This is a genomic window from Novosphingobium sp. IK01 (assembly GCF_033242265.1).
Taxonomy (GTDB): Bacteria; Pseudomonadota; Alphaproteobacteria; order Sphingomonadales; family Sphingomonadaceae; genus Novosphingobium; species Novosphingobium pituita.
This window is the reverse complement of the sequence record NZ_BTFW01000004.1, coordinates 1-55,276: the sequence shown is the minus strand read 5'-3', so window position 1 is coordinate 55,276 and position 55,276 is coordinate 1. Positions and strand designations below refer to the sequence as shown.

General features: G+C 62.6%; 56 protein-coding genes and 9 pseudogenes (1 of these 65 cut by a window edge). 38 read left to right on the top strand and 27 right to left on the bottom strand.

Features of this window, described 5'->3' with window-relative positions:
• The 6 genes and pseudogenes from SBI20_RS17530 to SBI20_RS17505 form a co-directional block, all read right to left on the bottom strand.
• Positions 1-377, bottom strand: partial view of an IS110 family RNA-guided transposase gene (locus SBI20_RS17530; RefSeq protein WP_317976313.1) — the beginning only. 598 nt of this gene lie to the left of the window's left edge; 377 of the gene's 975 nt are visible here — the first part of the coding sequence; its start codon is at positions 375-377; its stop codon lies beyond the left edge, outside the window.
• Positions 378-578: 201 nt separating this feature from the next.
• Positions 579-767: pseudogene (locus SBI20_RS17525) on the bottom strand (DDE-type integrase/transposase/recombinase); the annotation flags it as partial.
• 360 nt (positions 768-1,127) lie between these two features.
• Positions 1,128-2,183, bottom strand: a complete 1,056-nt coding sequence (locus SBI20_RS17520) for an SDR family oxidoreductase (protein WP_317976285.1) — start codon at positions 2,181-2,183, stop codon at positions 1,128-1,130.
• Positions 2,184-2,274: 91 nt separating this feature from the next.
• Complete coding sequence (locus tag SBI20_RS17515; protein ID WP_317976312.1) at positions 2,275-2,592, bottom strand: putative quinol monooxygenase; 318 nt, start codon at positions 2,590-2,592, stop codon at positions 2,275-2,277.
• A 90-nt stretch (positions 2,593-2,682) separates the two neighbouring features.
• A pseudogene (locus SBI20_RS17510) lies at positions 2,683-2,871 on the bottom strand (integrase core domain-containing protein); the annotation flags it as partial.
• A 228-nt stretch (positions 2,872-3,099) separates the two neighbouring features.
• The gene (locus SBI20_RS17505) at positions 3,100-4,194 is read right to left on the bottom strand and encodes an IS5 family transposase (protein WP_317973627.1); all 1,095 of its coding nucleotides are present in this window, start codon (positions 4,192-4,194) and stop codon (positions 3,100-3,102) included.
• A 420-nt stretch (positions 4,195-4,614) separates the two neighbouring features.
• On the opposite strand from SBI20_RS17505, the gene SBI20_RS17500 reads away from it, so the two are divergent.
• The gene (locus SBI20_RS17500; RefSeq protein WP_317976311.1) at positions 4,615-6,789 is read left to right on the top strand and encodes a penicillin acylase family protein; all 2,175 of its coding nucleotides are present in this window, start codon (positions 4,615-4,617) and stop codon (positions 6,787-6,789) included.
• Between the two features lie 208 nt (positions 6,790-6,997).
• Here the strand turns inward: SBI20_RS17500 and SBI20_RS17495 are convergent.
• From SBI20_RS17495 to SBI20_RS17485, 3 genes and pseudogenes are all read right to left on the bottom strand, one after another.
• Positions 6,998-7,624, bottom strand: a pseudogene (locus SBI20_RS17495) (transposase); the annotation flags it as partial.
• Positions 7,625-7,636: 12 nt separating this feature from the next.
• A protein-coding gene (locus SBI20_RS17490) for an IS3 family transposase (protein WP_411911489.1) occupies positions 7,637-8,790 on the bottom strand; the annotation gives its coding sequence in 2 pieces (ribosomal slippage) (positions 7,637-8,532 and positions 8,532-8,790; 1,155 coding nt in all).
• A 64-nt stretch (positions 8,791-8,854) separates the two neighbouring features.
• Positions 8,855-9,583, bottom strand: a pseudogene (locus SBI20_RS17485) (IS256 family transposase); the annotation flags it as partial.
• 313 nt (positions 9,584-9,896) lie between these two features.
• On the opposite strand from SBI20_RS17485, the gene SBI20_RS17480 reads away from it, so the two are divergent.
• The 3 genes from SBI20_RS17480 to SBI20_RS17470 all read left to right on the top strand — a co-directional run bounded on the left by SBI20_RS17480 (position 9,897) and on the right by SBI20_RS17470 (position 13,882).
• Entirely contained in the window at positions 9,897-11,039 is a 1,143-nt protein-coding gene (locus SBI20_RS17480) for an AAA family ATPase (RefSeq protein ID WP_317976319.1), read from the top strand.
• A 118-nt stretch (positions 11,040-11,157) separates the two neighbouring features.
• Positions 11,158-12,195 carry a ParB/RepB/Spo0J family partition protein gene (locus SBI20_RS17475; protein ID WP_317976310.1) on the top strand — a complete coding sequence of 346 codons (1,038 nt, stop codon included), beginning with the start codon at positions 11,158-11,160 and terminating at the stop codon, positions 12,193-12,195.
• A 322-nt stretch (positions 12,196-12,517) separates the two neighbouring features.
• Positions 12,518-13,882, top strand: coding sequence for a replication initiator protein A (locus SBI20_RS17470; protein WP_317976309.1), 1,365 nt, complete (start codon positions 12,518-12,520; stop codon positions 13,880-13,882).
• A 44-nt stretch (positions 13,883-13,926) separates the two neighbouring features.
• Here the strand turns inward: SBI20_RS17470 and SBI20_RS17465 are convergent, their stop codons facing one another.
• The 3 genes from SBI20_RS17465 to SBI20_RS17455 all read right to left on the bottom strand — a co-directional run bounded on the left by SBI20_RS17465 (position 13,927) and on the right by SBI20_RS17455 (position 17,014).
• Positions 13,927-14,226 carry a hypothetical protein gene (locus SBI20_RS17465; RefSeq protein ID WP_317976308.1) on the bottom strand — a complete coding sequence of 100 codons (300 nt, stop codon included), beginning with the start codon at positions 14,224-14,226 and terminating at the stop codon, positions 13,927-13,929.
• Positions 14,227-14,912: 686 nt separating this feature from the next.
• A complete protein-coding gene (locus tag SBI20_RS17460) occupies positions 14,913-15,839 on the bottom strand; it encodes a nucleotidyl transferase AbiEii/AbiGii toxin family protein (protein WP_317976307.1) in 927 nt (308 codons plus the stop codon).
• The gene (locus SBI20_RS17455) at positions 15,836-17,014 is read right to left on the bottom strand and encodes a type IV toxin-antitoxin system AbiEi family antitoxin domain-containing protein (RefSeq protein ID WP_317976306.1); all 1,179 of its coding nucleotides are present in this window, start codon (positions 17,012-17,014) and stop codon (positions 15,836-15,838) included. The genes SBI20_RS17460 and SBI20_RS17455 overlap by 4 nt, the downstream gene beginning before the upstream one ends.
• Between SBI20_RS17455 and SBI20_RS17450 the strand changes: the two genes are divergently transcribed.
• From SBI20_RS17450 to SBI20_RS17440, 3 genes are all read left to right on the top strand, one after another.
• The gene (locus tag SBI20_RS17450; protein WP_317976305.1) at positions 17,013-17,453 is read left to right on the top strand and encodes an IS66 family transposase; all 441 of its coding nucleotides are present in this window, start codon (positions 17,013-17,015) and stop codon (positions 17,451-17,453) included. The genes SBI20_RS17455 and SBI20_RS17450 overlap by 2 nt on opposite strands.
• Positions 17,429-17,488, top strand: coding sequence for a hypothetical protein (locus SBI20_RS17445; RefSeq protein ID WP_317976318.1), 60 nt, complete (start codon positions 17,429-17,431; stop codon positions 17,486-17,488). Before SBI20_RS17450 ends, SBI20_RS17445 begins: the two co-directional genes overlap by 25 nt.
• Positions 17,489-17,562: 74 nt before the next feature.
• On the top strand, positions 17,563-17,709 hold the full coding sequence (locus tag SBI20_RS17440) for an IS66 family transposase (RefSeq protein WP_317976304.1): 147 nt from the start codon (positions 17,563-17,565) through the stop codon (positions 17,707-17,709).
• A 13-nt stretch (positions 17,710-17,722) separates the two neighbouring features.
• On the opposite strand, the gene SBI20_RS17435 is transcribed toward SBI20_RS17440, so the two are convergent.
• Positions 17,723-18,109 (bottom strand): transposase, encoded by a 387-nt coding sequence (locus SBI20_RS17435; RefSeq protein WP_317976303.1) that lies wholly within the window; start codon positions 18,107-18,109, stop codon positions 17,723-17,725.
• 117 nt (positions 18,110-18,226) lie between these two features.
• On the opposite strand from SBI20_RS17435, the pseudogene SBI20_RS17430 reads away from it, so the two are divergent.
• A pseudogene (locus SBI20_RS17430) lies at positions 18,227-18,589 on the top strand (IS66 family transposase); the annotation flags it as partial.
• On the opposite strand, the pseudogene SBI20_RS17425 reads toward SBI20_RS17430, so the two are convergent.
• A pseudogene (locus SBI20_RS17425) lies at positions 18,583-18,789 on the bottom strand (transposase); the annotation flags it as partial. The pseudogenes SBI20_RS17430 and SBI20_RS17425 overlap by 7 nt on opposite strands.
• A 64-nt stretch (positions 18,790-18,853) precedes the next feature.
• Between SBI20_RS17425 and SBI20_RS17420 the strand changes: the two are divergent.
• From SBI20_RS17420 to SBI20_RS17410, 3 genes are all read left to right on the top strand, one after another.
• Positions 18,854-18,973: an IS1096 element passenger TnpR family protein gene (locus tag SBI20_RS17420; RefSeq protein WP_317976317.1), complete on the top strand. Its 120-nt coding sequence runs from the start codon at positions 18,854-18,856 to the stop codon at positions 18,971-18,973.
• Between the two features lie 351 nt (positions 18,974-19,324).
• Positions 19,325-19,918, top strand: a complete 594-nt coding sequence (locus tag SBI20_RS17415) for a hypothetical protein (protein WP_317976302.1) — start codon at positions 19,325-19,327, stop codon at positions 19,916-19,918.
• The gene (locus tag SBI20_RS17410; protein ID WP_317976301.1) at positions 19,915-21,318 is read left to right on the top strand and encodes a relaxase/mobilization nuclease domain-containing protein; all 1,404 of its coding nucleotides are present in this window, start codon (positions 19,915-19,917) and stop codon (positions 21,316-21,318) included. Before SBI20_RS17415 ends, SBI20_RS17410 begins: the two co-directional genes overlap by 4 nt.
• Before the next feature lie 151 nt (positions 21,319-21,469).
• Here the strand turns inward: SBI20_RS17410 and SBI20_RS17405 are convergent, their stop codons facing one another.
• Positions 21,470-21,562 carry a recombinase family protein gene (locus SBI20_RS17405; RefSeq protein ID WP_411911571.1) on the bottom strand — a complete coding sequence of 31 codons (93 nt, stop codon included), beginning with the start codon at positions 21,560-21,562 and terminating at the stop codon, positions 21,470-21,472.
• Between the two features lie 348 nt (positions 21,563-21,910).
• A complete protein-coding gene (locus tag SBI20_RS17400) occupies positions 21,911-22,168 on the bottom strand; it encodes a FitA-like ribbon-helix-helix domain-containing protein (protein WP_317976300.1) in 258 nt (85 codons plus the stop codon).
• A 344-nt stretch (positions 22,169-22,512) separates the two neighbouring features.
• Between SBI20_RS17400 and SBI20_RS17395 the strand changes: the two genes are divergently transcribed.
• The 20 genes from SBI20_RS17395 (at position 22,513) to copM (ending at position 39,713) form a co-directional block, all read left to right on the top strand.
• On the top strand, positions 22,513-23,277 hold the full coding sequence (locus SBI20_RS17395; RefSeq protein WP_063142267.1) for an IS6 family transposase: 765 nt from the start codon (positions 22,513-22,515) through the stop codon (positions 23,275-23,277).
• A 91-nt stretch (positions 23,278-23,368) separates the two neighbouring features.
• Entirely contained in the window at positions 23,369-23,932 is a 564-nt protein-coding gene (locus SBI20_RS17390) for a cation transporter (protein WP_317976316.1), read from the top strand.
• A gap of 65 nt (positions 23,933-23,997) precedes the next feature.
• Positions 23,998-24,294 (top strand): hypothetical protein, encoded by a 297-nt coding sequence (locus SBI20_RS17385; RefSeq protein WP_019368268.1) that lies wholly within the window; start codon positions 23,998-24,000, stop codon positions 24,292-24,294.
• 60 nt (positions 24,295-24,354) lie between these two features.
• Positions 24,355-25,632 carry a TolC family protein gene (locus SBI20_RS17380; protein WP_026008904.1) on the top strand — a complete coding sequence of 426 codons (1,278 nt, stop codon included), beginning with the start codon at positions 24,355-24,357 and terminating at the stop codon, positions 25,630-25,632.
• On the top strand, positions 25,632-26,810 hold the full coding sequence (locus tag SBI20_RS17375; protein ID WP_004212877.1) for an efflux RND transporter periplasmic adaptor subunit: 1,179 nt from the start codon (positions 25,632-25,634) through the stop codon (positions 26,808-26,810). Before SBI20_RS17380 ends, SBI20_RS17375 begins: the two co-directional genes overlap by 1 nt.
• 3 nt (positions 26,811-26,813) lie before the next feature.
• On the top strand, positions 26,814-30,059 hold the full coding sequence (locus tag SBI20_RS17370; RefSeq protein ID WP_317976299.1) for an efflux RND transporter permease subunit: 3,246 nt from the start codon (positions 26,814-26,816) through the stop codon (positions 30,057-30,059).
• Between the two features lie 53 nt (positions 30,060-30,112).
• Positions 30,113-30,601: an SRPBCC family protein gene (locus SBI20_RS17365; protein ID WP_018076103.1), complete on the top strand. Its 489-nt coding sequence runs from the start codon at positions 30,113-30,115 to the stop codon at positions 30,599-30,601.
• A 75-nt stretch (positions 30,602-30,676) separates the two neighbouring features.
• Positions 30,677-30,916 carry a hypothetical protein gene (locus tag SBI20_RS17360; RefSeq protein WP_152997738.1) on the top strand — a complete coding sequence of 80 codons (240 nt, stop codon included), beginning with the start codon at positions 30,677-30,679 and terminating at the stop codon, positions 30,914-30,916.
• 45 nt (positions 30,917-30,961) lie between these two features.
• A complete protein-coding gene (gene fliE, locus SBI20_RS17355) occupies positions 30,962-31,303 on the top strand; it encodes a flagellar hook-basal body complex protein FliE (protein WP_019368193.1) in 342 nt (113 codons plus the stop codon).
• A gap of 31 nt (positions 31,304-31,334) precedes the next feature.
• On the top strand, positions 31,335-32,222 hold the full coding sequence (locus SBI20_RS17350; RefSeq protein WP_019368194.1) for a bestrophin family protein: 888 nt from the start codon (positions 31,335-31,337) through the stop codon (positions 32,220-32,222).
• Positions 32,219-32,611, top strand: a complete 393-nt coding sequence (locus tag SBI20_RS17345; RefSeq protein WP_037512946.1) for a hypothetical protein — start codon at positions 32,219-32,221, stop codon at positions 32,609-32,611. The genes SBI20_RS17350 and SBI20_RS17345 overlap by 4 nt, the downstream gene beginning before the upstream one ends.
• Before the next feature lie 3 nt (positions 32,612-32,614).
• Complete coding sequence (locus tag SBI20_RS17340; RefSeq protein ID WP_018251225.1) at positions 32,615-33,301, top strand: ZIP family metal transporter; 687 nt, start codon at positions 32,615-32,617, stop codon at positions 33,299-33,301.
• Entirely contained in the window at positions 33,298-33,906 is a 609-nt protein-coding gene (locus SBI20_RS17335; protein ID WP_019368196.1) for a cation transporter, read from the top strand. The genes SBI20_RS17340 and SBI20_RS17335 overlap by 4 nt, the downstream gene beginning before the upstream one ends.
• A complete protein-coding gene (locus SBI20_RS17330; protein WP_019368197.1) occupies positions 33,903-36,404 on the top strand; it encodes a heavy metal translocating P-type ATPase in 2,502 nt (833 codons plus the stop codon). The genes SBI20_RS17335 and SBI20_RS17330 overlap by 4 nt, the downstream gene beginning before the upstream one ends.
• Complete coding sequence (locus tag SBI20_RS17325; RefSeq protein ID WP_019368198.1) at positions 36,401-37,150, top strand: HAD-IIB family hydrolase; 750 nt, start codon at positions 36,401-36,403, stop codon at positions 37,148-37,150. Before SBI20_RS17330 ends, SBI20_RS17325 begins: the two co-directional genes overlap by 4 nt.
• A 114-nt stretch (positions 37,151-37,264) precedes the next feature.
• Complete coding sequence (locus SBI20_RS17320) at positions 37,265-37,720, top strand: MgtC/SapB family protein (RefSeq protein ID WP_019368199.1); 456 nt, start codon at positions 37,265-37,267, stop codon at positions 37,718-37,720.
• Positions 37,721-37,818: 98 nt separating this feature from the next.
• On the top strand, positions 37,819-38,196 hold the full coding sequence (locus SBI20_RS17315; protein ID WP_019368200.1) for a hypothetical protein: 378 nt from the start codon (positions 37,819-37,821) through the stop codon (positions 38,194-38,196).
• A 12-nt stretch (positions 38,197-38,208) separates the two neighbouring features.
• Entirely contained in the window at positions 38,209-38,817 is a 609-nt protein-coding gene (locus SBI20_RS17310) for a DedA family protein (RefSeq protein ID WP_019368201.1), read from the top strand.
• 220 nt (positions 38,818-39,037) lie between these two features.
• Positions 39,038-39,268 carry a hypothetical protein gene (locus tag SBI20_RS17305; RefSeq protein ID WP_231471584.1) on the top strand — a complete coding sequence of 77 codons (231 nt, stop codon included), beginning with the start codon at positions 39,038-39,040 and terminating at the stop codon, positions 39,266-39,268.
• 58 nt (positions 39,269-39,326) lie between these two features.
• Positions 39,327-39,713 carry a CopM family metallochaperone gene (gene copM / locus SBI20_RS17300; RefSeq protein ID WP_235527226.1) on the top strand — a complete coding sequence of 129 codons (387 nt, stop codon included), beginning with the start codon at positions 39,327-39,329 and terminating at the stop codon, positions 39,711-39,713.
• A 120-nt stretch (positions 39,714-39,833) separates the two neighbouring features.
• On the opposite strand, the gene SBI20_RS17295 is transcribed toward copM, so the two are convergent.
• Positions 39,834-40,757: an ArdC family protein gene (locus SBI20_RS17295; protein ID WP_019368205.1), complete on the bottom strand. Its 924-nt coding sequence runs from the start codon at positions 40,755-40,757 to the stop codon at positions 39,834-39,836.
• Between the two features lie 600 nt (positions 40,758-41,357).
• On the opposite strand from SBI20_RS17295, the gene SBI20_RS17290 reads away from it, so the two are divergent.
• From SBI20_RS17290 to SBI20_RS17270, 5 genes are all read left to right on the top strand, one after another.
• Positions 41,358-41,843 (top strand): helix-turn-helix domain-containing protein, encoded by a 486-nt coding sequence (locus SBI20_RS17290; RefSeq protein ID WP_017503469.1) that lies wholly within the window; start codon positions 41,358-41,360, stop codon positions 41,841-41,843.
• Complete coding sequence (locus tag SBI20_RS17285) at positions 41,840-42,289, top strand: type II toxin-antitoxin system PemK/MazF family toxin (protein WP_119184528.1); 450 nt, start codon at positions 41,840-41,842, stop codon at positions 42,287-42,289. Before SBI20_RS17290 ends, SBI20_RS17285 begins: the two co-directional genes overlap by 4 nt.
• Before the next feature lie 569 nt (positions 42,290-42,858).
• Positions 42,859-43,032 carry a hypothetical protein gene (locus tag SBI20_RS17280; RefSeq protein WP_236704401.1) on the top strand — a complete coding sequence of 58 codons (174 nt, stop codon included), beginning with the start codon at positions 42,859-42,861 and terminating at the stop codon, positions 43,030-43,032.
• A 35-nt stretch (positions 43,033-43,067) separates the two neighbouring features.
• Positions 43,068-43,373 carry a helix-turn-helix transcriptional regulator gene (locus tag SBI20_RS17275; protein WP_019368207.1) on the top strand — a complete coding sequence of 102 codons (306 nt, stop codon included), beginning with the start codon at positions 43,068-43,070 and terminating at the stop codon, positions 43,371-43,373.
• Positions 43,363-44,235 carry a reverse transcriptase family protein gene (locus SBI20_RS17270; protein ID WP_019368208.1) on the top strand — a complete coding sequence of 291 codons (873 nt, stop codon included), beginning with the start codon at positions 43,363-43,365 and terminating at the stop codon, positions 44,233-44,235. The genes SBI20_RS17275 and SBI20_RS17270 overlap by 11 nt, the downstream gene beginning before the upstream one ends.
• 21 nt (positions 44,236-44,256) lie before the next feature.
• Here the strand turns inward: SBI20_RS17270 and SBI20_RS17265 are convergent, their stop codons facing one another.
• The 9 genes and pseudogenes from SBI20_RS17265 to SBI20_RS17225 form a co-directional block, all read right to left on the bottom strand.
• The gene (locus tag SBI20_RS17265; protein ID WP_019368209.1) at positions 44,257-44,514 is read right to left on the bottom strand and encodes a hypothetical protein; all 258 of its coding nucleotides are present in this window, start codon (positions 44,512-44,514) and stop codon (positions 44,257-44,259) included.
• A gap of 74 nt (positions 44,515-44,588) precedes the next feature.
• Positions 44,589-44,870 (bottom strand): hypothetical protein, encoded by a 282-nt coding sequence (locus tag SBI20_RS17260; protein ID WP_017503475.1) that lies wholly within the window; start codon positions 44,868-44,870, stop codon positions 44,589-44,591.
• 56 nt (positions 44,871-44,926) lie between these two features.
• Complete coding sequence (locus SBI20_RS17255; protein WP_019368210.1) at positions 44,927-45,484, bottom strand: thermonuclease family protein; 558 nt, start codon at positions 45,482-45,484, stop codon at positions 44,927-44,929.
• A 256-nt stretch (positions 45,485-45,740) separates the two neighbouring features.
• Positions 45,741-46,442: pseudogene (gene istB / locus SBI20_RS17250) on the bottom strand (IS21-like element helper ATPase IstB); the annotation flags it as partial.
• 57 nt (positions 46,443-46,499) lie between these two features.
• Positions 46,500-48,272: pseudogene (locus SBI20_RS17245) on the bottom strand (Tn3 family transposase); the annotation flags it as partial.
• A gap of 440 nt (positions 48,273-48,712) precedes the next feature.
• Complete coding sequence (locus SBI20_RS17240; RefSeq protein WP_012435589.1) at positions 48,713-49,069, bottom strand: cupin domain-containing protein; 357 nt, start codon at positions 49,067-49,069, stop codon at positions 48,713-48,715.
• Between the two features lie 133 nt (positions 49,070-49,202).
• Positions 49,203-49,763: a chlorite dismutase family protein gene (locus SBI20_RS17235; protein WP_011514928.1), complete on the bottom strand. Its 561-nt coding sequence runs from the start codon at positions 49,761-49,763 to the stop codon at positions 49,203-49,205.
• 170 nt (positions 49,764-49,933) lie between these two features.
• Entirely contained in the window at positions 49,934-50,218 is a 285-nt protein-coding gene (locus tag SBI20_RS17230; protein WP_317976210.1) for a type II toxin-antitoxin system RelE/ParE family toxin, read from the bottom strand.
• Entirely contained in the window at positions 50,215-50,493 is a 279-nt protein-coding gene (locus SBI20_RS17225; protein ID WP_011342941.1) for a hypothetical protein, read from the bottom strand. The genes SBI20_RS17230 and SBI20_RS17225 overlap by 4 nt, the downstream gene beginning before the upstream one ends.
• Positions 50,494-50,731: 238 nt before the next feature.
• Between SBI20_RS17225 and SBI20_RS17220 the strand changes: the two genes are divergently transcribed.
• Both SBI20_RS17220 and SBI20_RS17215 read left to right on the top strand, forming a co-directional pair.
• Positions 50,732-51,325 carry a recombinase family protein gene (locus SBI20_RS17220; protein ID WP_012435588.1) on the top strand — a complete coding sequence of 198 codons (594 nt, stop codon included), beginning with the start codon at positions 50,732-50,734 and terminating at the stop codon, positions 51,323-51,325.
• Complete coding sequence (locus tag SBI20_RS17215; RefSeq protein WP_012077404.1) at positions 51,322-54,351, top strand: Tn3 family transposase; 3,030 nt, start codon at positions 51,322-51,324, stop codon at positions 54,349-54,351. Before SBI20_RS17220 ends, SBI20_RS17215 begins: the two co-directional genes overlap by 4 nt.
• A gap of 31 nt (positions 54,352-54,382) precedes the next feature.
• On the opposite strand, the pseudogene SBI20_RS17210 reads toward SBI20_RS17215, so the two are convergent.
• A pseudogene (locus tag SBI20_RS17210) lies at positions 54,383-55,276 on the bottom strand (DUF4158 domain-containing protein); the annotation flags it as partial.

Here is a 55,276-nt window from a genome sequence, read left to right as displayed (position 1 = left end):
CCATCACCGAGCTTGGGCTCACCGTCAGCATCACCTGCAAGCACGGCCCTTGCAGCGGACTCGGCATCCACGGTATCGGTCTTGCCATGTCGACGCCGGAGCTGCCTGTTGATCCGGCCAACCTCAATGACGCGCAAGCCCTTCGCAACTAACGCACGTGCGAGGCCGGCACCGTATGAGCCAGTTCCTTCGATACCGAACGCGTGCACGGTTCCGTGCTCGGTTGCCCAAGTTGCCACCTGGCGATAACCCTTGCTGGTTACCGGGAACGATGCTGTGGCGAGACGCGCGCCCAGTCCATTGATTGCAACCGCGACGTGAACGTCTTTATGGGTGTCGATGCCGATGACGACGGCGTCTGGTGTGATATCATGCATATTGGTCCTCCAGGCGGGTGGAACCCGAAGGCCCTTCGCGAGCGGACAGGACTGTGACGGGACGGCACTCCCTCAGGCTCCTATCAAGTCACGTTTCGCGACGCCCCGGGTGCAGTCTGGAGGGCCGACAGATCAACGCCATGACACGTGGTCAGTCGTAAGCACGGGTCAGACCTTCCAGACTGCATGCATCTTCTCACAGTCGTGGCAGTTACCACGTCGGCTCATCGAGTGTTCAAGATTGTGAGCCCGGATGAAGGCAGCCCAGTCCATGCTGGTGAACTGCGAGCCCTGGTCCGAATGGACCAACACCCGCTGCTTCGGCTTGCGCCGCCATACCGCCATGTGCAGTGCCTGCAGCACGACATCGGTGGTCTGTCGGCTCTGCATCACCGGTGGCATCACCATTGTCCGCGATTATGTGGCGGGGGCCAAGCTGCGCAGCCGCGAGGTGTTCATACCCCTGAGCCACAAGCCGGGGCACGCACAGGTAGATTTCGGCGAGGCGGACGGGATCATCGACGGCAAGCTGGTGCGGCCGGTTACCAAAGCTACCACCTTTCCCAAGCTTTCGTCGAAATTAACAATTTCGGAGATGTGTGCGTGATCAAGCTTGCTTGCGACCGCGCAGCGCTGCGCCACTTCGAGCTGAAACTTGGCCCACGCATTCTCGCTTGAGGCATTTGCGGACGTCGTTGCGATCGCCGCAGAGAAGCAAAACAGTATGCGCTTCATCTTCATTTCTCGTTCTCAGCGCGGGATGATGCCGGCGGCCTGCTGCCGGCGGATGGCGTCTAGCAGTGCATTGTAGCTGTCGACGGTTTCGGTGAACCCCGCCTGCCGGATCTTCAACATATCGGACACAACGTCGAACTCGGCGCCGAAAACAAAATCCCCGAACCTCCATCCTACCGCTTTCTCGTATGGAACATCAGCGATCTGCTGTTCGCTGGCGAGTTTCGCCCAAAGATCGGCCTGAAGGGGCATGTGTTCAGCGAGACTGATCGGCAGAGGCGGCCCCAGGCTCAGCTCGAGGTCGATGGCAAGACGGGTCCACACGCGCTCCCACCGGAACGGCTCATGAACATAGTTGAAGGCCTCACCGGCGGCAGCGGGCGATTTCGCGGCCCAAAGGCTCGCTCGCGCCAGCGCGCGAGAATCGGTGAGCTGAGCAAAGACATGCCGGTAGACCTTTTCGCTTCCCGGGAATCTGAAAGCTGCGCCGCTGGCGCGGCAAATGGCGGCATACGCCCCGATCACCGTCGCGATGTTCATGGCATTGCCCGCCGCGTCGCCGATAACCACGTCCGGCCGTAAGATCGACCAATCATGTCTTCCGGCCGCCCGTCGTGCGATCAACTCGGCTTCCTGCGTCTGGTAGAAATTGGGGCCCAGATGGCGCGGATTGTCGTCCTCGTAGAACGGTGACCGCACTGGACCGAGATGCACTCCGTAGATTTTTGCGCCTTGGTAGAGCACGACGCGATCGAGCCGCGCACCGATGTTCTCCAGGCCATCTAGCAGGTTACGCAACATCGCGCCGTTCGTGGCATCTTCCTCGGCGAGTCCGCCGCCGCTAGCATAGGCGGCGTAGAAGACGTGCGTGGTATCAGACGCCGCCGCCGCGTCGAGTGCGGCGCGTGTTCCCTCCCGATCGGTTAGATCGGCGAGGACAGTTTGGACGAGTTTATCGCCGCGCCTCGCAAGCGCGCGAACATGCCAGTCTGTTCGATCACGCAGCTCCTCGATCAGGGCCTTGCCAATAATGCCGCTGGCACCTGCCACAAGAGCGACGTTTTGGGTCATATTCCGATCCGTGAAGCATGGGTTTCAGTGCGTGCTTGTATCTGCTTATCCGCGGCGCGGACGATAATGGCGCCTCGCTCCGCGCGCGGCCTCAGGTGAGCAACTGCAGGCGCTCAAGCTTGAGCGGTTCGCCCAATAGCTCGTCGAAGCGCCCCGCGAGCCTTTGGAAAGGTGCGCTGGCCACATGAACGTCCAGGGCGGCATCGTCTTCCCACACTTCGTACATGACGATCGTGCCAGGACGTTCGCAGCTCTGATGCGCGATGTAAGCGGCGCAACCCGGCTCCCTGAGCACATCAGCGGAAATGTCGCGTATTGCGGCCGCCAGGTCTTCTTCCTTCCCAGGTTTCGGAACGAGATAGGCGATCAAACGGACTTCGCCCGTGGTTGCTTCGGATGTCGTATTCACTCGGAGATTCCTTATTTGAGCAGGACGGGACTGAGGTGGTCCCGCCTTCCTGGACAGGTTTGCGGCAAAATTAAGCTCAAGCCGATGTCGTCATGCCGCGAGTTTGGCCATCAGATCATGGGGGGCATGCCCCCCATGATCTGATGGGCCGATTTGCCCATATGCCTCTGTCGGGGTTCTACCGGCAAGGGCGGAATGAGGCCGGTGGTGGTTATAGTAGGTGAACCAGCGCGCCAGGCCCGCCCGCAGTTCGCTGCCGGTCTCGAAGGCGTGGAGATACCCGAGGCAAGGTCGACTACGATAAGTCCGCCGGGTCCCTTCAGCGAACTGTCGGTGATGTAGGCGGTGCCCTCCTTGCCCACTCTAACAGGCTGCGGAAAAAGGCATGTCAAAGCTCGCCATTGGTCCCGTTTTCACCGCTTCCAGACCATGCCGACAGTCATTCTGGCAGGCACCCTTCCCAAGGCGGGCCGCGTTTGGCCGTTCTGGGCGCTGTGAGGCGCAGGGCTAGGCCGCTGCCAGCAGCTTTGGCAGTCTGACGAGGTTGTAGGCGGCGGCGGTCAGCGTGAAGGACCACCCGACGCGTTGCCGTCCGCGATGGCGTGTCTTGCGCATGGTGCCGCAGGTCTTTGCCCATCCGAACACCTCCTCGATCCGCTTGCGGATTTTCTGCGAGAGGCCGTAGCCGGGATGGCGCGTCGTGCGCCGATCGATAGCCGAGCGCCGGTTGGTGTTGTTCTGCGCGACATGCGGGGTGACATCCATTTCGCGCAAGGCCGCGACGAAGGCGGCCGTGTCATAGTTCTTGTCCGCCCCCAGCGTGATCCGGTGGCGCCCCTCCATGCGCTCGAGCATGGTCAACGCGGCCTCGCGCTCTGCGGTGCCGGTGGCATGGGTGAGTTCTGTATCGACCACCAGGCCATTGCGGTTTTCCATGAGGACGTGGGCCATGTGGCACAGCTTGGCCGCTTGGCCGCGCGCCTTCTTGAACAGCCGGGCATCGGGATCGGTCGTCGAGGCATGGGTGGCATTGCTGCGCTTCTCGCCGCGAAAATCGCGTTCGGCATTGCGGCCGCTCGGCCCATCGCCACCGTCATTCCCGGGGCCGCCTTCCTCTTTGGGGCGGAAGCTTTTCACGCTGGCCCAGGCCTCGATCAACGTGCCGTCCACGGAGAAATGATCATCAGAAATAAGCGCCTGCACGCGCGGATGCCGAATGATCGCTGACAGAAATCTGGCCGCAATGTCGCCGGCCAGCAGCCTCTCGCGGTTCTTGGTGAAGACCGTGACATCCCAGATCGGCGCATCCATCGCCAGGCCGACGAACCAGCGGAACAGCAGGTTGTAATCCATCTGCTCCATCAACTGGCGCTCCGAGCGGACCGAATAAAAGGCTTGCAAAAGCAAGGCGCGCAGGAGCTTCTCAGGCGGGATCGAGGGCCTGCCGATGCGGGAATACAGGCCGTCGAAATCTGCCGACAGCACATCCAGCGCCTCATCGACAATGGCCCGGATCGCGCGCAGCGGATGATTGGGCGGTACCCGGGCTTCGCAACTCACGTAAGAAAACAGCCCCTCGCTCCGTTCGTCCCCGCCCCGCATCACCGTCCCTTCAACATCACGCTACGCGATCCTGGAATCAGCAATAGTGCCTGCGCGCAAGGGCCTTTTTCCGCAGCCTGCTAAGCGAGAACAAAACCTGTATCCCTGAAAGGTAGCTGGGTTTTGTGGACCAAATCATATTCAGAGACGCATTCTGTGGACGCATCTTGGCGAGATTTCGGTATCTTGTAGGGACTGTCCACAGAACGCTCGGTTTGTAGACGCTCCGAAACCAACGGAAACAGGGCATTATGCGTTAGCGTTGTCTGGCGTACCATCCACGCTCTCCCCTCAACCGCGGTCAGGGATCGTTCGGCATGGGCAAACGCTATGCCGCATGAGGCTCGCACCGCGTAAATGGGCGTGACAGGTTCGCGGATCGGTCGTTAACAGGACGACGATCGATCCGTGGAGCCCGTCATGCGTTTTTCCCGCCGTCTTGCCGCTGTCCTGCTCGCCGCGCCGCTGGCGGTTCCCATGGCGATGGCCCACCCGGCAAAAGCCCCTTCGACAGTCGATCGCGTGACGATCACCCGCGACGAATGGGGCATTGCCCACGTGTCGGGACAGACTGACGCCGATGCGGTCTATGGCATGATCTATGCTCAGGCCGAAGACGATTTTCCCCGGATCGAACGCAATTACCTGGTCAATCTGGGCCGCCTGTCCGAAGCGGAAGGGGAAAGCGCGATCTGGCAGGATTTGCGCCAGCGCCTGTTCATCGACCCCGACCGGCTCAAGGCGGACTATGCGCAAAGCCCGCTCTGGCTGCGCAAGCTGATGCAGGCATGGGCCGACGGGCTCAACGCATGGCTCGCCGATCATCCCAAGGCGAAACCGCTGGTCCTCACCCATTTCGAACCGTGGATGGCGCTTTCGTTCAGTGAAGGCAGCATCGGCGGCGATATCGAGCGAGTGCCGCTGTCGCAGTTGCAGGCCTTTTACGATCACAAGCAAGTGGCGATGACCGCCGCCGAACGCGGGCTGATCTGGCAGGAACCGAAAGGGTCGAACGGCATCGCCATCGCGCCCTCACGGACGAAGGACGGCCATGCGCTGCTGCTGATCAATCCGCATACCAGCTTCTTCTTCCGCTCCGAATTGCAGATGACCAGCCGCGAAGGCCTCAATGCCTATGGCGCGGTCACGTGGGGGCAATTCTTCATCTATCAGGGGTTCAACGCCCATGCCGGATGGATGCACACGTCGAGCGGGATCGACAACGTCGACGAGTTTGCCGAAACCGTCGTCGACTCCCCGACCGGGGCCAAAGGCTATCGCTATGGCGGGCAGATCCGCCCGCTTGCGAAAAACACGATCACGCTGCGCTATCGCCGCCCCGACGGAACCATGGCGAGCCGCAGTTTCACCACATGGGCCAGCCACCACGGCCCGATCGTGCGCGAGGAAGGGGGCAAGTGGATTGCCTTTGCCCTGATGAACCGCCCCGTCGCCGCACTCGAACAAAGCTATCTGCGCACCAAGACCCGCGACCTCTCCGAATTCCTCAAAGTCGCCGAGCGCAAGGCGAACAGTTCGAACAACACACTCTTTGCCGATGACAAGGGCGAGATCGCCTATCTCCATCCGCAATTCGTGCCGATCCGCGATACCCGGTTCGATTATACGAAGCCTGTCGACGGCAGCGATCCCGCGACCGACTGGCGCGGCCTTCATGCGCTCGATACTCTGCCGAGCGTGCTCAATCCGAAGAACGGCTGGGCCTTCAACACCAACAACGCGCCCTGGACTGCCGCTGGTGCGGACAGCCCCCGGAAAGCCGACTACCCCGTCTATATGGACGAACTGGGCGAAAACCCACGTGGCCCCCATGCGGAAAAGGTGCTGGGCGAGCGGCGGGACTTCACGCTGCCTGCGCTTATCTCGGCTGCCTACGATCCCTGGCTTCCGGCGTTCGAGCACCTTTTGCCCCCGCTGTTCGACGCGGCAGCCTCCGACCCCGGCAATGCCGACCGACAGGCCGCGATCGCCCTGCTCAAAGGCTGGGACCGGCGCTGGTCGGCCGGTTCGACGGCGACGACGCTCGCTGTCAACTGGGGCGAAGCGCTCTGGGCCAAGCGCGGCGACCATCCCGATCCCGAGGATGACAGCACATCGGTCTGGGACTGGATGGAACGCCATGCGAGCCCGGCACAGCGCCTTGCCGCGCTCGACGAAGCGATCGCGCGGCTCAAAGGCGATTTCGGCGACTGGCGCGTGCCGTGGGGGGACATGAACCGCTATCAACGCAACGACGGCGCCATCGACCAGGTGTTTTCGGATGCGAAACCATCGACCCCAATCCCCTTCGCCAGTGCGCGTTGGGGCTCGCTCGCCTCGTTCGGGGCGAAACGCTATCCGGGAACGAAACGCTATTACGGCACCAGCGGCAACAGTTTCGTCGCCGCCGTCGAATTCGGCCCCCGCGTCACCGCCCGCGCCGTCAGCATCGGCGGGGAAAGCAACGTCCCGGCCTCTCCCCATTTCTCCGATCAGGTCAGCAGCTACGCCACCGGAGACTTGCGCCCGGTGCATTTCTGGCCGGACGACCTCGCCGCGCATACGACTTCCACCCGCATCCTCCTGCGGCGTTAGGAGAAGCACGCCTTTGCATGGTCATCAAAGCAGATTAGCCCGTCTTATTCATGAGCCAGTCGGGCTTTGGATTTCCGGGCTTGATGTGGCGTTGGCCGCGTGACCTGGGCGAGCGCCGGCGGCGGCGTATTTCGCCGGGTCAGGATCGATGGGCTTTTCGGGGTTGAACGGACGAGGGTTGGGGTTTTCTGCGGCATGGCCGCGCTGGCTATGTTGGTGCAAGCCGGAGGTTGATGGCGATGGTCTTGAACACCTCGGCATCGGGGCAGGCTGAGGCGAAGGCGATACGGATTCGCGAGGCGCTCTCGATGACCCGGGCGGCAACCTTGAGCAGCCGCAAACGCAGCGTTGCGAACTCTGCGGTGGCAAGTGCTGCGGCCTTGGGGATTTCCTGGCTGATGCGCCACAAGAGCCAGTAGGCGGCGGTGTGCAGGATGAGGCGCATCTGGTTGGCATTGGCCGATCGGCACGAAGTGCGGTCGCTGGCCAATTGCGTCTTGTGTCGCTTGATCAGGTTCTCGGCCTGGCCGCGCGCGCAGTAGAGCGTGTCGTAGATATGCTCGGCCGAGCCTTCGGTCAGCGAGGTGACGACATAGCGGATGTCCATACCCAGCGTGCTGGCCTCGATCCGCGCGACGACGCGGCGTTGGCCCTTCCAGCTTTTGGCGCCGTAGCGGGTCTGGGCATAATGGCGCAGGACCGGGCATTGGCGCTGAGCCCGCTTGACCGCGCAGGCATCGGCGGCAGCGACGATGGCCGGATCGGCTCGCAGCGAGGCGTTGGTCGGCAGGCCGAACACGTAATCGACACGGTGCGCCTCGTGACCTGCCCCCCGTCAGTCCCTCGATCATAACGAGAGTCCAGCAGTTAAATACGATGCCCCCTGCGCCTGCACAAGCGCGTCGTGCGTGATGGCTTCGTCCTGCTCGAACGCTCGACGCGCTTGTGCAGGCGTTCGATTTCCCAAAGATGAGTGTGGCCGGACGTGGTTGTAATCGTAGCGCCAGATGGCCAGCTTCCGGCGGGCATCGGCCAGGCTGTCGAACAGTTCCTCGTTGAGGAATTCATCGCGCAGCGAGCCGTTGAAGCTCTCGATGAACCCGTTCTGCTGAGGCTTGCCCGGGTCGATGTAATGCCACTCGATCCCATTCTTGCCGGCCCATTCGAGGATGGCCCGACTGGTGAATTCGGTGCCATTGTCGCTGACAATGCAGGCCGGTTTGCCATAGAGCCGCACCAGCGTGTCGAGTTCACGCGCCACCCGGGCACCAGAGATGCTGGTATCCGCGATCAGGCACAGGTTCTCGCGGAAGCAGTCATCATTGATGGCCAAAATCCTGAACTTGCGTGATGCGCCGAAGGTGTCGGACACAAAGTCCATCGACCAGCGTGCCCCCGGTGCCAGCGGCACGGGCATCGGCGTGCGGCTGCCCCGCGCCCGTTTGCGGCCACGCCGCCGCCCCACTGACAAGCCTTCCTCCCGATAGAGCCGGTAGAGCTTCTTGTGGTTCATGATCATCCCCTTGCGTTCGAGCATGATGCCGATCCGCCGGTAGCCAAACCGGCGGCGCTTGCCCGCAACCTCCTTCATGGCGGCACGGATGGCGCTATGGTCAGGCGGGCGTTCGCGCCGAACCGTCTTGGGATCGACACCAATCAGCACGCAGGCCCGGCGTTGCGAGATATCATAGTCCCGCAACACCCGCCGCACTGCGTCCCGCCGCTGGCCCGGTGTCGTCAGACTTTTCCCAGCAAGTCCTTCAGGATCGCGTTGTCGAGCATGCTGTCGGCCAGCAGGCGCTTCAACTTGCCGTTCTCGTCCTCAAGCTGGCGCAGGCGGCGGGCGTCGGATACCTCCAATCCGCCGTATTTGGCCTTCAGCTTGTAGAACGTGGCCGTGCTCAGCCCATGTTTGCGGCAAACCTCCACAGTCGGCAGCCCGGCCTCCTGCTCCTTGATCATCCCGATAATCTGCGCCTCGGTGAAACGGCTCTTCCTCATGCGTCTGCTCCTTGCAGTTGGCAGACTCTACATCAGAATGAGGGATCTTTCGGGGGGCAGGTCACAGGGCATTGCGCATGAAGTGGACGCGGCAGCGCTGCCAACTGGCGCAGAGCAGCTTGGACACCGCCGCCTTGATGCCCTCATGGGCGTCAGAGATGACCAGCTTAACCCCGCGCAGGCCCCGGCGCGCCAGCTTGCGCAGGAAGGCGGTCCAGAAGGGGTCGGCCTCCGAGGCGCCGATGTCCATGCCCAGCACCTCGCGCCGACCATCGCTGTTGACGCCCACAGCAATGATTACCGCCACCGAGACGATCCGGCCGTTCTGTCGCACCTTCACATAGGTCGCGTCGATCCACAGGTATGGCCAGTCGCCCTCGATCGGACGATCCAGGAAGGCGTGGACGCGCTCGTCAATGTCCTCGTACAGGCGGCTGACCTGGCTCTTGGAGATGCCCTCCATCCCCAGCGCCTTGACCAGATCGTCGACCGAGCGCGTTGATATGCCATGGATATAGGCCTCCTGGATGACGGCGGTCAGCGCCTTCTCGGCCATCCGGCGCGGTTCCAGAAAACCGGGAAAGTAGCTGCCCTTGCGCAATTTCGGAATCCGCAGCTCGACAGTCCCCGCCCGGGTCTGCCAGTCACGCTCGCGATAGCCATTGCGCTGGACGAGGCGCGTGGCGGACTTCTCCATCAACCGCTCGGCGGCAAAGGAGATCATGTCGCGCAAAATATCCGCGTCGGGAGCCTTCTCCACCAGCGCGCGCAGGTGCATCATGGGGTCGGTCATCGTGGTCCTTCCGAATGGTTTGAGCTTCGCAACCCAAGCCTATCCGAAATTCACGGTGACCACCTCAGCCCCCAGTTACACCACGCTGGGGGACACGATCCTACACGCCAGCATTCCTCGGCTGAGGATAAAATCAGGATCGTACTCGAAGGCCTGCGCGGCGAGGGACATGCTGAATCTTTATGACTGATTTCGCACTGGACTGAAGCACTATTGAAGCATAAAACGTAATAAACCTTCAATGGAGCCTTGCGTGGCCGATCCAAATGCAATCCTGTCCCAGATAGGCGATCTCGCTCAGGCAGGCGAGAAGATGATCGAGCGGCTGCGCAAGCGCGCGTTCCTGCCCGAGAGCCGCAAGGGCCTCAACGTGCGCTTCGGTATCGCCGAGGCCGCACAGCTGCTGGGCTGCTCCACCAACCGCATCCGCATGGCCGAGGACGACGGGCGCCTGCCCCCTCCCCCCGCCGGGGAGAACGGGCGGCGTCTGGGCTATTCGGTGCAGGACATGCTCAACATGCGCGAGGTGCTGGGCGCCTCCCCCGCCCGCGCTCCGCTGGACGTGCCCGCCATGATCGCGGTGCAGAACTTCAAGGGCGGCGTCGGCAAGTCCACCGTCACCACCCACCTCGCGCACTATTTCGCGGTGCAGGGCTACCGCGTGCTGGTGGTCGACTGCGACAGCCAAGCAACCACCACCACCTTATTCGGCTTCAACCCGCACTTCAACATCACGCGGGAGGAGACGCTCTACCCCTACCTCTCGATCGACCCGACGCAGGCCGACCTGCTCTATGCAGTGAAGGCAACGCCCTGGCCCAACGTCGATCTGATCCCGTCGAACCTTGAGCTGTTCGATGTGGAATATGAACTCGCCGCCGCCGGGGCGGACGGGCAGTCGGTGCTCGCCGCGCGTTTCCGCAAGCTGAAGCAAGGGCTGACTGATCTTGCCCGCAATTACGACATAGTGCTGCTCGACCCGCCCCCGGCGCTGGGCACGATCAGCTTGGCCGTGATGCAGGCCGCCAACGCGCTGCTGGTGCCGCTGGCGGCGACGACGCCGGACTTCTGCTCGACCGTACAGTTCCTCTCAATGATGGATCAGGTGCTGGATCAACTGACGCAGGCCGGGATCGAGGTAGACTACTCCTTCGTGCGCCTGCTGTGCTCCAAGTTCGACGGCAACGATCCCAGCCACGAGATGGTCCGCGCCATCATGGAACAGACTTTCGGCCCGGCCCTGCTGCCCGTGCCGATCCTCGAAAGCGCCGAGATCAGCCACGCGGCGATGCGGATGATGACAATCTACGAATTGGAAAAACCCATCGGCACGCCACGCACGCACAAGCGCTGCAAAGCCAACCTCGACGAGGCGATGGGCCAGATCGAACAGCTGGTTCGCACCGGATGGGGCCGCAGCCAGAAAGTGGACGAGGAGCTGCTGGTCAATGGGTGAGCGCGTTGGACTTGTTTCCCCGGGGAAACATCATTGGGCGGTGAATGGAATTTTCCATTCCTACACCCGCGATGTCCGCAATATGTTCCGATTCAGTTTCCCGCGTTCGAGGTAATTCATGGCACGCAAGCAATCCGACTATCTCGCCGCCCTGCTCTCCGACGACGATGCACCCTCCCCTGCCCCGGCGGCGGAACCCGCAGCCGAACGCGCTCGCAGCACCACGCTGCTGGGCCGCGAAAGCGCCCTCGCCCGCGTGGCCAGCGGCGAAGTGCGGCAGGTGACGCAGCTGCTGCTCGATCCCGCGCGGGTGCGTCCGTGGTCTGGCAATGCCCGCAGCTATGCGCACCTGACGGAAGAGTCCTGCCGCGAACTGCTCGATTCGATCATCGCCGAGGGTGGCCAGAAAGTGCCCGCCGTGGTCCGCCGGATCGAGGGGGATGCGGCACACGACTACGAAGTTATCGCCGGCACCCGCCGCCACTGGGCGATCTCCTGGCTGCGTGCGCACTCCTACCCCGACATGCAGTTTGTGGCTCAGGTCGCACAGCTGGACGACGAAGCCGCCTTCCGCCTCGCCGATATCGAGAACCGCGCGCGAAAGGATGTGTCCGACCTTGAACGCGCACGCAACTATGCCGAGGCGATGAAGCTGCACTACGGCAGCCACCTCACCCGCATGGCCGAGCGACTGAAGGTGTCCAAGGGCTGGCTCTCCAAGATGCTCAAGGTCGCCGCGCTTCCCGATGGCGTGATCGCCGCCTTCCCCTCGCCCGCCGATGTCCAACTCAAGCCCGCCTACGCTCTGGCGCAGGCGCTCGACGACAAGGACAAGGCCCCCGCCATCCGCAAGGAAGCCACCCGGCTTGCAAAGGACCAGGCCGCCCGCCGAGAAGCAGATCGCCCTGCCCTGCCCGCCGCCGACGTGCTGCGCACCCTGCTTGCCGCACCCGATACGGCGCGCGAAAAGCCGGTGATGCACAGCATTCCAAACAGTCGCACAGGACGCCCGGTGGCCTCGCTCCAGTCGCATAACCGTCAAGGAGTGACGGTGCGGCTCCACGCCGGATCGGGAGCGAACTTCGAGGAAACCGTGAACGCCGTTCGCGTGCTGCTCGCGCAACTGGAAGCCGAAGGCAAAGGGTTGCAGGCGTGATGGAAGTCGAAGGGAAGATGCGAGGGCCATTGCCTTCGCGCTCCCGGAACTGGTATCATCACACGCACAGTGGCATTGTTCTTTGTCGCTGCAGTCGCAATGACGAAAGCAGGGTAATGTGCCGCAGGCTTTTCATGTCGCCCGCCTCAAGGTGGGCGCGACATGAAGCTGCGTGCGTCACCTCGACGGTATCGCGGGGCAGGGGCGCTGGCCTCTACTCTTCCTCTTCCCCTGAAAATGTCTGGCTTCGCCGAGATTCGCTTCGCTACGTTTCCCCGGGGAAACGAGCCGAAAGCGAGTTCACCGAAGGTAAACACACCACATGACCCGCGCACGCAAGACCTCCGTCAGCGAGCAGTTCGACCTGTTCCTCCCCTATATTGCCGACCTGCCCTTGCGCGATCAGCGCGAGATGATGGAGCGGCCGTTCTTCTCCCTCGCCAAGACCAAACGTACCAAGCCAATCGACTACACCAGCCCTGACGGCAAAGTGCATGTCCATGTCAGCGCCAACCCGGACTATGGCATGGCGACGATCTGGGACGCGGATATCCTGATCTACTGCGCCAGCATGCTCGCCGACATGGCACGGCGCGGTGCGAACGACGTGCCGCGCACGCTGCACCTGATGCCCTATGACCTGTTGCGCGCGATCGGGCGGCCGACGACGGGGCGGGCCTACGAACTGCTGGGGCAGGCACTGGATCGCCTCGTCTCGACTACGATTAAGACCAACCTGAGGGCGGAGAACAGGCGCGAGGCGACGTTTTCGTGGCTCGATGGCTGGACCCAGCTGGTGGATGAGAAGACCGAGCGTTCGCGCGGGATGACGATCGAGCTATCCAACTGGTTCTGGGAAGGCGTGATGATGAAGGGCGGGGTGCTTTCCATCGACCGTGCCTATTTCGACATCACCGGCGGGCGCGAACGCTGGCTTTATCGTGTGGCGCGCAAGCATGCAGGCGGCGCGGGCGAGGGTGGTTTCGCAATCTCCATGCCAGTGCTGTTCGAGAAATCAGGCGCCGAGGGCCAGTACCGCCGGTTCAAGTTCGAGATGCTCAAGTTGGCCGAAAAGAACGACCTTCCCGGCTATGCGTTGAGCATGGAGACGGCAAAGGACGGCGAGCCGATGATTCGCATGAAGCGAGTGGACGGGAAAGGAGAAGCAGAGGTTTCGTTGCCTGCGGCACCGAAGGAAGAAAGGGAAGAATGCGAGGAGCAAAGCCCCTCGCGCTCCCATGAACAGTCTCGTCGAGATAGCCAACAACCACAGGTTCATGAGGCAGCCCTGCACCGGGAGACATCATACGATGGCAATGCGCACCCCGCCGAAGCTGCGCGCACGAAGACCCCAGCAAAGAAGGCTAGGGTCATGGCTTCAGAATTTCCTACTTCCTCTTCCGCAGATGTTTCCCCGGGGAAACGCGTCGAAGTCATCGACGCCCGAAAGCTCATCCGCTCCACCCTTGCCGGCCTTTCCGACAAGGCCACGCGCGGGTTCATGACTGACGAAACGATCGACCTCTTGCGTCGTGAGTGTCCAGGGTGGGATCTTCACGCGCTTCATGTCGAGTTCGAGCGCTGGGTCAATGCCGATCAGGAGCGGACGCCTGCCGACTGGCAGCGAGCCTTCATTGGTTGGGTGAAGCGCCACCATGTAAAGCACCGCCACCAGTTGCGCGGCTGAAATGCTTCATGATGATCGGTCACCGCCTTGCACAGGCGCAGGAACTAGTGGTCCGTCAAGGGCCCCTTGGCGGCATTGACGTTTGCCCCGTATATCCAGAACTGCAGGCTGTAGATGCCATAAACATGATCGATGCTGGGGCCGCGACCTTCGGATATGTAGCCGCGCCGCCCCGTAGTCCGGCGACGGGGGGCGAGCAGGCGCCATTGTAGCGGCGTTCCGGTGCAGAAATCGCGTTCCTTCGATTCCACGACCTCCTTGTGCAACGCGGCGATGTAGGCTGCTTCGCCGGGGCCGGTGAGCCAGTCGTAGTCCGGTTCACGGAGCCGTTTTGTCTCACACATCAGTCATATCGCATGGTCTAGGGCAGGAGCAGGGGGGGCCCCGGATATTCGGTAAGGAGAGAATCTCCGTTCGGGGTGACAGCTAGGTTGTCCTTCCCGCCTGTCACGATAGGAACGGTCGCGAGGGGCGTTCCCAAAGTGTCGCGTGTGGACAGGAACGGGGGTCAGGTCTGGCGGAAAAGAATCTGAATTGAACGTCCTCTTGCTCGAGGGTGCGTAAAGTGATTCAAAAATCCAACAGCGTGCAAAACCATCGACACTCCGGGAACGTGGCGGCGGCGGGCTTCGACCTTTCGGGAACGATACGACGATCTTTTGGGAACAGCAGCGCCGACACTTCGGGAACACAATCACGACACTTCGGGAACGCACGTTTCGACCAACTCGCCTGAATTACTGGGCTCGAAGGGACCGTCAGCGCCTTTAACCTTGTAACAGTTCTCTATAAACCCTTCTAACCTATTTGAAGCCTCTGGTAATTCTGAAAGGGGTTGAGGGGCACGCAGCAAGGTCAGTCGGTTCCTTCTTGGTCCAGCCTGTACGATAGCGGAGCCGTTTCACCGGAGACAACGGCAAGGTGGGATCGTCCCACACAAAACCTTGGGCAGGCAGTAGGTGAACCATTCCGCGTCATATCCCCGAGCTGCCAACATCCATTGCGCTTTGGGCAAGTCGTCGAGCAGGGTTTACGCCAGCTCTTCACCAATGCAGTCGCCTAGCTCGCGGAGCAGGACAGCGAATTTGTCGGGGTTCTCGCGCTGCAAACGCTCGAGATTGATCGCTTTCCACCGCAGCGCGGGCAGTTCGGCGATCTCCGGATCAAGGCCTACCGCTGCCCAGTCGGGCGCGCGTTCGTGGAAGGACATAAGGAACCGCCTGTTGGCGGGCTGTCGCATCCGTTCCCCAAGTTCACTGATCAGCCGCTCGCGCGCGTCGAGCAGCGCCTCGAGCGGCAGGTCCGTGACAGTCAGGCCGAGAAACTCGGCGCCATATTGATCGCGGATGTCGAGCCGGTGCGGACACAGCAACTCATGCGCAGGGCGCGGGTGACTGACGAGGTAGATGAGGAACGCCTTGAAGAGGTCATCGCTGATCCCTTCATTGACGAAGAGAAAGTGGATGTCGAACAAATCGCGCGGATGCTGGCGGTCGAGCGCGGCTGCGATCTTGCCAGCGTAGAGATCGGCCTCGGACACCAGCTGCATCTCGGCAAATCCGAAACGGTCTTCGACTGCGGGGCTAACCGATCGGACGGCCGGCGGAAAGACCGTCCCGCGCAACACCGGCGAGACCTCGATCTTGATCGTCACGCCGTTAGCTTGCACGACAAGGCGCTTGCCATCGGGAAGCAGGCGGCGCTCGACCGCCATGCGGCCACCCCGTTCGAGACGGCCGGCGACCCGTTCGAGTCCATCTCGAACGGCCTGCAACGAGCTGTCGCGATCGGCAACCGGCAGGTACACGAGGTCGATGTCGACCGACAGGCGTGGGAGATCCCGCACGAACAGGTTGATCGCCGTTCCTCCCTTGAGCGCAAAGATCTCCTCCTGCGCGATTTCCGGGATGGCGCGGACCAGAAGGCGTACCTGGTCCGCATAGATTTGCGCCGTCATTGGTTTTCACTTTCGGTTTTGGGACCGAAGGCTTCCGGTACCGTGATCTGATAACGCGCATCAAGTCGGCCACCGGGGACGAGCTGGCGCTTGCCCCGGCCCAGATCGATGACGTCGCGATCGATCCGCTTCGCCCAGCCATGAGCGTGACGATCGGCGAAGAACAGGAACAGTCGCTTGGCTCTGATTCTCGTGCAACCCTTCAGCAGCTTCGTTAACAGACGGGGGCGAAGCGTGGTGAGGTTTTCGAAAATCTTGTCGGCATGGTCGAAGCTGAGGCTCGCAGGCACGTCATCCATCAGCTCTATCGCCGCGCGTTCGGCGTTGGCGACGCGGAGGAAATGGTCCCAGGCTTCGCTGGCCTGTGGCGAAGTAGCTATATCGCCGAGCCGCGCGGTGCCGAGATCGAAGCGGTGCCAGTCAATGCCAAGGCCGGATGCCTCGAACAGCCCACGTCGGTGCATGGCGAGCTGGGCATCCGTCGACAAGGTCGCAAGCCAGGAGGGCGCTATATGGTCCGGATCGTAGAGATGGATCGTCCGCCCGCCGCCGAGCCGCGCAAAATGCCCAAGACCGTGCAGCTCAAGGGCGGTCATGCCGCCGACATAGAGATCGCCGAGCGCGGCCCGCTGCGCGGACATCACGGCCATGTCCCATCGCAGCAATGCTGCGGTACCTTGCGTGGTCGTGCGCCGATAGACGCGGGGCGCGACGCGCTCGAGCCAACCGCGCCGAACATAATCATGGACCGACGTGCGCGCGACGCCCTGCGCCTGCAACCACGCCGAATCCACGAGCAGACCCGGCGGCAACGCCGTGAGAAGATGGTTCAGAGTTTGGCGTTTTTGTCCGTCCATAACGAACCAAATATCGTATTTCTGAACCACTGACAAGGAGTGGTTTATAATGCCGAGATTTTGTTCGTCTATAACAAACAAATTGCGATATAAATGAACCAATCGGCATCCAGCGTCAGCGCGCCCGATTACGCTCAGGTGTCGATCACGATGGAAGCCGACTTCTGCATCGAGGCGCTTGAGAAAGCGCTGGCGGAGCGGATCGACTGGCGTAACCCGCAGTATTCTTGGCGTCCGCAAAGCGCCGGATAGGCCAGCCACTTTTTTCACCTTCCGGCGCGTTTTTGGCTTTAACGCCGCTTCGATCTGTGATTCCATGCCCGTCGTGGACACGGTCGCATCGACCCTCCCGGACGACGTCGAAGCGCTCAAGGCGCTGCTGTCCGCCGCGCTCGAACGCGCCGACGAGGCCGAGGCGCGCCTCGCCAATGCCATGGTTCGTGAGAGCGCGACCGAAGCGATGATCGCCCACCTCAAGCTGCAGATCGCCAGGCTGCGCCGCGAGCAATATGGCGCTAGCGCCGAGCGCAGCCGTCGGCTTCTCGACCAGCTTGAGCTTCAGCTGGAAGACCTCGAGGCCGATGCCTGCGAGGATGACCTGGCCGCCGAAGAGCCGACGTTGCTGCCTTCGCGCGCAAGCGACCAAGCCGCAAGCCGTTCCCCGAACATCTCCCGCGTGAGCGCGTTGTCATCCCCGCGCCGTGTTCGTGCCCGTTCTGCGGGGGCGCGCGCCTGTCGAAGCTGGGCGAGGACGTGACCGAGACGCTCGAAGTGATCCCGCGCCAGTGGTAAGGTGATCCAGACGGTCCGCGAGAAGTTCTCCTGTCGAGATTGCGAGGCGATCACGCAGCCTCCGGCGCCGTTCCATGTCGTGCCGCGCGGATGGGCCGCGCCCCAGTTTCCTTGCCATGCTGCTGTTCGAGAAGTATGGCCAGCACCAGCCCCTCAACCGCCAGGCCGAGCGCTTCGCGCGCGAAGGCGTGGTGCTCAGCACGTCGACGCTGGTCGACTAAGGGCTGTGGGGATTCAGCGTGAATTGATGACGGCTGCGGCGAGGTAGATCATGGCCGAGAAACTCTGGTCGGTTTTACAGGCCCTCATTGCAATGCGCTTGAACTCTTTGAGTTTGCAGAAATAGTTCTCAATAAGGTGCTGCCATTCATACATCGTGGCGTCGATTTTGAGCTTCTGGGCGCGTGCGGGGCGCTGTGAAATGACGACCTGAGCGCCCCGCTGGTCCAGTTCTTCGACGATCCAGTTTGAATCGAACGCCTTGTAGCCGAGCAGGGCATCGAACTGGATGTCCTTGATCAACGGTGCAACGCCGATGGTGTCGAACTGATGGCCCGGCAATAGCTCAAAGCGGACGAGGTTGCCCAAGGCATCTATCAGCGCCAAGATCTTGGTCGTCATGCCGCCTTTGGAGCCGACAATGGCCTGGCTCTGAGTCCCCCTTTTGCACCTTGGCCGTGCCGGTGAACCTTGACGATGGTGGCATCGACCATGGCGTATTCCATGTCCGGCTCCTCGGATGCCGCACGCAGGAAGAGCCGTGGTAAGCGCGCTGGCATGATCTATCCGATCGCGCTGGAAGCCGTGCAGCGCCTCGATGCCCTGTTCGAGATCGAGCGTGGCATCAACGGCAAGGCGACCGAAGAGCGCCTCACCGTCCGGCAGGAACTCGGCGCACCGTTGATGACGGATCTGCACGCCTGGCTCACCGCCCAACTCGCGAAGCTCTCGCGCAGCCACGATCTGGCCAAGGCTATCAACTACATGCTCCGGCGCTGGGATGCCTTCACCCGGTTCTTGGGCGATGGCCGGATCTGCATCACGAACAATGCCGCCGAGCGAGCACTGCGCTGCGTGCCCCTCGGGCGCAAGGCATGGCTGGCATCGAGCCAGAGGTAGGGCCAGTCGCCGGCGAGCGGGCGCTTGAGGAAGGCATGGACGCGCTCGTCGATGTCCTTGCACAGCTTCGACACCGATGACTTTGAGATGCCGGTCATGCCCATCGCCTGCACCAGTTCGTCGACGCGCCGGGTGCTGACGCCGGCGATCCACGCCTCCTGGATCACCGCGACCAGCGCCTTCAGGTCCAACAATCAGGGAATTTTCAAAGCCCACTCTTGCGGAGAATTACACGCCCACTGACAGATATCCTCGCTACCATCGGGATCGGCCATCCGCCTGCGCGAAGTTCTTTCTCCCGGCACGACCACGATCGCGTATTCCTACGACTTTGGCGACGATTGGCAGCATACCCAATCCGCTTGACCGACTGAATTATCGCGTGTGAATATCGGTTCGCGATCTGCTCCCCACCCGGGCAGCATCAAATCGGAATGGGTGGGCGATATCGCCGGAATCCGCAGTCCGGGGAACTACCTTGCCGCCGTCAAACACGTCTGCATCCGCCTTTGGCCCACGGCATGATGGTCCACCTGTCAAATCGAATTGAGAGGCCCGCTCACGCGCCCTCTTCCCTTCCACGTTTTGCCAGATTTTCTTGATGGTGGAGTGGGCTTAATGTAGGTGGAGGTAGTCAGATAGGTATAGCAGGATATGCCAAGAGTCACCAATGTATACATTGGCATCTTGTCGTCCGCTGCACGGGGCTTTGAGTGAATGATCGTAACGTCGAGATTGTCTGACGAACTGGGGGCCGAGATTGATCGTCTCGCGTCTGCCAGCGGACAGTCTCGCGCGGCGTGGATTGCCAGCGCATTGCAGCGTGCGGTGCTGTCATCGGACAATGACAGCGTGCCGGTCATGGATGTGCAGAGCAGGGGCCGTCCTGACGATTATCTGCGCGTGACTGTGCGTCTCCACCGTCACGAGATCGAGGCCATCGACAAGGTTTCTTCCCGCATGGCCTTGGCCCGGTCGGCATGGATCAAGCGCACTTTGCGGTGGGCGCTTTGGGACAAAGCCGGGGAGCTTCGTCTTTCCCCGTTGATGCAGTCTGAGCTTGGAAAGCTGCGCAAGGAAATCGTGCGCATCGGTCAGAACATCAATCAGGCGGTCCATGCGATGAATGCGGCGAACCAGCCAGAAAGCTCGCTCGATATTGCCAAGATCGCGCCGCAGTTCCTCGACACTTGCACCGACTTGAAGAGCATCGTTTTCGCCGCCAGGCGCGAGGTGTCGAGCTGCATCGGGGGTGAAGTCGGCTACTGGATCGAGGCCCACAAGCTGGCGCGCGAGGGCGCGAGCCAGTGAGCTTTCGCTTTTCCTCTGGCACGCTAGATTCTCTCGCTGGCGTTTATGCACCCGCCAAAAAGCACAAGGCGGGCAGCGGTGGAGGTCATGCGCACGGGCCTCATAGCGGCGGTGAATTTCTCGCGAAGCTTTTCCATTCTTCGCCCAAGCAATCGCAGGATGGGCGCCTAAGTCCGCAAGCGAAGCGCGCTTTCGGCGGAGGCACTTCGGCGGCTGCAACAGGGCGCGCTATTCACGCGATGGAGCGCACAGCGCGGCGGTCGCCAGAGGTTGTCGTGCGCATCACCGGGCGGCAAAATGGTGGCGGTCATGTCCTTGCAAACTTCGCCTATATCAGCAGGCTTGGTCATGGCGACGACGTTCAGGTTCCGCTCTACACCAGCGACGGGGACGTTCTGCGCGATGGCAAGGACATGCAGGTTCTTGCCCAGGATTGGCAGGAGTGGGAAGTCGGTGGCGAGGACAGGCGCAAGGGGGCCACGTCGATTTCGATGGTCCTTTCGATGCCTGCCAAGACCGATCCCGAGGCGCTGAAGGCTTCGGCACTCGACTTCGCACGCGAAGAGTTTTCTAACCGCGCTTGGGTTGCCGCGCTTCATTTGGATCGCGATCACCCGCACGTTCACCTTACGATTGCGCGCCGCGACCAAGACGGTAGGCGTTTCCATCCGAACCGCGACGACCTGTTTCGTTATCGTCAGCGTTTCGCCCAGAAGCTTCGGGATAGGGGGATCGAGGCGAATGCGACCCCTGCTCGCGCGCGCGGGATTGACCCGAAGCATGAGCCGATTGCGGCGAAGAAAATGCGCGAAAAGGGGCTGGTGCCCCGGATCGACAAGAGCCGCGCAGAGCGCGCTCAAAAGTTCCGAGACAGGGGCGTTGCTGATCCTGTGAAGCGGGTTCTGGCCGATCGCCACGCCGTCGTTTTGCAGACCTATTCCGCTTCGATCATGGAGCTGTCATCGTCGCCTTCATTGGCCGACCAGGTGACGGCGCAAATGCTCTCGAAGTTCATCGAGGCGATGCCGGAACCGGAAAGCAATTCGGAGCGGGCTGCCCGTTTGGCGCATTCCTCTCGTGAGGTTCTGGACGCTGGTAAACCTCTCGATCCTGTTGAGGCGGCGCTCGCAAAAGCGGCGGCTGCGCGCAGTCGTATTGAGGCAGAGAGGAAGGAGCGCGGCGCGCGCGATCCTGCCCAAACTTCACTGTCTCCGGGCGCGCATACGGTGCCTGAAACCGATATGTCCGAGCGGTTGCGGGCGCTTCGTGAGGCGACCAATGATCTAGCGTCGGAAAACTTTCTCAAGCAATTGAACGACCGTGTTCAGCAGGCACGCGACCTCCATCGTGAACCGCTTGAACGGGATCGCACGAAGGATCGTGGGGGGCCTGGGCGATGACCATCAAACGTTTGGTCGTGTCCCACGGCATGGAATAGTGCGATTATCCGGTTAAATCTGTTACCGGATAATTTTGATAACCTGCATTGAAAAACACGGGGTGACCTGTCCCCCGCGCGCGAGTTCCTCGATCATAACGAGAGTCCAGCTGCTAAATGCGTTCCGCGCCAGCGGCGCGAAGAGCGTCGATCTGCAACGCCAGATTTTGCTCTCCGGTGGACACGCGGGCATAACCGAACTTCATGTCAGAAACTCCCAAGGATTGATAACCTCGATCCCGCCCGCGAGGAACGGGCCGCTATCGCGCGTTGCAACCGGACAGCCATGGGCAGCGGCGATAGCCGCAATGTAGCCGTCAGGGGTGGGGAAGCCTTTTCCTGCCGCTCTGGCGGCAGCGGCAAGGCGCGCATAGGTCGCCGCCGTGCACAGCGGCGTCGGCCCTGGGGAAGACAGGCCAGACCAAAGCCCATTTCGGCAATCGTGATGGTGGTGAGATACAGAGTATCGAACACCTGCGCATCGAGCCAAGCCATCACAGAGGGGGAAGGGGAGGGCTTGGACTGCTCGGACAGAACATTGGTATCGAGAACGATCATTCGTCAAAACTCACCGGATTTGCCGGTGCGCGATCCCGTGCGCCCTCGATCACCGCAAGTTCCTCGTCGGTCATCGCCAGCGGCGCCCAAATCGCGGCGAGGGCTTCGCCCATGCGCAAGCGCCCCTCGGGTTTGACGGCAGCGGCAATCAGTTCGCGAACCTCTGCCTCGGCGCTGCGCCCGTGGCGCGCGGCGAGGGCCTTCAAGCCACGGTGAACGTCATCAGGAATGTTGCGAATGGTCAGTGCTGGCATTGGAGCGGCCTTTGCGATAGCATTGTGCAAATATGCTATCACTTCATGGCCTATCGTCAACTTAATCTGAGCTTTTTTGCATCAAGTTGACAGTCGCAAAATCGGCAAAATTTGTGCGCTGCACAATGGCGGAAAACTGCGGTGATCTGGCTCGCCGCGCGCAGGTGGTTGTCTGTCACCTAAAGAACCGTTTAGTTGACAAAGAGGAGAGGGCGCACACGTAACGGTACACACGAAATGAAGGGTAAGAGCTGGGACTGAGCGGACATTCATTCGGGCGGCTCTGTTGCAAACTCTGATGCGGTTGCCAAGGTTGGGCCCTTGGATTGGTAAGGTCAGTTGTGATGGACGATTTCAAAGGGCGGCATTTTACCGGCGAGGTCATCCTATGGGCGGTCCGCTGGTACTGCCGGTACGGCATCAGCTACCGCGATCTCGAGGAAATGCTGGCGGAACGTGGCATCGATGTCGATCACACGACCATCTATCGCTGGGTGCAGCGCTATGCGCCGGAGATGGAGAAGCGGTTGCGCTGGTTCTGGCGGCGAGGCTTTGATCCGAGCTGGCGTCTGGATGAGACCTACGTCAAGGTTCGGGGCAAATGGACCTACCTGTACCGGGCGGTCGACAAAAGGGGCGACACGATCGACTTCTTCCTCTCGTCGACCCGCAGCGCCAAAGCCGCGAAGCGCTTTCTGGGAAAGGCCCTTCGCGGGCTGAAGGGCTGGGAGAAACCAACGAAACTCAACACCGACAAGGCCCCCAGCTACGGCGTCGCAATCGCCGAGTTGAAACGAGAAGGGAAGCTCGCCCTGGAAACCGAACACCGGCAGGTAAAATACCTGAACAACGTGCTCGAGGCCGACCATGGCAAGCTCAAATTGTTGATCAAGCCCGTGCGTGGTTTCAAATCGATGCCGACAGCCTACGCCACGATCAAGGGCTTCGAGGTCATGCGCGCCCTGCGCAAAGGGCAAGCCCGGGCATGGTGCCTGCAGCCAGGGATCAGGGGAGAGGTGCGTCTGATCGAAAGAGCATTTGGCATTGGCCCCTCGGTCATGACCGAGGCCATGGACGTGCTCAATCAGCATTTTGCCAATGCTGCCTGATCCCCAGACGGGGTGACGCTGCCCGGCCGTCACCAATGTTTGCAACAGAGCCGGTCGCAAGGCCGAGCAGCGCCGCGTGCTCATCATCGTGATGCTCATCAATCTCGCGATGTTCGTGGTCGAGTTTGGCGGCGGCGTCGTCGCGCGTTCCTCTGCCTTGATGGCGGATTCGGTCGACATGTTCGGCGACGCGGTGGTCTATGCGCTCAGTCTCTATGCATTGCATCGGGGTGCGCGCTGGGAGGCGGGGGCAGCACTGGCGAAGGGTGGCATCATCCTGGCTTTCGGCGTCGCGGTCATTTTCGAGATCGCTGACAAGATTGCGAACGGCGTTCCTCCGGCATCGGGCTTGATGCTCGGGGTTGGCAGCGCCGCGCTGGTTGCGAACCTAATCTGCCTCGCGCTGCTCTGGCGCTTCCGTCGTGAGAATGTGAACATGTCGAGCACGTTCGAGTGCTCGCGCAATGATGTCGCGTCAAACGTCGGGGTTCTCGCGGCTGCCGGATTGGTCGGCCTGACCGGCTCGGCTTGGCCGGACATCATCGTCGGCGGGTTGATCGCCGTGATCTTCCTGCGCTCGGCATGGCGCGTGATTGGGGAAGCCTGGCCGGCATGGCGTGCCGCGAAGGCACCGGCTCGCGAGTTATTGCAATGACATGGAAACCTCTCCGTGGTAAGGGCGGGTTCGTGCGAGCCTTTTTGCCTCTCCTGACATGCCTGATGCTGGTCCTCACCAGCTTCTCCGGCATGGCTCATGCCGCCGATCTGGCGGGGGGAAGCATCGCGGGCGTCGAGTTCACAATCCATACCGATGGCGACATCGATCAAGTGCCATCGGATTCGGACAAGAATGTCCCGCATCATCACAATTATTGTCACGGACACGACGTCGGCGCGCCTGCGCGCACGACGATGGAATATACCCCCGTCCTCACAGTGCCCAAGCCGACAATCTCCGCCTCTGCGTCGCTCGACGGCCGCACCGGCATGGTCCATTTGAGGCCCCCCCAAGCCTGACGTCCGATTTGGGCGTGCGTTGGCGCGCCCCTGTCGATCATCGTCAGGAGTCCTATTTTCATGCATCGTATCCTCTCGGCCATGCTGGCCGCAGCGTCGTGCGCCACTATGGCGCAGGCGCAGGTCGGACCGTCCGCGCCTTTTGCGCAGGACGCGCCGGTCTACACGCTTGACCAAGCGGTCAGTGCAGCGGGCGGTTCGGCCCCTGCTGCCGAAGCGGCGACAGCCGCGGTCGATGCGGCCCGTGCGGGCCGCACGGTCGCCGGACTGCGGCCCAACCCGGTTGTCCAAGGCCAGGTTGAGAATGTCATCGGCTCGGGGCCGTATCGTGGGGTCCGCAGCGCGGAATCCACGGTCGGCTTTGCGATCCCGATCGAGCTAGGCGGCAAGCGCGGCGCCCGCGTCGCGGTCGCCAATGCGCAATTGTCCCGGGCCGAGATCCAGGCCGCGATCATCGCGGCAGATGTCCGGCTTCAGGTGACGCAGCTTTATGTCGAGGCGGTCGCGGCCGATCGCCGGGTTACAACAGCCCGCGACCAGGCCCGGATCGCCAGCGACGCGCTGCGGGCCGCGAGCGTTCGCGTGCAGGCGGGGCGGGCCTCCCCGCTCGAGCAACAGCGCGCAGATGTCGCGCGCATCAATGCCGACGCCAATGTGGAGCGGCAGCTTCGCTTGGCGGAGGCGGCGCGGGCCAATCTGGCGCGCCGGATCGGTCGACCGATTGACGGTGCGCTCGATGACACGCTGCTCGATCGCCTGCCGGGGGCGAACATTTATGGGCCGGTGGCACCGGTCGAGGCGACCGGCACGCTCGCGCTGGCGGCGGCGAACGCGGATTTCTCGATCGCGGAAGCGGGCGTGCGGCTTGCGCGCGCCAATCGCGTCCCTGACCTCAATGTCGGGCCTGCGATCCGCCGACTGGAAGCGACCAATGACATGGCGGCGGTGTTCACCGTGTCGATCCCGATCCCGGTGTTCAACAATGGTCGCGCGGCGATCGCGCAGGCGACCGCGCAGCGGACGCAGGCGGATGCACAACGTCGCGTGACCGCGCTCGACATCGAACAGGCGATCACGGACGCGCAGGCGCAGGCGGCCAATGCCGCAACGACGGCTCGTGCGGCGTCGGGGCCGGCGCTGGCGGCTGCACAGGAGGCGGCCCGCATCGCGCGGATCGGTTATCGCGAGGGCAAGTTCGGCCAGCTCGAATTGCTCGATGCGGAACGCACACTCGCCGAGACGCGGGTCGCCGCGATCGATGCGCTTGCCAAGTACCAGAATGCCCGCGCGCAAGTGGAGCGACTGACCGCTCGTGCGCCCAATGGGGGGAATCAGTGATGAAGAGCTTTTATCTCGCGGGCGCGGCGTCGCTCGCCCTGCTCTTGGCTGCCTGCGGCGGCAAGGATGGCGGAAACGAGGCAACTGCCGAAGGCGCAGCTGCCAATGAGACGGCAGCGGGCACGGAAAAGGGCGGTGCTGAAGGCGGTCATGCCGGTGAAGGCGTCGTCACATTGGGTGCCGACCAGATCGCCACAGCGGGCGTCCAGGTCGGACGGCCGATCATCGGCGGGGCCGGGACGATCGAGCTGCCCGCGATCATCGAGGGCGACCCACAGGGAACGCAGGTCGTCTCGGCCGCAATTGCGGGACGCGTGGTCGCGCTCACCCGTAACCTCGGCCAATCGGTCGGACGCGGCCAGACCATTGCGGTCATCGAAAGCCGCGAGGCGGCGCAGATCAAGGGCGAGGTCGAGGCGGCGCGGGCGCGGCTTCAGCTCGCTAATTCGAACCTCGCGCGCGAACAGCGGCTGTTCGCGCAGAGAGTCTCCCCTGAACAGGATCTGATCGCCGCCCGCACAGCGGCGACGGAGGCGCGGATCGCCCTGACGCAGGCGCAGAGCATGGTTTCGGCGGCGGGTGTCGGCGGCGGCGGGCTCAACCGGCTCGGCATTGCCGCGCCGATCTCGGGCCAGATCATTGCGCGCCCCGTGACGCTGGGACAAACGGTCGCGGCGGATGCCGAACTCTATCGCATCGCCAACCTGAGCCAGGTGTCGATCGCGCTTAATCTCAAGCCCGAGGATGCGGGCCGGGTGCGTCCCGGCAATACGGTGCTGGTGAAGGCGGCAGGCCGTCAGGCGACCGCCCGCGTGACCTTCGTGTCGCCGGCGCTTGATCCGCAGACGCGGCTCGTGCCTGCGCTCGCCACCCTCGACAATCGCGGTGGCGAATGGCGGGTCGGCGAGCCTGTGACGGCAGCCGTGCAGCTCACGGGCAGCGGCGGGAGCGGGGCGGTCCGCGTGCCGACGACGGCGGTCCAGAGTTTCGAGGGCAAGTCGGTCGTGTTCGTGCGCACGCCCACCGGCTTCAAGGCGACCCCGGTCCAGCTCGGCGATGCGTCGGGCGACACGGTGATCGTCCGGTCGGGCCTGACCGGCAACGAACAGATCGCCACCACCGGAAGTTTCACGCTCAAGGCCGAGATCGGCAAGGGCGAAGCGAGCCACGAGGATTAAGCCATGATCGCCCGTATCGTAACCTGGGCGGTCGAGAAGCGCTGGCTAGTCCTGCTCCTCACCGTCATCGTCGCCGCCATCGGCGCCTTTTCCCTCTACCGGCTACCGATCGACGCGGTGCCGGACATCACCAACAATCAGGTCCAGATCAACGTCCGCGCGCCTGCCCTCTCGCCCGAGCTGGTCGAGAAGCAGGTGTCGTTTCCAATCGAAACCGCGCTCGCCGGCACCCCCGGCCTGGAATATACGCGCTCGTTGAGCCGCAACGGCTTCGCGCAGATCACGGCGGTCTTTTCGGACGCGACGGACATCTATTTCGCCCGCCAGCAGGTGGGCGAGCGTCTGCGGGGCGTGCAAGAGAATCTGCCCGACGGCGTGAACCCTGAAATGGGTCCGATCGCGACAGGCCTGGGCGAGGTGTACATGTACACCGTTCGTCTCGATCATCGCGAGGACGACAAGCACAAGCCCGGTGAACCGGGCCAACAGCCCGATGGCAGCTACATCACGCCAGAGGGCGAGCGACTGACGACCGAAGAGGACAAGGCGACCTACCTGCGCACCGCGCAGGACTGGATCGTGACGCCGCTTCTGAAGACCACACCGGGCCTCGCCGGTGTCGACTCGATTGGCGGTTACGCCAAGCAGTTCCTCGTCGTGCCCGACGTGCAGAAGCTGGCCTCGCTCGGCATCACGCTGACGGACCTGGGAAATGCGCTGGAGCGCAATAACACCAGCGTCGGCGGTGGCTTCGTCAATCGCAATGGCGAAGGTCTGGCTGTTCGCTCGGATGCGCTCGTTCGCAATGCCAGCGAGTTGGCCAGGACCGTGATCGCGACACGTAACGGCGTGCCGATCACGGTCGAACAAGTTGCGACTGTGAAGACGGGTCAGGCGATCCGCATGGGTTCGGCATCGGAGAACGGTACCGAAGTCGTCGTCGGCACGGCGATCATGCGGATCGGCGAGAACAGCCGCATCGTGTCGACCGCGGTCGCTGAGAAACTGAAGACGATCAACGCTTCGCTGCCTCCTGACGTCGTAATTCAGCCGGTGCTGAACCGCACCGAGCTGGTCAATTCGACGATCAAGACGGTCGCGAAAAACCTGTCCGAAGGCGCGGTGCTGGTCATCGTCGTGCTCTTCCTGCTGCTCGGCAACTTCCGTGCGGCCCTGATCGCGGCGTTGGTCATCCCGATCACCATGATGCTGACAGGCTTTGGTATGCTGCGCGCTGGGGTCTCGGCCAATCTGATGAGCCTTGGGGCTTTGGACTTCGGTCTGATCGTCGACGGCGCCGTCATCATCGTTGAAAACGCGCTGAGGCGGCTTGCCGAACAACAGCATCATGAAGGTCGCTTGCTGACCGTCAAGGAACGGCTTGCGACCGTGGCAGCCGCCGCTCGCGAGATGATCCGCCCCTCGGTTTACGGGCAGGCAATCATCATCCTCGTCTACGTACCGCTGCTCACGCTGACCGGCGTGGAGGGTAAAACGTTCGGACCGATGGCGCTGACCGTCATCATCGCGCTCGCCTTCGCCTTCATCCTCTCTCTCACCTTCGTGCCGGCGATGATTGCGATCTGGCTGTCGAAGAAGGTCGAGGAGAAGGACGGCCGCATCATCACGTGGCTGAAGAAGCGCTACGAACCCGGTCTCGACCGGGCCATGAAGCGCCCGACGCTGACGATCGGGGCGGGTGTCGCGAGCCTTGTGGTGGCGGCGCTTGCCTTCACCACGCTCGGCTCGGTGTTCCTGCCGCAGCTCGATGAAGGCAATCTGCTCATCCAGTCGCTCCGCATCCCGGCAACGTCGGTCCAGCAGAGTCAGGCGATGCAGGTGCCGATCGAGCAGATGATGTCGAAGCAGCCGGAGGTGGCGTTCGTCTATTCCAAGACGGGCACCGCCGAGCTGGCGGCCGACCCGATGCCGCCGAACGCGACCGACATGTTCGTCATCCTGAAGCCGCGGAAGGACTGGCCGAACCCCGACCTTCCCAAGGAGGAGCTGGTAAGTCGGATAGAGGGTAATCTCGCGAAGTTCCCGGGCAATGCCTATGAGATCACCCAGCCCATCCAGATGCGCTTCAACGAGCTGATCGCCGGCGTTCGCGGCGACATCGCGGTGAAGGTGTTCGGCGATGACTTCACACAAATGAACCGGACGGCCGAGCAGGTTGCTGCGGTGCTGCGCAAGACGCAGGGCGCAGCGGACGTGAAGGTCGAGCAAACGACGGGCCTGCCCATGCTCGACATTCGCGTCAATCGCGACGCAATGGCACGTTTGGGGGTCACTGCCCAAGATGTGCAGGACATTGTCACCGCGACAATCGGCGGGCGCACCTCGGGCCAGATCTTCGAGGGCGATCGGCGCTTTCCGGTCGTGATACGGCTCTCTGAAGCGCAACGGGCGGACATCGGCCTTCTCGAACAGGTGCAGGTGCCGTTGGCGGGGGGTGGCTATGTGCCGCTTTCCAGCGTCGCCGACATCAAGGTCATCGATGGCCCCAACCAGATCAGCCGCGAGAACGGGAAGCGGCGTGTGGTGGTGCAAGCCAACGTGCGTGGCCGCGACGTTGGATCGGTGGTTGCGGATGCGCAGGCAACGATCGCCAGCCAGGTTCGGCTGCCTGCCGGCACCTATCTCGAATGGGGCGGCCAATTTGAAAACCTGCAATCGGCGAGCGAACGGCTTAAGCTAGTCATTCCGGCCTGCTTCATCCTGATCCTGTTCCTGCTCTATGGCGCATTGGAATCGGTCCGCGATGCCGCGATCGTCTTCACCGGCGTGCCCTTCGCGCTGGTGGGCGGCGTCCTGCTGCTCTTCTTGCGAGGCATGGACTTTTCAATCTCGGCAGCGGTGGGCTTCATCGCCTTGTCGGGTATCGCGGTCCTCAACGGCCTCGTGATGGTCAGCTCGATCCAGGATTTGATCCGGTCGGGGTTATCGCGCGAAGAGGCGGCCCATGTCGGCGCAATGCAGCGCCTGCGGCCCGTCGTCATGACCGCGCTCGTCGCAAGCCTCGGCTTCGTGCCGATGGCGCTTGGCGAGGGCGCGGGTGCGGAGGTACAGAAGCCCTTGGCGACCGTCGTCATCGGCGGCCTGGTCTCGGCGACGCTGCTGACGCTGTTCGTGCTGCCGACGCTTTATGCCCGGTTCGGGCAGAAAATGATCAAGAAGCTCGATCACGACAATGAGAAGCATGAAGGGGATGACCACGGTCAGACCTTCGTGAGCAACTTGGCCTAATGGATGAGCGGGGCGATCCGCGATCGCCCCGCTCATCTCTGGGAGATGGGGATATGCCTCGCACCATAACCAGCTCAATGCTTCACGGCGGGCCACTGTGGATCTGGTCGGCGATCACCGATCCGGATCATCGTCGGGCTTGGAGTCCGCTCGTATTACTCGACGACCCGTGCCAGCTTAGCACGACGGAATGTACCTTCGCGATCCAGGGCATCGCCGGGCCAATTCGGACGCCGGCCCGGGTCGATCAATTCGATAAGCCGCACGCCTTCGCTTGGTCCTGCGGCATCCCTTATCTGTTCACGCTCGAAGAGCGGTACGAGCTGGCCGGGAACGATGGTGGCACCAGGCTAACACATAACTGCACGCTGCGCGGGGCCATGTCTCTGCCGTTCGCGGCGATGATGTTGCGTCGCCTGCGGTCCCTGATGATCGAGGCTGACGATCGCCTCGCAACCTATCTGCGCTGGCGGGTGGGTCAGCCTGCCCGTGGGATTAATCGTCAGCGCGACCCCTCCCGCTACAGGAGGAAGGCGCGATGATGCCGTTGAAGCGGGTACTGCCCGACCACGGAGCAGCAAATCCATTCGTCCGACAGCGCCGTGGCGGCCGGGGAAATGGGGCGCCATCCCTATCGCTGTTCCGACGGGGAACCGCTGTTCGTCGACTACAAGGACAACGGCCTGCAGATCGATTTGCGGCGCTCCAGCAGCGCCGTGCCCATGACGCTGACCGCGCCAGCGCAGGGCCTCCAATATGTCGGCGAGACAGCCACCGCGACCTTCAAGGGGTCGCAGCTCACCGTCGTGGAAGGCGAGGGCCGCACCCGAATCTGCGAACGGGAGGGCACCCGATGAACCGTCCTGTCTTCCGACACGTCGCACTGGAACGGGAGAGAAACGATGTCTGACACGTCGATCTCGAATGTGATGGCCATTCGGGCCGAAGTGATCGCGCGAAGCCGCGCCTTGCGCGAGGCGCAGCCGACGGCACCGCCCGGCGTGACGCCGACCGCTCCGGCGTCGAACTTCGCCGATACCCTCAATGCCGTGGTCGCGAAGGTCAACGAGACCCAGGAGCAGGAGGATGTCGTCACCGAAGCATATGAGCGTGGCGAAACCACCGACATTGCAACCGTCGCGCTCATCCAGAGTCGCGCATCCATTACTTTCGAGGCGACCCTGCAAGTCCGGAACAAGCTGCTGTCCGCTTATCGGGACATCATGAACATGCCGATCGGATGACGATCGCTAAGAGATTTAGGGCGTAATTGATATGATTGTCGGCGCGAGGCCACGTTTTAGGCAGATCATTATCGAGGTTTGGAAGCCTCTCACGATCCTGTTCGTGTGGGACGTGGCGGTGACGGCATTCCACATGATGACCCCGATCAAGGAACCGCCTTTGCCGACGGCGCTGTTCGGCACTGCCATCGCGCTCTTCATGGGGTTTCGGACCAACGCAGCTTATGCGCGCTGGTGGGAAGCGCGAACCCTTTGGGGCGCGCTCATCAATGCGTCGCGCAGCCTGGCCAGGATCACACGCAGCCTGACCAAGGGGGAACCCGAGGGCAGTGAGACGCGGCACAACATCATCCTGCGGCAGATCGCCTTCGCGCACTCGATGCGCTGCCAGCTTCGCCGACAGTCGCCCTATGAAGACATTGCCCGGATCGCCGGAACGGACGTCGCCGATATGGCGGTCGCTCGCCTGAACCCTGCCAACGCGCTCTTGGAGGACATATCGGGCAATTACGCCGACGCGCTCGCGGAAGGTCGGATCACCGAGATCCAGCAGGCAACTGTAGAGCGCGTCCTGATCGACATCGCCAATGCGCAGGGTGGCATGGAGCGGATCAAGAACACGCCGCTGCCCAATGGCTTTCGGTTCTTCCCGAACCTCTTCACGCGCGTGTTCTGCGTGCTGCTTCCGATCGCGCTGGTCGAATCCCTGGGCCTTGCCACGCCGATCGGATCGACGCTGATCGGACTCGTCTTCCTCGCGGTGCTGAGCATCGGCGAGGATCTGACCGATCCGTTCGCCAATAGCGTCCACGATGTCCCGCTCACGGCCATGTGCCGCACGATCGAGATCGACCTTCTTCAGACGGCGGGACTACCGGCCCCTGAGCCGCTGACGCCCGATCACGGCGTGCTGTGGTGAGGGCGGTGCGCGCCTTGCGGCACCTGCCTGGCCTGACAGCCGCGCGCATCGGCGCCGTTCTGTTCGCGGGTATGGTCGTAGGGGCGTGCACCCCCGCTCCAAGCCAACCGGCCGAGCCGGCGCATGAAAAGCATCTGACGCCTCGATTGATCGCGCAGCGCATCATGTATTGCGACGATGGATCGCGCGCCGATGTCGACTTCATCGACGACGGCCTGAAGATGGCTGTCACCTGGCTGCCCAAGGGCAGAACCGAGATCCTGCACGCGCAACGGACCGGCGAAGAATTTCGCGGCGACCAGTCGCGGGCAGTCGTGGCGGGCGGGTCGATCGCCTTCACGCAGCGCGGGAAGATCCGCGTCTGTCATCGAACACCGGAGGAATCATAGGATATGCAGGCATTGCTCTACACGCTTGCGCCTGTGTTGGCGGTCGTGCTCGGCGCGATCATCGCGAGCCGCACCAAGTTAAATCCTGGCCTCGTGGCGGGGCTACAGCATCTTGCTGCCGGCGTCGTGTTCGCGGCGGCAGCGACTGAAATCCTGCCGCAGGTCAAGCATGAGGCTTCGCCCAGCGCGACGTTGATCGGCGGGGCGGCGGGCGTCGTAACGATGCTGGGTCTCAAGGCTTTCGAGGCCCGCTTCAAGGGGCCGATGGCGCTGCTCGCCGCGATCGGCATCGACATCCTGGTCGATGGCCTGGTGCTCGGCCTTGCGTTCGTCGCGGGCGAGAAGGCGGGATTTCTGCTGACGATCGCGCTGACACTCGAAGTGCTCTTCCTGGGTCTGACACTGACCAACGAGCTGGCGGAAACCTATCGCTCGCGCCTGCGCATCATCGTGATCGTCTCGGCCTTGGCGCTGCTGCTGCCGATCGGCGCGCTCGCTGCCGTTCCTGTCGCCACGCTCTCGCCGGTAATGGTCGCTGGCTTCCTGAGCTTTGGGCTGATGGCGCTGCTCTACCTCGTCACGGAAGAGCTGCTGGTTGAGGCGCACGAGAAGCCTGACACCCCGCTCATCAGCTCGATGTTCTTCGTAGGGTTCCTTGCCCTGCTAACGCTCGAGGAGATCATGGGATGATCCCGAGCAACGACAACAATGGCGGCGAAGAGCGTCGCACCCTCTGGATCGTCCTGCTGCTGAACGCGGCAATCGCGGCGGGCTTCTTCGTCTCAGGATTTTTCGCGGATTCGAGCGCCCTGATCGCCAACGGTGTCGACAATCTGTCCGATACGGCTGTGTATGCGCTGAGCCTTGTGGCGCTAACCCGGGGCCAGACGTGGAAGACACGCGCTGCGGTCGCTTCGGGCGTCATGCTGCTGATCTTCGCGGGCGGTATCCTGATCGACGTTGGCCGGCGCTACCTTCAGGGCAGCGAGCCGATCGGACCGACCATGATGGTCATGTCGGCGATCGCCGGCGTCGTAAACTACCTCTGCCTGCGGCTGCTCCAGCGGCTCAAGGATCCGGACGTTAACCTACGGGCCGCCACCACCTTCAGCTTCAATGACTTCATTTCCAATGGCGGCATCCTGATCGCGGGCGTGCTGGTGCTGTGGCTGGGCACCAACTGGCCGGACCTTCTGGTCGGCTTCGCTACCGCCATCATCGCCATCAAGGGCGGTGTCGAAATCCTGCGCGACGCGCGCGCCGAAACCAAGAAAAGCGAAAGGAGGTCGTCATGAACGACAAGCTCGAACTCGATATTCCAGTATTGTTGCCGGACCTTCCTGACGCGGCCGACGCTTGCCTGGACCGTCTCGTATCAACCCTGTCAAAGCGCGAAGGCGTCGAGCGGGCGCATGTGATCTGCCTCGATGGCGACACGCCGGCGGCCCTGTGCATCCATTTCGACGCCGCCAAGCTACCGCTGCCGCGATTGCGTGAAATGGTGCGGGCCGCAGGTGCCGAAATCACTGAACGCTACGGTCATGCGATCTGGCAGGTGACAGGGATCAGTCACGAACGGCGGGCGCGCACGGTCAGCGATGCGCTATGCGCGTTGCCCGGGGTGGTACAGGCAAGCGCCAGCACCAGCGGGTCGGTCCGGGTCGAATATGATCGCCGAGAGACCACAGAAGAGGAAGTGCGCGCTGCTCTTCGCAAGCTGAAGGTGAGGGTTGGCAAGCGGGTCGCCGCCGATGACCATGCCGGCCACGACCACGGCCCCGGGGGCCACGACGCGGGCGAAGAGAAGCACGGCCCCGGCGATGGTCACGACCATAGCCACGCCGAATTTCTCGGCCCCAATACCGAGCTGATCTTCGCGCTTGCCTGCGGCGCGCTGCTGGGGATCGGCTATGCGATCGAAAGGCTGGTTGCCGGCGCACCGGAGTGGCTGCCCACGGCCTGCTATGTCGCAGCCTATTTCTTCGGCGGGTTCTTCACGCTGCGCGAGGCGATCGACAACCTTCGGATGAAGAAGTTCGAGATCGACACGCTGATGTTGGTTGCTGCCGCCGGCGCCGCTGCGCTGGGCGCATGGGCCGAAGGCGCGCTGCTGCTGTTCCTGTTCAGCCTTGGCCATGCGCTTGAGCATTACGCGATGGGACGCGCCAAGAAGGCGATCGAGGCACTGGCGAAGCTCGCCCCGGAAACCGCGACCGTGCGCCGCAACGGGGAGACCAGCGAAATCCCGGTCGAACAGATGGTCGTCGGCGATATCGCCATCGTGCGCCCGAATGAGCGCCTGCCTGCCGACGGCTTCATCATCAAGGGCGCAAGCGCGATCAATCAGGCCCCGGTGACGGGTGAAAGCATTCCGGTCGACAAGGTGCCGGTCGCGGACGCTGCGGCGGCACGCGCCAAGCCCGACGCGGTGGACGCGGAAAGCCGGGTCTTTGCCGGTACGATCAACGGCGGCGGTGCGATCGAGATCGAGGTGACGCGCCGTTCCAATGAAAGCGCGCTTGCCAAGGTCGTCAAGATGGTGAGCGAAGCGGAGACGCAAAAGTCGCCGACGCAGCGCTTCACCGACCGGTTCGAGCGGATCTTCGTGCCCGCCGTCCTGATCCTGTCGGTGCTTCTCCTGTTCGCTTGGGTCGTCGTCGACGAGCCGTTCCGCGACAGCTTCTACCGCGCGATGGCGGTGCTGGTGGCGGCAAGCCCCTGCGCGCTTGCGATCGCCACGCCGAGCGCGGTGCTATCGGGCGTCGCCCGCGCAGCGCGCGGCGGCGTGCTGGTGAAGGGCGGTGCGCCGCTCGAAAATCTAGGGTCGCTGAAGGCGATCGCCTTCGACAAGACGGGCACGCTGACCGAAGGTCGGCCGCGCATCACTGATGTCGTGCCGGTCGATGGCGCCGATGAAGGCGAGCTGCTGGCGCTGGCCGTGGCTGTCGAGGCGCTGAGCGATCATCCGCTGGCCCAAGCGATCGTCAAGGACGGTCGCGAACGTCTGGATGGGCGCGCCTTGCCCACTGCCGGCGATCTCAAGAGCCTGACCGGTCGCGGCGTCACCGCAAGCGTCGATGGCGAGACGGTGTGGATCGGCAAGGCCGAGATGTTCGGAAGTGAGGGCATTCCGGCGCTGGGGCAGGGAGCGCAGGACGCGATAGCGAAACTGCGCGAGAACGGGCGCACGACGATGGTGGTCCGCAAGGGGGATCGCGACCTGGGCGCGATCGGCCTGATGGATACGCCTCGCGAAGCGGCAAAAACCGCGCTGCGCCGGCTGCACGAGATGGGCGTATCGCGGATGATTATGATCTCCGGCGACCACCAGAAAGTCGCCGAAGCGATCGCCAACGATGTCGGGATCGACGAGGCGTGGGGCGACCTCATGCCCGAAGACAAGGTTGCGGCGATCAAGAAACTCGCCGGCGAAGACAAGGTCGCAATGGTGGGTGACGGCGTGAACGATGCCCCGGCGATGGCAAGCGCCACGGTCGGCATCGCGATGGGCGCGGCGGGGTCGGACGTTGCGCTGGAGACAGCCGACGTCGCCCTGATGGCTGACGATCTGGCGCACTTGCCATTCGCGGTGGGCCTAAGCCGGCATACGCGTGGAATTATCCGGCAGAACGTCTTCGTCAGCCTGGGTGTCGTCGCCTTCCTCGTTCCTGCCACCATCCTTGGCCTCGGTATTGGGCCAGCGGTGGCGGTTCATGAAGGATCAACGCTGCTTGTTGTCATCAATGCGCTCAGGCTGCTCGCCTACCGCGATCCGGCGGGGAAGGCGGCATGAAGTGGATGATCGCCTTCGACCTCGACGGCACGCTTGCCGAGAGCAAGCGGCCGCTATCGGAAGATATGGCCGCAACCCTCGCCCGATTGCTCGCCGTCACGGATGTGGCGGTGATCTCGGGCGGGGACTGGCCGCAGTTCGAAAAGCAGGTCGCCTCGCGTCTTCCTGCCGGCGCCGCGCTTGACCGTCTCTGGTTGATGCCGACCACAGGCACAAAACTCTATCGGTTCATCAATGGCGCTTGGCGCGCAGTCTATGCCGAGCTGTTCGACGATGCAGAGAAGGCGACGATCCGCGCGGCCTTCGATCAGGCCCTGACCGATGCCGGCCTCGCCGACGAACGTATCTGGGGCGAACGGATTGAGGACCGGGGCAGCCAGATTACCTTTTCGGGGCTGGGGCAGGCAGCGCCGCTAAAGGAAAAGGAAGCGTGGGATCCTGACCGAAAGAAGAGGACCGCGTTGCAGGCCACGTTGCGCGCGACGCTGCCGGACCTCTCGATCAATCTAGGTGGCACGACATCGATCGACGTGACCAGGGCAGGGGTGGACAAGGGCTATGGCCTGAAGCGCTTGAGTGCTGAAAGCGGCGTCCCGCTCGACGGGATGCTGTTCATCGGCGATGCGATCTTCCCCGGTGGGAATGACTATCCCGCCGCTGAAATTGGCCTCGATACGGTGAGAGTGCGCGACGTTGCGGAAACCACCGCCGTCGTGACTGCCATCATCGCATGTCTGCACCGGTAGGGATCGCCGATGTTCGCGATCCCCGCCTTGGGCCTGAACGTCTGTGGGACTCTCGGCCCGACCTTACCCCTTTACCTCCGATCTGGAGCAATCGCGTAGAACAGGCAGGCCGGCATGTTTCAAAGCTCGTGGTGGGAGATAACCACCCATATCATCAGTCTCGCCATCGCCTACGCGCTCGCCCTTCCTGTTGGCTGGGATCGCGAGAACGACGCCCGCAGCGCAGGCATCCGTACATTCCCGTTGGTTGCCATCGCCAGTTGCGGCTTCGTGCTGGTGGGCATTGCGATCCTCGGCCGCACGTCTCCAGCGCAAGCCAGGTTGCTCGAAGGTCTGATTACGGGTGTCGGCTTCATCGGGGGCGGCGCGATTCTGAAGAAGGGCGACAAGGCGTCAGGCACAGCGACGGCGGCCAGTCTGTGGGCGACTGGCGCGCTCGGCGCGGCCGTGGGCTACGGCCTATACGACATCGCCTTCATCCTGAGCGCTACCACCTTCCTCACCCTGCGCTGCTCTCGTCCGCTCAAGCGCGCCACCAATGGCGACGTCGGCAGCTCGGCGAGCCGATGACGAGCCCTTGGGCGAGCCGATGGATGCGGCCTGTGCGATCCCTTACCCGGCGCTGGGCACCGGCGAGGACCATCGCGGCGCGTGACCGCCAACATCGCTTGCTGCGCTGGGCGACGCTGCTGGAGCGCAATCCCCACCAGATCATCGGCCTGCTGTCCCCTTCGTGGGCGGGCGGCGACGCGCGCGGCACGATGGTCGATCGGCCGAGCGCGATCGATGTCGCATGGAGCGACGTGGTGCTGCGGGTGATGGGGTTGGCGGGACGATCGCGCGGTGAAGCAAAATCGTTCTTCGGGTTGTCGGATGCCGAGCTGGATCGGATTGCCGCAGGTTCGTGGCGGTGTCCGGTTCGACCCGCTTGGCAGGTCGCCGTGCGGATCAGGAACGTCGAATGTCCGCGCCTGGAAAATCGGATCGTTGGGTCCGTCGTCGCCCTCCTGCTCGTGATTTGCGCGATCTCCTATTGGATCTTCTGACGAGGCTGGTTTGTGTTCGACATCATAACATCGATCCTCGCGTCACTCGGCGGCTTTGGCGTCTTCCTGCTGATGCTGGCCGAAAATGTCTTTCCGCCAATTCCGTCGGAAGTGATTTTGCCACTTGCCGGCTACACCGCTGCGCAGGGGCGCGGCTCGCTGTGGGTGGTGGCAATCGCCGGCACCCTCGGATCGGCTGCAGGGGCGGTGCTGTGGTACTATGTCGGCCGCTGGATCGGCATCGAACGATTGAAGCGCTTTGCTTCCCGCCACGGCCGATGGCTGACGTTGACGCCCGGTGAGGTCGATCATGTCGACCGCTGGTTCGACCGCTACGGTCGTTGGGCGGTTCTGTTCGGGCGCATGGTCCCGGGAGTCCGGACCCTGATTTCGGTGCCCGCAGGGGTCAGCGGGATGCCCCTTGGTCCATTCTTGGTCTCGACGCTCACCGGCTCGGCCATATGGACCGTTATCCTCGTGCTGGCGGGCTATGAGCTGGGCGAACGCTATAGCCAGGTGGCGAGCGTCATCGAACCGGTCAGCAACGCCGTGCTCGCGCTGGCCGTCATCTGGTATCTTTGGCGGGTCGCGACTTTCGGGCGATCAAGGGGTGGCCATTGATGGCTGACCTGCTGCCCGCGTTTCCTGCCGGCCTTTGGCTCATGGCAGCTTCGATGCTTGTCCGCATCACACGCTTTGCACGTGCCTTTAGCCTGATCTCACCAGCCAGCGCGATCATCCTCATCAGATTGGTTGGAAGGCTTCACCGCAGCGGATTTCACGCATGGCGTCGCAACGGAGGGAAGTGGCGTTGGGCCGGAATATGGAGAGGATCGACATAATGGGGAACAGCAAGCAGCAGGCGATCATCGCCGTTGCCGCAACAATCGTTCTGTCCGGATGCGGGCTGATTAAACCACGCGACGCCGGCTATTTCCGCTTCCACGCGGAAGAGGCGAGACTGGTCGTCACACGCTGCGAGCGGGGCCAAGAGACCGGCAGCGACTGCGAGGCCGCGGCGCAAGCCGTGGCCGAGCTCGACGCGGCGGCGGGGCGGCAGTCTGGACGCTGAAGCGAGCCACCTTCGCCCGCCCCATGAACCAAATCACTATCACTGGAGAAGAATCGTAATGATCGGAAGCAACAGGCCGTTCGCGCTGATGCTGGCAATGACCGCCGTCTTAACCCCGCTTTCCGCGAAGGCACAGCATACCCAGCATGGGTCAACTGGTGCCGTGTCAGGCTCGCTAAACGAGCCGCCCGCTACGCGGGCCTACCGGGCCGCAAATGCCAAGATGCATGGCGATATGGACGTAGCCTTCACGGGTGATGCCGACGCCGATTTTATGCGCGCGATGATTCCCCATCATGAAGGCGCTATCGCGATGGCTGAAATCGAATTGAAGTATGGCCGAGATCCCGCCGTGCGCCGCCTCGCGGCCGCAGTGGTGGCAACCCAAAGGCGCGAGATCGCCGAAATGCGCACCTGGCTTGCACGTCGGCAACCCCGAAAGTAGCGGCTGATTGAAAAGGTGGCGCTCACCGCCGTCAATGATGGCGACGGTCGTGATTTTGGGATCATAGGCCAGTCGCGCCGCCACGTCCCGGCCCTCGTCGGGGCCGGGACGTGGGGGCGCTCATGCCGGCTCGTCCAGTTCAGGGGCCGTCTCAACGGCCATGCGGCTCAAGAGCCAGTCGGACGCGTCCTGGGCTAGGCGGGCGGCGGTGAAGATGCACCGCTTGTCGTTGCGCAGGGCCTGTAGCCAACTCGCCAGATAGGCGGCGTGGTCTTCACGGTCGTGAAGCTTGATGCCGATGGTCGCGCTGACGAACGCCGCCCCTAGCTCGGCAACCAATTCCTCTCGGGCGTAGTCCTCGCGCTTCGTGGAAATGAGAGAGGGACGGGCAAGTCGGTCAACATGTCCCGTCGCGTGGCAAAGTTCGTGCGCTAGGGTCGAATAATAGTCATCGCTGGTGTGGAAATCGGCAAACTCGGGCATGACCACATGATCGCCGCTCGGCTGATAATAGGGCTGCGATCCGAAGTGTTTAAGGGTGACGGAGATGCGAGCGAAAAGCGCGTCCAGCTCGGCATCCCGCTCATCGGGATTGGTTGCGGTGATGATCGGCGCGGGGGTTGGATATTTCGCCTCGATGCCATCGATCTGCTCGGCATTGAAAACGGTATAGCGCTTAAGAAACGCCACCTGACGCTTGCCGTCCTCGCTGCTCTCTCCACCCTTGTCGGCGTCAACCTCGATCTTGTTGGCATAGACGACGGTCGAACCCTTCTCGCCCTTGCGGACGCATCCACCAAGCGCAAGCGCTTGCTTGAAGGTCAGCCAATGCGGAGAGGCATAGCCCTTGGTCATGGCGGCAACCCAAAGGGTCAGGACGTTGATGCCCCGATAGGGAACGCCGGTCGAGCGGAGCGGGATATTCGGTGCGGTGCTGCCATTCCACGATTTCGACCACGGCCGGGTGCCGGCCTCGATCATCGCGATCATCTGATCGGTGATTTCCTGATAGATGTCGGCTCGATTGTCGGTGATCCGTCCCATGATGTCTTCCTTTCCTTTGAGGCTGAAAGCCGGTCGCAACAGCAACCGGCTCTGCCTTTCCGGCGAGGAACGGGATGGGGAGGGAGGGCGAGAATCTGGCCTCTGGCGCGGGCGAGCCGCCTAGCGCGGCCGACGCTCCGCAGGGCGTCGGGTGCCGCGTTTGGCGGATTACACGGGGGGCCTGATTGTCGTTCGGGAACGAAAGGGCAGCCGCCCTTGGTGTTCCCCGGCACCGGTCTGGCCTCCGGGGGAGGGCAGCGTGCCCAACAAGCTGTGCCACGCTCCAGGCGTGTCATGGGGGGTGTGCCACGTGGCACACCTGCCTTGCGGCAGCGCGAATAGGAAAACACGGGGAGAGGGGGAGGCCGTGGGGGCTCCCGCTGGGTTTATCCTCGGTTGATACGCCAGGAGTGTACCCTGAGCGGTTCCTATATGGGGATGTCCTATGCTTTGTAGGCCCCGTGCGGCTCCCGGGTGGGCGGTCCAAAGGGCCGGGGAGGGGGCGGCCTGCGCGCCCTGTGGGGCGCCCCTAGTGCCGCCCCCTCAAACTTGAATCCCCTTCGCGCGAGGGGCATATTTGCAGCCAGAAAGGATAATCACATGGCTGCGAAAAAGCAAAAGGACAGCAGCGCCGATCTGCGAACGAATGAGAAGAAGTGGACCAAGCCGCTGATGGATGCGGGCTGGACTGCATTGCCGAGCGTCATCATCGAAAATCAGCGCCAGCTCATGCTGTCGCCGCTCGATCTCAACATCATCGTGTATCTGGCGAGCAAATGGTGGACGGCGGAGGGCAAGCCCTTTCCGTCCAAGACCACGATGGCGAAGGCGATGGACGTTCATCCGCGCACGATCCAGAAGCACATCGCTGCGCTGGAGGGGGCAGGGTATATCCGTCGCGAGGAGCGGCGGACCGAAACCGGCAGCCGCACCAACATCTACCATCTCGATGGGCTGATTAAGGCAGTAGCGCCGTTCGCGGTCGAGAAGCTGGCTGAGATCAAGGACAAGGCCGAGTTGGCGAAGCGCCGTCAGAACCGGGCCGGGGCGCCTAAGCTGCGTCTGGTACAGGATGACGACGAGTGAACGCGCATATCCAAGATCCACCCCCGAAAGTGGAACCGAGGGTTACGGCCGCGCCAAGCATCCGTCAGCTCTACTGGTGTGACTTTCCGCAAGACGCCCAGCTCCCGGAGTTCTGGAAGCGGCGCCCCGTCATCATCGTGTCGTTCAAGAACACGCTGCATGGCGCGGTCACGGTGGTGCCCTGCTCGACGGCAGCGCAGCCAGGAAACAAGTGGGCCTTTCCGCTGCAGACCACGATTGACGGTCGGGCGGCGTTCGCGATCTGCGACAAGCTGACGACCGTGGCGGTGAGCCGGCTAATCCCTGACAAAGGCGGCATCATGCGAATGCCGGTCGGGGAGTTCGACGACATGCTGCGCCTTGTGTTGGCCTGGCTGCCGGTGCCCTCGACGCCCCCGTCGCCGCCTCAGGGGGTGCCGCCTACGCCCACCGGTTCCGGCGCGTAAGGCCGGTTGATGTCCTTTCAGATTTTAGTTGAATCGTAAGGGATGGGTTTCTACATGGGGAGCACGCGCGGCCTCCCCCTGGGGAGTGTCCGTTTCCCGCGAGGGAACTAAATGGTCGGGGCCGCCTCAAAAGGGCGGCCCTTGGCTTATCTGCGGCACTGGCACGCAGCCCGCAAGCTTCAGACATAATGACCTGCTCGCCGGTAGATTGGCATCGAGTCGTCCAGTCGCATGGCAGGGAAGGGCGGAACGTCGTCGGCCGCCGCTTAGGCAGAGCAATAAATTCGCTGTGAGCGGATTTTATTCGTTGACTAGCGAAGTGCGCTAGGGCATCACACTCTCGTTCAGTTTGAAAGGGGATGTGTCGCCATCAACCGAGGGGGAAACCCCTCCTGGAGAAGAAACCTTCTCTGCTTTGTGGCTCCGTGCGTGCGAGCGAGCGGCGCCGCGGGCGGCCACCGGACGGCCCGGTGTCCGCCTTGGTGTTCAGGGTTAACGTGCTTCTACCCCACCCTCCAAAGCCTCGGCGGCGCCCCTGCATGGTGTGGGGGTTGGCAGAGGAGGACGCCATGCGAAAGCTTGGTCTGAACGAGAAGCGTGCGCGAACGAAGACGGTGCGACGGCAGCATTGGGCAAAGCGCCTGATCCGTCCGTCCACTTTGAAGACGGTGGTGGCCTTGGGGCGAGTGGTGGTGCAACTGCTCCACATCGCCCTCTCCATCATCAAGGTTTTCCGCCAGTAATTCGCACCCTGAATAGCCTCCTGAAAGGAGATGCAATGTTGGGTGAAGCTCTTCGCTTGATCCGAGTCTATCACGACCTCAAGCAGAAGCAGGCGGCTGAGCGGTTGGAGGTTTCGACGTCGTATCTGTCGGAAATCGAACGCGGCCTGAAGACGCCCACGCTGGACATCATCCAGCGCTATGCCACTGTCTTCGACATGCCTGTCTCGTCGATCATGTTCTTTTCGGAGAACCTCGATCAGAAGAGCACGCTCGACCAGGCACGGACCTTTGTCGCTGGCAAGGTGGTGAGCCTGCTTCAATTCCTCGAGGCTCGGTCCGGTCGGACCCATGCCGAATAAGACGGTCATCCCGCTCAATCAGTCGCAGCTCTATAAGCTCACGAGTCCGCGCCGCCTCGCTGACGTGCTCGGCCTTGCAGAAGCTGAGCTGCGGGCAATGGCGACCGGGCCGGATCGGTATCGGCAGTTTGAGATTGAGAAGAAGAGTGGCGGAAAACGTCCGGTTGAAGATCCGGTCGCGCCGCTCAAGCGTGTACAGGGCCGTATCGCCAAGATGCTGGCGCGGATCGAGCCGCCATCTTTTCTGTTCTGCCCGGTGAAGGGACGATGCTACGTCAGCAATGCCGCGCGCCATCGCGGCAACCGCGTCGTTCACTGCCTCGACATCAAGAAGTTCTTCCCCAACACGCCCCGTGTGCGGGTGATCGCGTTCTTCCAAAGCATCATGGGATGCCGCGCCGACGTTGCCGGCATTCTTGGTGATCTTTGCACGTTCGAGGGTCATTTGCCGACGGGCAGTCCCCTCAGCCCGATCCTGGCATATTATAGCTATCACGATATGTGGGCCGAGATCGCGGCGTTCTGCACGGCCAAGGGCTACACGCTGACGGTCTATGTCGATGACGTGACAATTTCCGGCGCGAAAGTGCCCGTAGCAGATGTTTGGCATGTGCGGCGCATGATCCACCGGACAGGGCTGCGCTATCACAAGCTCAAGCACTATGTGGATCGGCCAGCGGAGATCACGGGTGTCGTCGTTCGCGACGGGAAGGTCGTCGTGCCCAATCGCCAGCGCCTGAAGCACCGTAAGACGAGGTTGGCCCTCCAGCAGCCCGGCAGCGGCGATCAACGCCTGAAGGGCCGTCTGAGCGGCTTGGCGGGTCAAATGCGCCAGATAGATAGCATGAACGAACCAGGTTGATTGATGCCGGTTGCTGTGACCTTAGCAGGGTTTGCGGCTGACGATCGATCCCGCCTCAACACGCGCATACCCATATTCACGCTGATATTCGCGCGCGGCGGTCTCTACGTCGGTGCGCGAGGGGCCACCGGGAACGAAGCAGTTGATGTGGCGCTTGCCGCCATCTTGAGCATCGACGACCGGCTTTGACCACGGGTTGTCGTCCACCATCGGCCCCTCGACCGAAAAGACGCGCCTGTCGTGATCGGCAACAATAAGAACGAAAGGCTCTATCGGCATCACACCCTCGCAAAAGTCATCGCGACGCCATGTAGGTCTCGCGATAGGGGTGTGCCACGTGGCACACCTCGTGTTCATAGCCATTGCCCGTCGAGAGCGGCAGCATATTCGGCAGCAAGGGTAGCGGTCCCGGCGATCGTCGCGACGAGTGCAAACAGCACGAGCCGCGCAGGGATGCCAAGGCGCGGTCCGTCTTCCTTGGTGAAGACCACGGCGCTGCCGACCGCAGCAACCAAGATCAGCGCCGGACCCAGCTCGTATAGGACAAGGCCAGGAAGCCGATTGGGCAGGAGATAGGGGAAATTACGGATCAGGCGGCCGATCAGGACCGCGCCGGTAACAAGTGTGAGGGCCATCCCCCAGCGGCCGATCAATGCCGCTCTTGGCGATCCGCGTTCAAGCATTGTGCAGCCTATTTCTTGATCGTCCCTGTGCTACATCCCTGCGGCACCTGCGCCCTGCGAACAGCAAGCTGACGCATTCCCTCATAGTCCACGCCCCATAATCCTGCCCGCTGCGCTGCCGCCTTCTGCATCAGCTCGACATAGGCTCCACCGGAGAAAATGCGGTAGTCGACGGCATAGCCTTGGGCGACCATCGTTGCCCCCACGCTCGCCTTATTGGCGGGAAAACGACACGCCAGATTCAACCGCCCGTAGCTTTTCGGATCGGTGCGGCACTGCTTCTCCCGCCGCAGCGCATAGTCAAACATAGACACCGAGCAGTCCATTCCGCCGTCCCGGAGCGCCAGCCCGCGCAACGCCTCGCTGGAGATGGCCTTTAGCTGTGGCAGATCATCATCGGGCGCATCGATGCCGACGACGCGAACCCGTCCATTGGGAAAATCAATCGTATCCCCATCGATGATCCCGGGACTTGGCGAAGACAATCTTGTTTTCGAGACTTCGACGAGCGACTGCTTGTTCTGCGAGATTGCATAGGTTGCCACGATCAGGAACGTCGCCCCCATCGTCCATCGTTGGAACCGCGTCGCTCCAGGAAACAATTTCATAGCGAACGGATCTCGCGCAGCAGATCGTTCCAGTCGCCAGCATGGGGCGGTTGTCAACACCGGGATAAAAACGGGCCAGGCACCGGTTTAAAAAGGGGCCAGTTGGGTTGAATAAAAAGCCCCATGGTTGAGGCTGGACAGCATCGGCAGCGGGGAAGCGGCTGTAGCGGAGCGGAAGCCGATTTCCCGCTGCCGATGGCCGCCTTTTGTCAGATCATTTTGCCTCCCCCTTGTCCTTCTGGCGCTTGCGGCTGCTGGTGAGGCGGAAGCTGTCACCATTCATCTCGAGGATGTGCACGTGGTGGGTCAGGCGGTCGAGCAGGGCGCCAGTCAAGCGCTCGGACCCGAACACCGATGTCCATTCATCGAAGGGCAGATTGCTGGTGATCAGCGTGCTGCCGCGTTCATACCGCTGGCTGAGCACCTCGAACAGCAATTCACCGCCCACTGCGGTGAAGGGCACATAGCCCAGCTCGTCGAGGATCAGCAGTTTCACCGAGGCCAGATGCTTTTGCAGGCTGCGCAGTCGCCGTTCGTCGCGCGCCTCCATCAAGTCATGGACCAGCGCCGCAGCGGTGGTGAAGGCCACGCTGTGCCCCTTCTGGCAAGCGGCCAGTCCCAGCGCGAGGGCGGTGTGGGTCTTGCCGGTACCGCTGGGGCCCAGCGCAATGACATTGCGCTGCCGCTCGATCCATTCTCCGCGCGCCAGTTCCAGCACCAGCGCCTTGTTCAGTGATGGCTGGGCTGCAAAGTCGAAGGTGTCAAAACTCTTGGTATGCGGGAACCTGGCCATGCGGATGCGACGCTCGACCATCCGGCGTTCACGGTCGATGCGCTCCAGTTCGCACAGGCGCAGCAGATAGCGCGGGTAATCGGCCCGATCCTGCGCGGCCTCAAACGCGACCTTCTCATATTCGGGGTGACTACACGAAAGTGACGTATCTGCACGGTAAGGGCGAACGGATAGCGAACGTCACGCGGCGAGCAGGGATCGGACGGCGCGCAGCGGCCGCAAGGCATCCGGATCGGGCCGGTCTTCTACATTCCAGCTATAGTCGCCGGTCAGCGAGATATGCTCCCAGCCCAACGGCGCGACGTGGCGCGCGATTTCGTCGGGCGTGCCGATGTCCGCCAGCGCCACTTCAAGATAGCGGGTGTTCCACAAGATGATGGCGGCGACGAGCAGGTTGAGGCCGGATGCGCGATAGGTCTGGTTCTCGAACCGCCGATCACGCAGCTCGCCGAGCTGGTTGAAGAAGAGCGCGCGGGCGAGCGCGTTGCGGGCTTCGCCCTTATTGAGGCCCGCCTGGGTGCGCCGGCGCAGGTCGATGTCGCGCAACCAGTCGAGCATGAAGATCGAGCGTTCGAGACGGCCAAGCTCGCGCAACGCGAGGGCTAGTCCATTCTGTCGCGGATAGGCGGACAGGCGGCGTAGCATCGCTGAAGCGGTGCCGGTGCCGGTGCGGATCGATGTGGCGAACCGCAGCAGTTCGTCCCAATGCGCTGCGACATGACCCAATGCGATCGGTTCGCCCGTCATGCCGGCGAGCAAGGGGCCTGCTTCCTGGCCGGGAAGCAGGTGCAAACGACGTTCCTTGATGTCGCGCAGGCGTGGCGCGAAACGGTAGCCGAAGAAGGGCATGAGGCCGAACACATGGTCCGATGCCCCGCCTGTATCGGTGTAGTGCTCCTCGATTGTCAGGCCGGTCTGCTGATATAGCAAGCCATCCAGCACATAGGGAGCTTCGCCGGCGGTCGCCGCGATTACCCGGGTCGCGAAGGGGCCATATCGATCCGAGACATGGGTGTAGAAGGCAACGCCCGGTTCGTTGCCGCTGCGCGCGTTGATGTCGCCGATCGCGGCCCCGCGACCACCGGCATGAAATTGCTGTCCGTCGCTCGACGAGGTGGTGCCGTCTCCCCACAGCGCGGCGAGCGGCATGGCACGATGGGCGTCGATCAGCCTTCCCAGCGCTTCGCCATAGGCGGCCTCGCTGATGTGCCAGTCGTGGAGATGGGCGAGCTGACGCAGGCTTGCGCCCCGGCAGGTTTCCGCCATGCGCGTGAGGCCGAGATTGATGCCATCGGCAAGGATGACGGTGAGCAGCGCATTGCGGTCGTCGGCCTCCCGGCCCGAACGCCGATGGATGAAGCATTCGCTGAACCCGGTCCAGGCATCGACCTCAAGCAGGAGATCGGTGATCTTCACGCGCGGCAGTCGGTCGTAGGCAGCGCGACGGGCAATCTCGGTGGCGGGTGGCGTTGCCGCCTTCAGCGGCGAGATGATAAGGCCGCTTTCGTTAAGCCTGACCTGGGGCAGCTCGCCCTGTCGGGCGAGGACCGTCACCTGTTCGATCGCCGTGTCGAGCCTGGCGCGCCTTTCCTCGATATGACGATCGAAGTCCGTTTCGATGGCGAGCGGCAACGGCCCCTTCTCGCGAAGCGCGTCGAAGGTGGCCGACGGGATGAGGTAGCTATCGAAATCGCGGAACTGGCGGCTTCCCGAGACCCATATGTCTCCCGCTCGCAACCGCTCCCGTAGCTGGGCCAAGGCGCATAGTTCATAGGCGGCGCGATCGACGATGCCGTCCCGCAGGACGAACGGCCGCCATGCGGAGGGCACAAAGCGCAGCGGCACGCGATCAGGCAAGCGCCGTTTGCCGGTCCGGTATAGCTCCGCGATGATGGTAAGCGCCGACAGGAGTCCCTGCACCGCACCGGCGCCGCGAAATTCGAAGGTGTTGAGAAAGGGGTTCTAAGCCGGAACCGCCGAAAATTCCGTCAGCCGATCAACGTGGCTTGTCCCGCGCCCGGTCGATGGGGTAGACCCAACAGTCGTGTCACTAGCCGCCATTTCGATCACGGCAATGCCAGCCGGACGTCACGTCCAGATTGTTCCGGTCTGGATGAGGCCGACTGACGTCTCGGATGACGGGTGGCATACAACTGCTGTGAGTCCTGCAGGGGGGCAGCTGCCTGACCGGACGGCGAGCATCAGCCCATCTCATGTATTAGTCATGTCAGCTTTGACACTGCGCACGCGACGGCACCCGACCCGTTGCAGACCCCCAGACATATGGAAAGCTGACGCTCAACGTGGAGTTAGCCGGCGCGGCGCGGCTTCATCGCGCAGCGTCCGTGTTGATGGATGGGTTAGAACTCTCTGGGGCACACATTTGAGAAAGACTATTTTTCAGCCAACGCAAAACCCGCGTTGCCAGATGCAACCACTGAGACAAATACAAACGGCACTGGACTAGTATTTAGAGCGCCATGCACTTGGCCAGGTTTTGCTATGGCAATATCTCCAGCCTTTAGATGAGCGACTTTGCCGCCTCCTTGGTAATACTCAGCCTCTCCAGAGATAACCGTCCAAGTATCTTGGCCGTCCGGGTGAACATGAGCGGTTATTTCTTGCCCAGGATGGGCATGCCAAACAACAACTGCTGAGTCCTTGGTTTCCAGAACCACTGAACGAATTGGTTCGCCGTCAGACGGACGAATATATTCTGTTACCGAAAATATTCTTGATTCCATTTCCATATCCACTCCAAAAATCAATTTGGCTTGAGAAGTTATTACAGAACAACTGTATCCGAGAGTTCTACGTTGCCGATAACCGGCCCGAAACGGCGGCGCAACGCGCCGCTGTTGGGGGTCCGTGTTCATCGGCGGGTTAGACCTGTGCTTGCGTAAGACGAATATCGACTTCTCGGTCGACGTATTTCCATTCCTCTGACGCACGCAGTTCGGAAAGCAGCCTGTTGAACTCAACCTCATGAATTGGCGCGTATTCGAACCAATTCAGAAAATCGAACGGTTCATTCTCTGAGAGGTCGCGGCAGTGGTGGAGCTTGCGCGCTACTGCAGGCAAATACTGAAGCCCGATTTGGACGTGCTTCGACTGTTCGAAAACGCTCCGGCGTTCGTCTTGCGTGAGCTCCCACCAAGCTGCGTTCTTCCGGATCGGTATTAGCGCACCGCACGTTGCTTCTGGGCGCGCCAGACCTTGCTGCTTCGCTACAATTTCATTCTTCTCTGCGCGCATGACATATCGTTCATTGCTGGTTATTCCACGAAGTATCCAGGGTGCATTGGTTTCAGACTGCAACTCTGAAGCGGATACGACGTTGAGCCTTTTGGCTTCAGGCAGGGGCTCGCCAACTCTCGTTTCGGCCCTGACAATCCGCCAAGGGCCAATGTCTGCGCCGACGAAAGCAAATAATCGTGTATCCATTTCAATCTTTCATGTGTGAATGTTTTAACTCTTGCAGCTTCGAAGAACCTATCTGCCGATCCCGTGCTTGTGCATCATCGCCTCCGCGCAACTGGCCGCCTGCCGCCGACCGCGGTCTGGCTCGAAAGCAGTCTGTCAACGCGCCGTTTCATTGTTGCCATGATCATATCTTAATCGCGCACAGGCGGCAACAGGCGGGCAGTATGAACCAGCGTCAGTATCCACACCGTTTCGCCGTCGATCTGATACACCAGGCGATAGCTTTCGTGCGGGATCAACTCGCGGGTCCCGGGAATCTTTCCCGGCTTGCCCAGCATGGGGTGCTGGATCAAGCGGGCGGCCGCGTCGCTGAAAATCTCATCCATCCGGGCCGCCGCGCGCGGATTGTCGGCTGCGATGTAGTCCCACACATCGGCACGGTCTTGCTGCGCTTCGGGCGTCCAAACAACCCTCACGCCTGGCTCGCCACACTGGCACGCCGTGCGGCGAATTCGGCCTCAACTTCATCGTTCGACCGCCCCAATCCAGCGCGCATCGAAGCCCGGCCGGCTTCGACCTTGCGGCGCAGGAACTCGTCGTACTCGCGCGACTCGCGCTGGCGCTGAACGAACTCGCGCATCAGCTCGCGCAGCACTTGCGACGCCGGGCGATGGGCCGCCTCGGCTTCGGCCATAAACTCGGCGCGCAACTCAGGCTCCAGCTTCATCGTGAAAACGGCTTGTTTTGACATGATCGGGGCCTCCTGCCACTTGATACTAACAAAGTATATACGCCGTCATTACTAAGCGCTATTCACAGAACGCTGCAAGGCGGGCGTGCGCTAGGCCAAGGCCTGTCGGAAAACATTTGTTTTTCGACAGGCCTTCAACGGTCCTCTGCACCAACCTCCGAGTGGCCGCAAAATTGTGCGGAAAACTCTGTCGCCAGACGCTACCATACGGAAACCTCGTCTTAATGGTTTTCCGCTTATGTTGGTAGGTTACATGCGCGTGTCGTCGGACTCCGACCGCCAGAGCACGAACTTGCAGCGCGATGCGCTGCTCGCCGTCGGCGTCGATGCGCGGCATCTGTTCGAGGATCATGCTTCCGGCGCGAAGGACGACCGCGCGGGCCTGGCGCGGGCGCTCGAATTCGTTCGCCCTGGCGACGTGTTGGTCGTGTGGAAGCTCGACCGGCTCGGCCGTTCGTTGTCGCACTTGCTCGCCATCGTGACCTCGCTCAAGAAAAAGCAGGTGGCGTTCCGCTCGCTGACGGAGAACCTGGATACCACGACGCCCTCGGGCGAGTTTCTGTTCCAGGTGTTCGGCGCGCTCGCGCAGTACGAACGCGCCTTGATCCAGGAACGTGTCGTCGCCGGTCTGGCTGCCGCCCGCAAACGCGGCCGGATCGGCGGCCGGCCGCAGGCGATCACCGGCGAGAAGCTGGAGGCCATCGTCGCTGCGCTCGATGGCGGCATGTCCAAGGCGGCGGTGTGCCGCAACTTCGGCGTCAAGCGAACCACGCTGATCGAGACCCTGGCACGGGTTGGTTGGACGGGCTCTCGTGGAGCGTCATCGCGATGACGACCAAGAGCGAACGATTGACCGTCCTGTCGGACGCCGAGCAGGAAGCCCTGTACGGCCTGCCGGACTTCGACGACGCCCAGCGGCTGGAATACTTGGCGTTGACTGAAACCGAACTGGCGCTCGCCAGCAGCCGGCCTGGTCTCCATGCCCAGGTCTATTGCATCTTGCAGATCGGTTACTTCAAGGCCAAGCATGCCTTCTTCCGCTTCGACTGGAGTGAGGTCGAGCACGATTGCGCCTTCGTGCTGAGCCGCTACTTCCACGGCGAGTCCTTCGAGCACAAGCCAATCTCCAAGCACGAGCACTACACCCAGCGCGAGTGGATTGCCGATCTGTTCGGCTACCGGCCGTGGGCGGCCGAGTTCCTGGCGCAGCTCGCGCAGCAGGCCGCGCAGACCGTGCGGCGCGACGTGATGCCGGGGTTCATCGCCGCCGAGCTGATCGTCTGGCTAAACGAGCACAAGATCATCCGGCCCGGCTATACCACCCTGCAAGAGCTGGTGAGCGAAGCCCTGTCCGCCGAGCGTCGGCGGCTGGCTGGCCTGCTGTCGGAAGTGTTGGACGAATCGGCCAAGGCCGCGCTGGGTCGGCTTCTAGTGCGTGACGACACCCTGTCGCAATTGGCGGCGCTCAAGCAGGACGCCAAGGACTTTGGCTGGCGTCAGATGGCCCGCGAACGCGAAAAGCGCGCCACGCTGGAGCCGCTGCACCGGATCGCCAAGGCGCTGCTGCCCAAGCTCGGCGTCTCGCAGCAGAATCTGCTGTACTACGCCAGCCTGGCGAACTTCTACACCGTCCACGATCTACGCAACCTGAAGGCCGATCAGACCTACCTCTACCTGCTTTGCTATGCCTGGGTGCGCTACCGGCAGCTTTCCGACAACCTGGTCGATGCGATGGCCTACCACATGAAGCAGTTGGAGGACGAAAGCAGTGCGGGCGCAAAGCAATCCTTTGTCGCCGAGCAGGTGCGCCGTCAGCAAGACACACCGCAGGTCGGCCGCCTGCTGTCGCTTTACATCGACGACAGCGTGCCCGATCCCACGCCGTTCGGCGATGTGCGCCAGCGCGCCTACAAAATCATGCCCCGCGATACGCTGCAAACCACCGCGCAGCGCATGAGCGTGAAGCCGGTGAGCAAGCTGGCTTTGCACTGGCAGGCGGTGGACGGCCTGGCTGAGCGCATCCGCCGCCATCTTCGGCCGCTGTATGTCGCGCTCGACCTCGCTGGCACTGATCCGGGCAGCCCGTGGCTCGTGGCGCTGGCCTGGGCCAAGGACGTGTTCGCCAAACAGCAGCGCCTATCGCAACGGCCGCTCGCCGAATGTCCAGCGGCCACGCTGCCGAAACGCTTGCGACCGTACCTGCTGACCTTCGATGCCGATGGCAAGCCGACGGACCTGCATGCCGACCGCTACGAGTTCTGGCTGTACCGCCAGGTCAGGAAGCGCTTCCAGTCGGGTGAACTCTACCTCGACGACAGCTTGCAGCACCGGCATTTTTCCGACGAGCTGGTTTCGCTGGATGAGAAGGCCGCCGTGCTGGCGCAGATCGACATCCCGTTCCTGCGGCAGCCACTCGATGCCCAGCTCGATGCGCTCGCGACCGAGCTGCGCGCTCAGTGGCTGGCCTTCAACCGCGAGCTGAAGCAGGGCAAGCTGACGCACCTAGAATACGACAAGGACACGCAGAAGCTGACATGGCGCAAGCCCAAGGGCGAGAACCAGAAGGCGCGCGAGAAGGCGTTCTACGAGCAACTGCCGTTCTGCGACGTGGCCGACGTGTTCCGCTTCGTCAACGGCCAGTGCCAGTTCCTGTCGGCGCTGACGCCTTTGCAGCCGCGCTATGCGAAGAAGGTCGCCGACGCCGACAGCCTGATGGCGGTCATCATCGCGCAGGCGATGAACCACGGCAACCAGGTCATGGCACGCACCAGCGACATCCCGTACCACGTGCTGGAGAGCGCCTACCAACAGTACCTGCGCCACGCAACGCTGCACGCGGCCAACGACTGCATCAGCAACGCCATCGCCGCGCTGCCGATCTTCCCGTACTACTCGTTCGACCTCGATGCACTGTACGGTGCCGTCGATGGTCAGAAATTCGGCGTCGAGCGGCCGACCGTGAAAGCGCGCCACTCGCGCAAATACTTTGGGCGCGGCAAGGGCGTGGTCGCCTACACGCTGCTGTGCAACCACGTGCCGCTCAACGGCTACCTGATCGGCGCGCACGATTACGAGGCCCATCACGTGTTCGACATCTGGTATCGCAACACGTCGGACATCGTGCCGACCGCGATCACCGGCGACATGCACAGCGTCAACAAGGCCAACTTCGCTATCCTGCACTGGTTCGGCCTGCGTTTCGAGCCGCGCTTCACCGACCTTGGCGATCAGTTGAAGGAACTCTACAGTGCCGACGATCCGGCGCTGTACGATCAGTGCCTGATCCGGCCGGCCGGGAGAATCGACCGCGATCTCATAGTCAGCGAGAAGCCGAACCTCGACCAGATTGTCGCCACGCTCGGACTGAAGGAGATGACGCAGGGCACGCTGATCCGCAAGCTATGCACCTACACCGCGCCGAACCCCACGCGGCGCGCGGTGTTCGAGTTCGACAAGCTCATCCGCAGCATCTACACGCTGCGCTACCTGCGCGATCCGCAACTGGAGCGCAACGTTCACCGCTCACAGAACCGCATCGAGTCCTATCACCAGCTACGCTCAACCATCGCCCAGGTCGGCGGCAAGAAGGAATTGACCGGGCGCACCGACATCGAAATTGAGATCAGCAACCAGTGCGCCAGGCTGATCGCCAACGCGGTCATCTTCTACAACTCGGCCATCCTCTCGCGGCTGCTGATGAAGTACGAGGCGAGCGGCAACGCCAAGGCGCACGCTCTCCTGACCCAGATATCGCCGGCGGCCTGGCGGCACATCCTGCTGAACGGGCATTACACCTTCCAGAGCGACGGCAAGATGATCGACCTGGATGCGCTCGTGGCGGGGCTGGAGCTGGGATGACGGAAATTTCGGCGGTTCTGGCTTAGAACCCCAGAAAGGCACCGGCAAAGAGCTTCACCGTGCGATGCCGCTCGATCAATTCGGAGGTGCGATCGACGGTTTCCGGTCGCCCGAGCACTTCGGCCTGCTCGACGGCCACGGCGAAGCGCTGCCAGTCCAGCGCCTCGATCTGCGCCAGAGAATCCACGCCCTTGCTGCGCGCGTCGATGAGGAGGCGGCAAGACCCCGTGAGCGTCCGGAGGTGGCCTTGCAACTCGCGCACCGTCTTGACGGCTTTGTCGCGGGTCCGGTTCTCGGCGCGGCGCGCCATGCTGCCCAACAGCTTGTCGAACATCGTCAGGGTGGCGTCGGTCAGGCTTTCCTCAAGGCGGATGCCGGTTGCCGCCAGCGTCGCATGGCGGCGCAGGGCATTGAGTTCGCCAAGGTGCTGGGGTGTGATGCGACTGCCTTCGTCCGCCAGCCTGTCAAAAGTCAAAGCCGGGATCATGTCGGCACGGGCGCGATCGAGGCCCAGCGCGCGGATATAGGCGAGCCGTTCGATCAGGCGCAGGATGTTGCGCGCTGCCGGCGATTGTGGCGCATTGCGCAGCCAGGATAGCCATGTCGCGGCCTGCCCCGTCCGTCGCGCCAGCAAATCGTCCAGACCCTGTAGCGTGTCGGGCCGCAGGCCGTTCGTCAGCACTTCATAGGTGAGCTGTTCGGCCTGTTGACGCGCCCGTCGCAGCACCGCTTCGAGAATCAATGGAGAAGGCAGGAAGATCTGCCGGCGCCGGAGTTCATCGACGATGACGCCTGCCATCTGGCCGGGGTGGATGATGGTCTGCGCGATCGGGATCGAGAAGGCGACAACTTCACGGAAAGCGTTGCGGTCAAAAATCCTGAACCCGTGCGATCGTCGAATTTCAACGAGATGCTCGCGGCGGGT

Bases quoted from the DNA above. Each gene is read 5' to 3' on its own strand.
- SBI20_RS17520 (WP_317976285.1), bottom strand. From the start codon at position 2,183: ATGACCCAAAACGTCGCTCTTGTGGCAGGTGCCAGCGGCATTATTGGC.
- SBI20_RS17505 (WP_317973627.1), bottom strand. From the start codon at position 4,194: ATGCGGGGCGGGGACGAACGGAGCGAGGGGCTGTTTTCTTACGTGAGT.
- SBI20_RS17500 (WP_317976311.1), top strand. From the start codon at position 4,615: ATGCGTTTTTCCCGCCGTCTTGCCGCTGTCCTGCTCGCCGCGCCGCTG.
- SBI20_RS17480 (WP_317976319.1), top strand. From the start codon at position 9,897: ATGATCGAGCGGCTGCGCAAGCGCGCGTTCCTGCCCGAGAGCCGCAAG.
- SBI20_RS17475 (WP_317976310.1), top strand. From the start codon at position 11,158: ATGGCACGCAAGCAATCCGACTATCTCGCCGCCCTGCTCTCCGACGAC.
- SBI20_RS17470 (WP_317976309.1), top strand. From the start codon at position 12,518: ATGACCCGCGCACGCAAGACCTCCGTCAGCGAGCAGTTCGACCTGTTC.
- SBI20_RS17465 (WP_317976308.1), bottom strand. From the start codon at position 14,226: ATGTGTGAGACAAAACGGCTCCGTGAACCGGACTACGACTGGCTCACC.
- SBI20_RS17460 (WP_317976307.1), bottom strand. From the start codon at position 15,839: ATGACGGCGCAAATCTATGCGGACCAGGTACGCCTTCTGGTCCGCGCC.
- SBI20_RS17450 (WP_317976305.1), top strand. From the start codon at position 17,013: ATGCCCGTCGTGGACACGGTCGCATCGACCCTCCCGGACGACGTCGAA.
- SBI20_RS17455 (WP_317976306.1), bottom strand. From the start codon at position 17,014: ATGGAATCACAGATCGAAGCGGCGTTAAAGCCAAAAACGCGCCGGAAG.
- SBI20_RS17440 (WP_317976304.1), top strand. From the start codon at position 17,563: ATGTCGTGCCGCGCGGATGGGCCGCGCCCCAGTTTCCTTGCCATGCTG.
- SBI20_RS17435 (WP_317976303.1), bottom strand. From the start codon at position 18,109: ATGACGACCAAGATCTTGGCGCTGATAGATGCCTTGGGCAACCTCGTC.
- SBI20_RS17415 (WP_317976302.1), top strand. From the start codon at position 19,325: ATGATCGTAACGTCGAGATTGTCTGACGAACTGGGGGCCGAGATTGAT.
- SBI20_RS17405 (WP_411911571.1), bottom strand. From the start codon at position 21,562: ATGAAGTTCGGTTATGCCCGCGTGTCCACCGGAGAGCAAAATCTGGCG.
- SBI20_RS17400 (WP_317976300.1), bottom strand. From the start codon at position 22,168: ATGCCAGCACTGACCATTCGCAACATTCCTGATGACGTTCACCGTGGC.
- SBI20_RS17395 (WP_063142267.1), top strand. From the start codon at position 22,513: ATGGACGATTTCAAAGGGCGGCATTTTACCGGCGAGGTCATCCTATGG.
- SBI20_RS17390 (WP_317976316.1), top strand. From the start codon at position 23,369: ATGCTCATCAATCTCGCGATGTTCGTGGTCGAGTTTGGCGGCGGCGTC.
- SBI20_RS17385 (WP_019368268.1), top strand. From the start codon at position 23,998: ATGCTGGTCCTCACCAGCTTCTCCGGCATGGCTCATGCCGCCGATCTG.
- SBI20_RS17380 (WP_026008904.1), top strand. From the start codon at position 24,355: ATGCATCGTATCCTCTCGGCCATGCTGGCCGCAGCGTCGTGCGCCACT.
- SBI20_RS17375 (WP_004212877.1), top strand. From the start codon at position 25,632: ATGAAGAGCTTTTATCTCGCGGGCGCGGCGTCGCTCGCCCTGCTCTTG.
- SBI20_RS17370 (WP_317976299.1), top strand. From the start codon at position 26,814: ATGATCGCCCGTATCGTAACCTGGGCGGTCGAGAAGCGCTGGCTAGTC.
- SBI20_RS17365 (WP_018076103.1), top strand. From the start codon at position 30,113: ATGCCTCGCACCATAACCAGCTCAATGCTTCACGGCGGGCCACTGTGG.
- SBI20_RS17360 (WP_152997738.1), top strand. From the start codon at position 30,677: ATGGGGCGCCATCCCTATCGCTGTTCCGACGGGGAACCGCTGTTCGTC.
- fliE (WP_019368193.1), top strand. From the start codon at position 30,962: ATGTCTGACACGTCGATCTCGAATGTGATGGCCATTCGGGCCGAAGTG.
- SBI20_RS17350 (WP_019368194.1), top strand. From the start codon at position 31,335: ATGATTGTCGGCGCGAGGCCACGTTTTAGGCAGATCATTATCGAGGTT.
- SBI20_RS17340 (WP_018251225.1), top strand. From the start codon at position 32,615: ATGCAGGCATTGCTCTACACGCTTGCGCCTGTGTTGGCGGTCGTGCTC.
- SBI20_RS17335 (WP_019368196.1), top strand. From the start codon at position 33,298: ATGATCCCGAGCAACGACAACAATGGCGGCGAAGAGCGTCGCACCCTC.
- SBI20_RS17330 (WP_019368197.1), top strand. From the start codon at position 33,903: ATGAACGACAAGCTCGAACTCGATATTCCAGTATTGTTGCCGGACCTT.
- SBI20_RS17325 (WP_019368198.1), top strand. From the start codon at position 36,401: ATGAAGTGGATGATCGCCTTCGACCTCGACGGCACGCTTGCCGAGAGC.
- SBI20_RS17320 (WP_019368199.1), top strand. From the start codon at position 37,265: ATGTTTCAAAGCTCGTGGTGGGAGATAACCACCCATATCATCAGTCTC.
- SBI20_RS17305 (WP_231471584.1), top strand. From the start codon at position 39,038: ATGGGGAACAGCAAGCAGCAGGCGATCATCGCCGTTGCCGCAACAATC.
- copM (WP_235527226.1), top strand. From the start codon at position 39,327: ATGATCGGAAGCAACAGGCCGTTCGCGCTGATGCTGGCAATGACCGCC.
- SBI20_RS17295 (WP_019368205.1), bottom strand. From the start codon at position 40,757: ATGGGACGGATCACCGACAATCGAGCCGACATCTATCAGGAAATCACC.
- SBI20_RS17290 (WP_017503469.1), top strand. From the start codon at position 41,358: ATGGCTGCGAAAAAGCAAAAGGACAGCAGCGCCGATCTGCGAACGAAT.
- SBI20_RS17280 (WP_236704401.1), top strand. From the start codon at position 42,859: ATGCGAAAGCTTGGTCTGAACGAGAAGCGTGCGCGAACGAAGACGGTG.
- SBI20_RS17275 (WP_019368207.1), top strand. From the start codon at position 43,068: ATGTTGGGTGAAGCTCTTCGCTTGATCCGAGTCTATCACGACCTCAAG.
- SBI20_RS17270 (WP_019368208.1), top strand. From the start codon at position 43,363: ATGCCGAATAAGACGGTCATCCCGCTCAATCAGTCGCAGCTCTATAAG.
- SBI20_RS17265 (WP_019368209.1), bottom strand. From the start codon at position 44,514: ATGCCGATAGAGCCTTTCGTTCTTATTGTTGCCGATCACGACAGGCGC.
- SBI20_RS17260 (WP_017503475.1), bottom strand. From the start codon at position 44,870: ATGGCCCTCACACTTGTTACCGGCGCGGTCCTGATCGGCCGCCTGATC.
- SBI20_RS17255 (WP_019368210.1), bottom strand. From the start codon at position 45,484: ATGGGGGCGACGTTCCTGATCGTGGCAACCTATGCAATCTCGCAGAAC.
- SBI20_RS17240 (WP_012435589.1), bottom strand. From the start codon at position 49,069: ATGGAAATGGAATCAAGAATATTTTCGGTAACAGAATATATTCGTCCG.
- SBI20_RS17235 (WP_011514928.1), bottom strand. From the start codon at position 49,763: ATGGATACACGATTATTTGCTTTCGTCGGCGCAGACATTGGCCCTTGG.
- SBI20_RS17225 (WP_011342941.1), bottom strand. From the start codon at position 50,493: ATGTCAAAACAAGCCGTTTTCACGATGAAGCTGGAGCCTGAGTTGCGC.
- SBI20_RS17220 (WP_012435588.1), top strand. From the start codon at position 50,732: ATGTTGGTAGGTTACATGCGCGTGTCGTCGGACTCCGACCGCCAGAGC.
- SBI20_RS17215 (WP_012077404.1), top strand. From the start codon at position 51,322: ATGACGACCAAGAGCGAACGATTGACCGTCCTGTCGGACGCCGAGCAG.